Origin of the sequence: Lactobacillus sp. B4026, from assembly GCF_026535825.1 — a bacterium.
Lineage (GTDB): Bacteria > Bacillota > Bacilli > Lactobacillales > Lactobacillaceae > Lactobacillus > Lactobacillus panisapium.
Map to the genome: position 1 here is coordinate 1 of NZ_JAFNPD010000004.1, position 57671 is coordinate 57671.

At 39.1% G+C, this 57671-nt stretch carries 59 protein-coding genes and 1 riboswitch (1 of these 60 running past the window's edge); of the genes, 37 read left to right on the top strand and 22 right to left on the bottom strand.

Annotated elements, in window-relative coordinates; all coding sequences use genetic code 11:
- Both J3U69_RS04665 and J3U69_RS04670 read left to right on the top strand, forming a co-directional pair.
- The coding region (locus J3U69_RS04665; RefSeq protein WP_267413202.1) for a serine hydrolase domain-containing protein at nucleotides 1-758 on the top strand (758 nt) is incomplete at its 5' end.
- A gap of 255 nt (nucleotides 759-1013) precedes the next feature.
- Nucleotides 1014-1715 (top strand): DUF975 family protein, encoded by a 702-nt coding sequence (locus tag J3U69_RS04670; protein ID WP_258567350.1) that lies wholly within the window; start codon nucleotides 1014-1016, stop codon nucleotides 1713-1715.
- A gap of 72 nt (nucleotides 1716-1787) precedes the next feature.
- Here J3U69_RS04670 and J3U69_RS04675 read toward each other — a convergent pair whose 3' ends face one another.
- Nucleotides 1788-2015, bottom strand: coding sequence for a hypothetical protein (locus J3U69_RS04675; RefSeq protein WP_103752593.1), 228 nt, complete (start codon nucleotides 2013-2015; stop codon nucleotides 1788-1790).
- Between the two features lie 156 nt (nucleotides 2016-2171).
- Between J3U69_RS04675 and J3U69_RS04680 the strand changes: the two genes are divergently transcribed.
- From J3U69_RS04680 to J3U69_RS04700, 5 genes are all read left to right on the top strand, one after another.
- Nucleotides 2172-3494: a PTS sugar transporter subunit IIC gene (locus tag J3U69_RS04680; protein WP_103752592.1), complete on the top strand. Its 1323-nt coding sequence runs from the start codon at nucleotides 2172-2174 to the stop codon at nucleotides 3492-3494.
- Nucleotides 3472-4362, top strand: coding sequence for an alpha/beta hydrolase (locus tag J3U69_RS04685; protein WP_220220387.1), 891 nt, complete (start codon nucleotides 3472-3474; stop codon nucleotides 4360-4362). Before J3U69_RS04680 ends, J3U69_RS04685 begins: the two co-directional genes overlap by 23 nt.
- The gene (locus J3U69_RS04690) at nucleotides 4359-6890 is read left to right on the top strand and encodes an ATP-binding cassette domain-containing protein (protein WP_267413203.1); all 2532 of its coding nucleotides are present in this window, start codon (nucleotides 4359-4361) and stop codon (nucleotides 6888-6890) included. Before J3U69_RS04685 ends, J3U69_RS04690 begins: the two co-directional genes overlap by 4 nt.
- A gap of 220 nt (nucleotides 6891-7110) precedes the next feature.
- Nucleotides 7111-9213, top strand: coding sequence for an ATP-dependent Clp protease ATP-binding subunit (locus tag J3U69_RS04695; protein ID WP_267413204.1), 2103 nt, complete (start codon nucleotides 7111-7113; stop codon nucleotides 9211-9213).
- Between the two features lie 345 nt (nucleotides 9214-9558).
- Nucleotides 9559-10581 carry a branched-chain amino acid aminotransferase gene (locus J3U69_RS04700; RefSeq protein WP_267413206.1) on the top strand — a complete coding sequence of 341 codons (1023 nt, stop codon included), beginning with the start codon at nucleotides 9559-9561 and terminating at the stop codon, nucleotides 10579-10581.
- Between the two features lie 208 nt (nucleotides 10582-10789).
- Here the strand turns inward: J3U69_RS04700 and J3U69_RS04705 are convergent, their stop codons facing one another.
- The 4 genes from J3U69_RS04705 to J3U69_RS04720 form a co-directional block, all read right to left on the bottom strand.
- Nucleotides 10790-11560, bottom strand: a complete 771-nt coding sequence (locus J3U69_RS04705) for a class II aldolase/adducin family protein (RefSeq protein ID WP_220220383.1) — start codon at nucleotides 11558-11560, stop codon at nucleotides 10790-10792.
- A 213-nt stretch (nucleotides 11561-11773) separates the two neighbouring features.
- A complete protein-coding gene (locus J3U69_RS04710) occupies nucleotides 11774-13126 on the bottom strand; it encodes a PTS galactitol transporter subunit IIC (protein WP_220232513.1) in 1353 nt (450 codons plus the stop codon).
- 25 nt (nucleotides 13127-13151) lie between these two features.
- On the bottom strand, nucleotides 13152-13472 hold the full coding sequence (locus J3U69_RS04715; RefSeq protein WP_220220381.1) for a PTS galactitol transporter subunit IIB: 321 nt from the start codon (nucleotides 13470-13472) through the stop codon (nucleotides 13152-13154).
- Complete coding sequence (locus J3U69_RS04720) at nucleotides 13469-13927, bottom strand: PTS sugar transporter subunit IIA (RefSeq protein ID WP_267413208.1); 459 nt, start codon at nucleotides 13925-13927, stop codon at nucleotides 13469-13471. Before J3U69_RS04720 ends, J3U69_RS04715 begins: the two co-directional genes overlap by 4 nt.
- Before the next feature lie 165 nt (nucleotides 13928-14092).
- Here J3U69_RS04720 and J3U69_RS04725 point away from each other — a divergent pair, with 165 nt between their 5' ends.
- The 8 genes from J3U69_RS04725 to J3U69_RS04760 all read left to right on the top strand — a co-directional run bounded on the left by J3U69_RS04725 (nucleotide 14093) and on the right by J3U69_RS04760 (nucleotide 20628).
- On the top strand, nucleotides 14093-14836 hold the full coding sequence (locus J3U69_RS04725) for a DeoR/GlpR family DNA-binding transcription regulator (protein ID WP_296286773.1): 744 nt from the start codon (nucleotides 14093-14095) through the stop codon (nucleotides 14834-14836).
- A 22-nt stretch (nucleotides 14837-14858) separates the two neighbouring features.
- Nucleotides 14859-15812, top strand: a complete 954-nt coding sequence (locus J3U69_RS04730) for a 1-phosphofructokinase family hexose kinase (protein WP_267413209.1) — start codon at nucleotides 14859-14861, stop codon at nucleotides 15810-15812.
- A 164-nt stretch (nucleotides 15813-15976) separates the two neighbouring features.
- Nucleotides 15977-17059, top strand: a complete 1083-nt coding sequence (locus J3U69_RS04735; RefSeq protein ID WP_267413210.1) for an alpha/beta hydrolase — start codon at nucleotides 15977-15979, stop codon at nucleotides 17057-17059.
- 176 nt (nucleotides 17060-17235) lie between these two features.
- Entirely contained in the window at nucleotides 17236-17730 is a 495-nt protein-coding gene (locus J3U69_RS04740) for a PTS system mannose/fructose/N-acetylgalactosamine-transporter subunit IIB (RefSeq protein WP_267413211.1), read from the top strand.
- A 2-nt stretch (nucleotides 17731-17732) separates the two neighbouring features.
- Nucleotides 17733-18530 (top strand): PTS mannose/fructose/sorbose/N-acetylgalactosamine transporter subunit IIC, encoded by a 798-nt coding sequence (locus J3U69_RS04745; protein WP_220220376.1) that lies wholly within the window; start codon nucleotides 17733-17735, stop codon nucleotides 18528-18530.
- Nucleotides 18523-19341, top strand: coding sequence for a PTS system mannose/fructose/sorbose family transporter subunit IID (locus tag J3U69_RS04750; protein ID WP_220234962.1), 819 nt, complete (start codon nucleotides 18523-18525; stop codon nucleotides 19339-19341). The genes J3U69_RS04745 and J3U69_RS04750 overlap by 8 nt, the downstream gene beginning before the upstream one ends.
- A gap of 1 nt (nucleotide 19342) precedes the next feature.
- Nucleotides 19343-19759 carry a PTS sugar transporter subunit IIA gene (locus J3U69_RS04755; protein ID WP_220220374.1) on the top strand — a complete coding sequence of 139 codons (417 nt, stop codon included), beginning with the start codon at nucleotides 19343-19345 and terminating at the stop codon, nucleotides 19757-19759.
- Nucleotides 19760-19770: 11 nt separating this feature from the next.
- Nucleotides 19771-20628, top strand: coding sequence for a PRD domain-containing protein (locus J3U69_RS04760; protein WP_220234961.1), 858 nt, complete (start codon nucleotides 19771-19773; stop codon nucleotides 20626-20628).
- Nucleotides 20629-20672: 44 nt separating this feature from the next.
- Here the strand turns inward: J3U69_RS04760 and J3U69_RS04765 are convergent, their stop codons facing one another.
- The 4 genes from J3U69_RS04765 to J3U69_RS04780 all read right to left on the bottom strand — a co-directional run bounded on the left by J3U69_RS04765 (nucleotide 20673) and on the right by J3U69_RS04780 (nucleotide 22686).
- Entirely contained in the window at nucleotides 20673-21275 is a 603-nt protein-coding gene (locus J3U69_RS04765) for a hypothetical protein (RefSeq protein WP_267413212.1), read from the bottom strand.
- 279 nt (nucleotides 21276-21554) lie between these two features.
- A complete protein-coding gene (locus J3U69_RS04770; protein ID WP_220220371.1) occupies nucleotides 21555-21737 on the bottom strand; it encodes a hypothetical protein in 183 nt (60 codons plus the stop codon).
- A gap of 87 nt (nucleotides 21738-21824) precedes the next feature.
- The gene (locus tag J3U69_RS04775; protein ID WP_220220370.1) at nucleotides 21825-22364 is read right to left on the bottom strand and encodes a DUF2812 domain-containing protein; all 540 of its coding nucleotides are present in this window, start codon (nucleotides 22362-22364) and stop codon (nucleotides 21825-21827) included.
- Nucleotides 22345-22686, bottom strand: a complete 342-nt coding sequence (locus tag J3U69_RS04780; RefSeq protein WP_267393404.1) for a PadR family transcriptional regulator — start codon at nucleotides 22684-22686, stop codon at nucleotides 22345-22347. The genes J3U69_RS04775 and J3U69_RS04780 overlap by 20 nt, the downstream gene beginning before the upstream one ends.
- 143 nt (nucleotides 22687-22829) lie before the next feature.
- Between J3U69_RS04780 and J3U69_RS04785 the strand changes: the two genes are divergently transcribed.
- The 3 genes from J3U69_RS04785 to J3U69_RS04795 all read left to right on the top strand — a co-directional run bounded on the left by J3U69_RS04785 (nucleotide 22830) and on the right by J3U69_RS04795 (nucleotide 25433).
- The gene (locus tag J3U69_RS04785; RefSeq protein ID WP_267413213.1) at nucleotides 22830-23135 is read left to right on the top strand and encodes a nucleoside triphosphate pyrophosphohydrolase; all 306 of its coding nucleotides are present in this window, start codon (nucleotides 22830-22832) and stop codon (nucleotides 23133-23135) included.
- A 217-nt stretch (nucleotides 23136-23352) separates the two neighbouring features.
- Nucleotides 23353-24243: a DUF3737 family protein gene (locus J3U69_RS04790; protein WP_267413214.1), complete on the top strand. Its 891-nt coding sequence runs from the start codon at nucleotides 23353-23355 to the stop codon at nucleotides 24241-24243.
- 2 nt (nucleotides 24244-24245) lie between these two features.
- Entirely contained in the window at nucleotides 24246-25433 is a 1188-nt protein-coding gene (locus J3U69_RS04795) for a MalY/PatB family protein (protein ID WP_267413307.1), read from the top strand.
- Nucleotides 25434-25677: 244 nt separating this feature from the next.
- On the opposite strand, the gene J3U69_RS04800 is transcribed toward J3U69_RS04795, so the two are convergent.
- The 5 genes from J3U69_RS04800 to J3U69_RS04820 form a co-directional block, all read right to left on the bottom strand.
- Nucleotides 25678-26229: a hypothetical protein gene (locus J3U69_RS04800; protein ID WP_220232500.1), complete on the bottom strand. Its 552-nt coding sequence runs from the start codon at nucleotides 26227-26229 to the stop codon at nucleotides 25678-25680.
- Nucleotides 26230-26455: 226 nt separating this feature from the next.
- On the bottom strand, nucleotides 26456-27076 hold the full coding sequence (locus tag J3U69_RS04805) for a flavodoxin family protein (RefSeq protein WP_267413215.1): 621 nt from the start codon (nucleotides 27074-27076) through the stop codon (nucleotides 26456-26458).
- Between the two features lie 57 nt (nucleotides 27077-27133).
- Nucleotides 27134-27562 (bottom strand): flavodoxin family protein, encoded by a 429-nt coding sequence (locus J3U69_RS04810; protein WP_323848320.1) that lies wholly within the window; start codon nucleotides 27560-27562, stop codon nucleotides 27134-27136.
- A 30-nt stretch (nucleotides 27563-27592) separates the two neighbouring features.
- A complete protein-coding gene (locus J3U69_RS04815) occupies nucleotides 27593-28633 on the bottom strand; it encodes a zinc-dependent alcohol dehydrogenase family protein (RefSeq protein WP_267413216.1) in 1041 nt (346 codons plus the stop codon).
- Nucleotides 28634-28646: 13 nt separating this feature from the next.
- The gene (locus J3U69_RS04820; RefSeq protein ID WP_267413217.1) at nucleotides 28647-29291 is read right to left on the bottom strand and encodes an NAD(P)H-binding protein; all 645 of its coding nucleotides are present in this window, start codon (nucleotides 29289-29291) and stop codon (nucleotides 28647-28649) included.
- Nucleotides 29292-29457: 166 nt separating this feature from the next.
- Here J3U69_RS04820 and J3U69_RS04825 point away from each other — a divergent pair, with 166 nt between their 5' ends.
- Nucleotides 29458-29898, top strand: coding sequence for a MerR family transcriptional regulator (locus J3U69_RS04825; protein WP_267413218.1), 441 nt, complete (start codon nucleotides 29458-29460; stop codon nucleotides 29896-29898).
- Nucleotides 29899-30005: 107 nt separating this feature from the next.
- On the opposite strand, the gene J3U69_RS04830 is transcribed toward J3U69_RS04825, so the two are convergent.
- Nucleotides 30006-30368 carry a DUF805 domain-containing protein gene (locus tag J3U69_RS04830; protein WP_103752575.1) on the bottom strand — a complete coding sequence of 121 codons (363 nt, stop codon included), beginning with the start codon at nucleotides 30366-30368 and terminating at the stop codon, nucleotides 30006-30008.
- Between the two features lie 161 nt (nucleotides 30369-30529).
- On the opposite strand from J3U69_RS04830, the gene J3U69_RS04835 reads away from it, so the two are divergent.
- From J3U69_RS04835 to J3U69_RS04860, 6 genes are all read left to right on the top strand, one after another.
- Nucleotides 30530-31420: an SDR family oxidoreductase gene (locus J3U69_RS04835; protein WP_103752574.1), complete on the top strand. Its 891-nt coding sequence runs from the start codon at nucleotides 30530-30532 to the stop codon at nucleotides 31418-31420.
- Between the two features lie 210 nt (nucleotides 31421-31630).
- A complete protein-coding gene (locus J3U69_RS04840) occupies nucleotides 31631-32119 on the top strand; it encodes a GNAT family N-acetyltransferase (protein ID WP_267413219.1) in 489 nt (162 codons plus the stop codon).
- Between the two features lie 24 nt (nucleotides 32120-32143).
- On the top strand, nucleotides 32144-32536 hold the full coding sequence (locus tag J3U69_RS04845; RefSeq protein ID WP_267413220.1) for a cytidine deaminase family protein: 393 nt from the start codon (nucleotides 32144-32146) through the stop codon (nucleotides 32534-32536).
- Nucleotides 32536-32967: an ASCH domain-containing protein gene (locus J3U69_RS04850; RefSeq protein ID WP_267413221.1), complete on the top strand. Its 432-nt coding sequence runs from the start codon at nucleotides 32536-32538 to the stop codon at nucleotides 32965-32967. Before J3U69_RS04845 ends, J3U69_RS04850 begins: the two co-directional genes overlap by 1 nt.
- A 479-nt stretch (nucleotides 32968-33446) precedes the next feature.
- Complete coding sequence (locus tag J3U69_RS04855) at nucleotides 33447-34175, top strand: gamma-glutamyl-gamma-aminobutyrate hydrolase family protein (RefSeq protein WP_267413222.1); 729 nt, start codon at nucleotides 33447-33449, stop codon at nucleotides 34173-34175.
- Nucleotides 34176-34187: 12 nt separating this feature from the next.
- Nucleotides 34188-35588, top strand: coding sequence for an APC family permease (locus J3U69_RS04860; RefSeq protein WP_103752569.1), 1401 nt, complete (start codon nucleotides 34188-34190; stop codon nucleotides 35586-35588).
- Nucleotides 35589-35710: 122 nt separating this feature from the next.
- Here J3U69_RS04860 and J3U69_RS04865 read toward each other — a convergent pair whose 3' ends face one another.
- The 6 genes from J3U69_RS04865 to J3U69_RS04890 form a co-directional block, all read right to left on the bottom strand.
- Nucleotides 35711-36892, bottom strand: coding sequence for an MFS transporter (locus J3U69_RS04865; protein ID WP_267393432.1), 1182 nt, complete (start codon nucleotides 36890-36892; stop codon nucleotides 35711-35713).
- A gap of 76 nt (nucleotides 36893-36968) precedes the next feature.
- A complete protein-coding gene (locus J3U69_RS04870) occupies nucleotides 36969-37844 on the bottom strand; it encodes an AraC family transcriptional regulator (protein WP_220234945.1) in 876 nt (291 codons plus the stop codon).
- A 78-nt stretch (nucleotides 37845-37922) separates the two neighbouring features.
- Nucleotides 37923-38819, bottom strand: a complete 897-nt coding sequence (locus J3U69_RS04875; protein ID WP_267413223.1) for an alpha/beta hydrolase — start codon at nucleotides 38817-38819, stop codon at nucleotides 37923-37925.
- Between the two features lie 174 nt (nucleotides 38820-38993).
- The gene (locus J3U69_RS04880) at nucleotides 38994-39830 is read right to left on the bottom strand and encodes a hypothetical protein (protein WP_267413224.1); all 837 of its coding nucleotides are present in this window, start codon (nucleotides 39828-39830) and stop codon (nucleotides 38994-38996) included.
- A 155-nt stretch (nucleotides 39831-39985) separates the two neighbouring features.
- On the bottom strand, nucleotides 39986-40969 hold the full coding sequence (gene dapF / locus J3U69_RS04885; RefSeq protein WP_267413225.1) for a diaminopimelate epimerase: 984 nt from the start codon (nucleotides 40967-40969) through the stop codon (nucleotides 39986-39988).
- Nucleotides 40970-40990: 21 nt separating this feature from the next.
- A complete protein-coding gene (locus tag J3U69_RS04890) occupies nucleotides 40991-42343 on the bottom strand; it encodes an aspartate kinase (protein WP_267413226.1) in 1353 nt (450 codons plus the stop codon).
- 167 nt (nucleotides 42344-42510) lie between these two features.
- Nucleotides 42511-42688, top strand: a riboswitch (Lysine riboswitch).
- Nucleotides 42689-42791: 103 nt separating this feature from the next.
- Here J3U69_RS04890 and lysA point away from each other — a divergent pair.
- The 7 genes from lysA to J3U69_RS04925 are packed head-to-tail and all read left to right on the top strand — an operon-like array spanning nucleotide 42792 to nucleotide 49943.
- On the top strand, nucleotides 42792-44099 hold the full coding sequence (gene lysA / locus J3U69_RS04895) for a diaminopimelate decarboxylase (RefSeq protein ID WP_267413227.1): 1308 nt from the start codon (nucleotides 42792-42794) through the stop codon (nucleotides 44097-44099).
- Between the two features lie 12 nt (nucleotides 44100-44111).
- Complete coding sequence (dapD, locus tag J3U69_RS04900) at nucleotides 44112-44822, top strand: 2,3,4,5-tetrahydropyridine-2,6-dicarboxylate N-acetyltransferase (protein ID WP_267413228.1); 711 nt, start codon at nucleotides 44112-44114, stop codon at nucleotides 44820-44822.
- A gap of 4 nt (nucleotides 44823-44826) precedes the next feature.
- Nucleotides 44827-45966: an N-acetyldiaminopimelate deacetylase gene (locus J3U69_RS04905; RefSeq protein WP_267413230.1), complete on the top strand. Its 1140-nt coding sequence runs from the start codon at nucleotides 44827-44829 to the stop codon at nucleotides 45964-45966.
- 22 nt (nucleotides 45967-45988) lie between these two features.
- The gene (gene dapA / locus J3U69_RS04910) at nucleotides 45989-46912 is read left to right on the top strand and encodes a 4-hydroxy-tetrahydrodipicolinate synthase (RefSeq protein WP_267413232.1); all 924 of its coding nucleotides are present in this window, start codon (nucleotides 45989-45991) and stop codon (nucleotides 46910-46912) included.
- A complete protein-coding gene (gene dapB / locus J3U69_RS04915) occupies nucleotides 46912-47673 on the top strand; it encodes a 4-hydroxy-tetrahydrodipicolinate reductase (RefSeq protein WP_267413309.1) in 762 nt (253 codons plus the stop codon). The genes dapA and dapB overlap by 1 nt, the downstream gene beginning before the upstream one ends.
- A gap of 18 nt (nucleotides 47674-47691) precedes the next feature.
- A complete protein-coding gene (locus tag J3U69_RS04920) occupies nucleotides 47692-48882 on the top strand; it encodes an aminotransferase class I/II-fold pyridoxal phosphate-dependent enzyme (protein WP_267413234.1) in 1191 nt (396 codons plus the stop codon).
- Nucleotides 48879-49943, top strand: a complete 1065-nt coding sequence (locus J3U69_RS04925) for an aspartate-semialdehyde dehydrogenase (protein ID WP_267413237.1) — start codon at nucleotides 48879-48881, stop codon at nucleotides 49941-49943. The genes J3U69_RS04920 and J3U69_RS04925 overlap by 4 nt, the downstream gene beginning before the upstream one ends.
- Nucleotides 49944-50030: 87 nt before the next feature.
- Here the strand turns inward: J3U69_RS04925 and J3U69_RS04930 are convergent, their stop codons facing one another.
- Entirely contained in the window at nucleotides 50031-50948 is a 918-nt protein-coding gene (locus J3U69_RS04930) for a LysR family transcriptional regulator (protein ID WP_267413240.1), read from the bottom strand.
- A 125-nt stretch (nucleotides 50949-51073) separates the two neighbouring features.
- Here J3U69_RS04930 and J3U69_RS04935 point away from each other — a divergent pair, with 125 nt between their 5' ends.
- The 5 genes from J3U69_RS04935 to J3U69_RS04955 all read left to right on the top strand — a co-directional run.
- Nucleotides 51074-52327, top strand: coding sequence for an MFS transporter (locus tag J3U69_RS04935; protein ID WP_267413242.1), 1254 nt, complete (start codon nucleotides 51074-51076; stop codon nucleotides 52325-52327).
- A 9-nt stretch (nucleotides 52328-52336) separates the two neighbouring features.
- Entirely contained in the window at nucleotides 52337-53818 is a 1482-nt protein-coding gene (locus J3U69_RS04940) for an FAD-binding protein (protein ID WP_267413243.1), read from the top strand.
- Nucleotides 53819-54019: 201 nt separating this feature from the next.
- Entirely contained in the window at nucleotides 54020-56752 is a 2733-nt protein-coding gene (locus J3U69_RS04945; protein ID WP_267413244.1) for a sigma 54-interacting transcriptional regulator, read from the top strand.
- 181 nt (nucleotides 56753-56933) lie between these two features.
- Nucleotides 56934-57425, top strand: a complete 492-nt coding sequence (locus tag J3U69_RS04950) for a PTS system mannose/fructose/N-acetylgalactosamine-transporter subunit IIB (protein ID WP_267413245.1) — start codon at nucleotides 56934-56936, stop codon at nucleotides 57423-57425.
- 5 nt (nucleotides 57426-57430) lie between these two features.
- Nucleotides 57431-57671 carry the 5' portion of a PTS mannose/fructose/sorbose/N-acetylgalactosamine transporter subunit IIC gene (locus tag J3U69_RS04955; RefSeq protein ID WP_220220345.1) on the top strand. The gene runs 548 nt beyond the window's last position, so the window shows 241 of its 789 coding nt (coding positions 1-241); the start codon lies at nucleotides 57431-57433; the stop codon falls past the right edge of the window.

Here is a 57671-nt window from a genome sequence, read left to right on the forward strand (position 1 = left end):
GGTTCTATCCGGCAATACCGGGTGCGAAAAAGATTACGATTGAAAATTTATTGGCAATGACGGCTGGGCTGCAGTTAAAACCAGGAGCGCGGTTAGGCCGGCGGCACTTTGTCTCTGACCAGGATAATCTAGCCTGCGATGTGAAAAAGACGGTGTTTAAGCCGAAGATGTTGGGCAAATGGTATTACAGCTCGCTTAATTATGTATACTTGTGCGGCATAATGACGCAGGTAACCGGTCAAAGCTATGAGCAGCTTTTCCGGGCAACATACGTTGAGCCGCTGCAGTTAAAACAGACGGAGTTTTTATGGTCCAAGCCGGGTAAGATTATTGCCAGCCGCTTGGTACCGGGCATGATTTACCGCGGCGGGCGCTATGATGTGGTCAAGCACAAAAAGGCGCTGCAAGCCGCGCATGATGAATTGGGTGCCGGGTCAGTCGTGATGTCAAATCATGATTTAGCCAAGGTAATGAATTATATTCTGGCCGGCAGCCTGCTCAGTAAAAAGAGCCGGCGAGAACTCTACCGGGCGCGTCCGCCATATTATTATAATGGTGGTTTTTATAACGATGCCAGTTTAGGGCTAAAGACGGCTAATGGGGCAGGAGAAGGCTACTACACCTTCATGCGCAGCACGAAGACGGCGAAGACCATGATTATTATTCAGGCCAATAAGACGCGGAAGGGCGAATTTGTGGTTTTGAAAGATCGTATTGATAAAATTATGTTGCAGTTATTGAAGAAACACGGTAAGTAGTGAAAATATAATTGGTTGTACCTTGTTTTTTAGTTAATTGCATGCTAAAATTTTGTTGTGCCGCCATAGGGAAAGAACTCATTTTCTCCGGTAGCGAAAATGTAAATTTCTATATGTGGTCAGTAATGGTGGCACAAACACTGTGTGAGCTTAGTTCCGATTGTTGGTGGGACTAGGCTTTTTGTATTTTCTTTGCATTTATGTACTTTAAAATAGTAGTATGTATTTAAATAGGAGTATATAAAGGAGATCAATATGACAAGAGCTGAATTAAAAGCTGAAGCTAAAAGTCAGCTGCATGGTAATTGGGTCTGGGCAGCTTTCGTTAGCCTAGTGCTTGTAATAATAAATGCTATTTTATTTGGGCCAAGTATTAATGCTACACTTAAAACAGTGAATGATATGAATGAGGTAATGGGAAGTAGCCACCCAGAATCAGTGTTTAATCCGGGAATTTGGGCTGGAAGACTACTTGGCAATAGCGGAACTGGATTTCTTAGCGGTTTCTTTATGCTGAGTATGGTTATTACCTTTTTAGCTTTTACTGAAGGTCGCAAGTTTAATTTTTGGCGCTCTATTTTTTCGGTTTTTACTGATAATCGGTTTATTCCGGAACTAATTAATTATCTTTTAAGCAATATTTTTCAATTTTTGTGGTCATTACTGTTAGTCATTCCCGGCCTCATTAAGTCTTATTCTTATGCAATGACGCCTTATATTGTTAGTGATCTGGTTGATAGTGGTCATGAAGTTCATGCAACTACCGGTATTACAGAAAGTAGGCGGCTGATGAACGGACACAAGTGGGAATTATTTGTACTTGATCTCAGTTTCATTGGTTGGGCAATTCTTGCATCGCTTACTCTAGGAATCGGCTTTATTTGGCTTATTCCATATGAGCAAACGACCAAGGCAAACTTCTACCGTAATCTGGCCGGTGATCAATTTAGACAATAATTTAATAAATAAACAAAATAAAGGACAGGCTCATTAATCAGCCTGTCCTTTTTAGTTTGTTTAAATGTTTAGCTAAAATTTGTTTAAATCATCAATATTAAACAATTTTCCGGTATATTCGGAGCTTATGTCATCAGTATCTTTTAGCGCTTCTTTAATTTGGTTGGAATTTAAATGATCAATAAGATAAGCCTTTAAAGCAGTATTGGTTAGGTCATCTAAATCAGTTCTAGTTAGTTGGAGATACTTTTCTGCCAGTTTTTCTACTTTTTCATTCAGTTCGATTTTTTTCCTGCTCATTTTCCCACCTTCCAATAACCGCTTCTATTATAACATTTTCACGTATCAGGGCGGTCAGAAAGGAATAAATTTATATTTCAAATAAAAAAATTGCTGGTAGTGAATAATTGGAGTAGTATTTTATTCCAAATACTGTATAAAGTAAGGGCTTGAACAATGTTAAATATACTTACAAAGTCTGTTTTGCGAATTAGGCAATGGACTTTTTTGCGGGCGGCGCAAAGAACCTTAGTAATGCTAATGCCAATTGCTGTTATTGGTGCTTTTTTCAATCTGCTAAATGATTTGGTCTTTTCTCCAGATGGCCTGATTTATAACATTTTTAGTCTTGATAAAATCATGTCTGATCATATTTGGTATGCGGGTTCATTTGTTTGTCGCGGCATGATTGAAATAACGTTTGGGGTATTTGGCGTTTATGCCAGCTATTTTATGGCGCGCTATACCGCTAGAATCTACCATAAAGATTCAACAATGTCAGGAATGACTTCCGTTTTAATTATGCTCTTTTGTTCATATGCCTCTAACAGTGGCCACGGCAATCAAGTATCATTCACAATCAGCCTGTTACAAATTAATGCTGTTTTTAGTGCATTAATTGTTGGTTTTTGTGTTGGACAGGTGTTTCATTTACTAGGAAAAAATTATGTACCAGTAGAAAATGAAAGCACAAAGTGGATTCAGCATCGTGCTTGGGACGCAGTGTTGCCCTTTTTTGTTTCACTCGCTTTGGGAGTGGTGCTCGGGATTATTATTTATGAATTACAAATCAAATTACTCAATTCTGCTAGTTTTAACGAATTGGTCAGCCGGCTGCAAACCACGAACAACCTGTTAGAAGTCTTATTCTTATCATTAATAGTAACTTTTCTAAACTGGTTGGGGATCGGCTACCCTTTACATGCTTTTGCTGGCACGGTAAATAATGCTTACACTGCTGAGAATCTGACATATGCGTTTCAGCACGGTAGTTCGTGGAATGTGCCCTACAAGTACTTAGGTAGCTCGTTAATTAAGGCTTACGGTACGATGGGCGGCGCGAGTGTCATTTTAGCGGTGATTGTTTTACTGTTACTGCGGCACGGAAACAAGGAAATCGGCGCAATTGCACGGCTTAATTTAATCCCAGCAGCTTTTGGGTCAAGTTTAGGCTTTGCGGCTGGCCTGCCAATTATTCTTAATCCTGTTTTTATTTTACCAAGTATTTTAATTCCATTAATTAACATGACTTTAGCCGCAGGTGCAATCACATTGCGGATTATTCCTGTTTGTGTATATCCTATTTTAAAGGGAACTCCGGGACTATTGATTTCATTTTTTGGCACTAACGGCAACTGGACGGCTCTTTTGTTTGTGATGGTGCTTTTCGCCCTGGATTTATGCTTAATGTGGCCGTTTATCAGGATAAATGAAAGAGTAGAATTAAAACTGAAGTTGAGTAAAGGGGGCAGCAGCAATGCGTTTGCACAAAAATCCTAATTTAAAATGGTTGACTTTGTTAATTACACTCATGGTTGTCCTCGCCATCCCCAGTTATTTTTGGATGAAAAGGGATAATAAAGCCCGAGCCGAACGCAGCCGCTCACTGCTTTCACCGGTAATCATGGTGCCGGGATCGAGTGCAACGACCGAGCGCTTTAATGATTTGATTGACCAACTGAATAAAACAACCATGAATCAGCATAGTGTGCTCAAAGTTACTGTTTCACGTGAAGCAAAACTGTCATACAGTGGTTCAATTGGGAAAAATGATTTAGAACCGATCATCATTATTGGTTTTGCTAATAATAAGGATGGTTATGCCAATATCAAGAAACAAGCCTATTGGTTGGATATTGCGTTTGACTCATTAATGCAAAATTACAAGTTTAATAATTTTAAGGCCTTCGGTCATTCAAACGGTGGGTTGATTTGGACATATTGGCTGGAGCATTATTATGCACAGTATGCAAGTGACACAAAAATGAAGCGGCTAATGACATTGGGAACGCCGTATAATTTTACTGAGAGCAATATCAAGAATCGCACACAAATGTTAGCTGATTTTATTAAAAAGCGTTCCGCTTTGCCTAAAAACCTTAAGGTTTATTCATTATCTGGTGGTAAAAGTTACGAATCAGACGGCATTGTACCAGAAACAAGCGTTGCTGCGGGTAAGTTTATTTTTCAAAATCAGGTAAAGTCTTATACAGCGATGACCGTAACCGGCGAGAAAGCTGACCACTCGGATTTACCGCAAAATAAGCAGGTTATCCAGGCAATTCGGGAATACTTACTGAGAAAACCAGATCGACCAGTTAAGCCGGGAAAACAGCTGAAACCAAGAAGAAAGGATCGTAATACATGAAATATCAAGAACAGCCGACTAAAATCGAAGTTATTGGTGGCAGGGTCAACAATTTAAAAAATATCAATGTGGCCATTCCATTGCACCGATTTGTCGCAATATCAGGTTTAAGTGGTTCGGGTAAATCCAGTTTAGCAATGGGTATTCTGTATTCTGAAGGTGCCCGTCGCTACCTTGATTCGCTGGCGGCTTACACTAAAAGGCGAATAAGTCAGGTCGGGCGGGCACAAGTCGATGAGGTAAAGCACATCCCTTCGGCGCTAGCCTTGCGCCAGCGGCCGAGTATTCCGGGCGTCCGGTCAACCGTTGGCACGGTAACAGAAGTTTTCAATGTTTTACGGCTAATTTTTTCCCGGTTAGGTTCGCCAGTTTGTCCCAATGGCCACCGGATGGCGCCAACAATCAAGATTGCTGAAGCGATGGATTTAACCGGTGAGGCAATGGGGCGCCTTACTTGCCCAGCTTGTGGCGAACAATTCTATGCTTTTAGTGCAGAAGATTTTGCCTTTAATTCCGATGGCGCATGTAAAAAATGCCAAGGTTTAGGAACAGTAGAACAAATTGATGATAGTAAGATTATTGCTAACGAAGAATTAACTCTAGAAAATGGTGCCGTGGCGACCTGGCAGATTCCGGGTCGCAATTGGATGTGGCGCATCGCCCGTGAACTTGGTGTCCGGACAGACGTACCGTACAAAGACTTGACTAAAGCAGAAAAGGAAATTGTTTTACACGGCAAGGAACGTAAGGTGCCGGTGGATTTGCCTACTTCAACGGGCCGAGTTTATCATCTCGATGCCTTATATGAAAATGCCTATAATGCTGTGGCCAATTCACGCAAAACTACGAAATCAGAGCGTGGACTGGAACGGATTAATTCTTTTTACCGTTTTAAAACCTGCCCGCGCTGTCATGGGCACCGGATTGACCCAAGTCGCTGGAGTCAATTGGTAGCTGGAAAAAATATTGTTGAAGCAGAACAACTTACGCTCGGTGAACTTGACGATTATATGAAAGAAATCGCAGCCTGGTTGCCAGATGATATGCAAGCTTTAGCGCAAAATCTGACGGGTGAATTGCTGCATCAGGTTAAGCCCCTACTAAAATTAGGGTTAGATTACTTGAGCTTAGCTCGTCAGGCTAATAGTCTTTCAACTGGTGAATTGCAGCGAATTCAATTGGGGCGCACCTTGCGGACAGAAACTACAGGAGTACTTTATGTGCTGGATGAACCATCTGTGGGACTGCATCCAGATAATGTTGCTGGGTTAATTGAGGTTTTTCACGAACTGGTCAATCAAGGCAATTCATTAGTCGTTGTTGATCATGAAACTTCAATTATAAGTGCTGCTGACTGGATTGTTGAAATTGGTCCGGGTTCAGGTTCGCAGGGCGGCCAAATAATCGCTGAAGGTTCGCCAAAAGAAATTGCGCAGAAGCCAGAATCCCTAATTGGTCCGTATTTAAAAGGAACAGCTCCGCTTTATGTGCGGCCACAGGTGGATACAAAGAAGCTTTTTAGTGAAGGCACAATTAAGTTTACTGTCAAAGGCCGCTTTAATTTACAAAATGTTCACACGCAAATTCCGGTTGGGCGGTTGACTGCAGTTACGGGTTTTTCTGGAGCAGGCAAAACAACGTTAATTCTTGATTCGCTCATTCCCGCATTAAAGGCGCAAGAAAAACAGGTAGATGGTCCAAGCTGGGTAAAAGATTTGACTAGCGGTGGAATCAAAAATGTTATTAGCGTTGATTCTTCGCCGGTTGGCAAAAATCAGCGTTCTACGGTCGCTACTTATACTGATATTATGGATAATTTGCGCAAATTATTTGCCCGCCAGCCGTTAGCTCAAAAGCTAAAGTATAAGGCAGCGCATTTTTCCTACAATAATAAAGAAGGTGCGTGTCCGGCATGTGGTGGTACCGGAGCAATTTCACTTGATATTCAGTATTTGCCCGATATGGTTGAGACTTGTTCGGTTTGTGGCGGTCACCGGTTTAACCAAGACGTCTTGCGTGTAAAATGGCATGGACTGAGTATTGCAGACGTGCTTGATTATTCGGTTGACGATGCTTTGAAAGAACAGTTATTTAGGGATGAGCCTAAGATTGAAAAAACAATTACTACTTTGCATGATATGGGGCTAGGATACCTGCATTTAGGTGAATCAACACCTGCGTTGTCAGGCGGAGAAGCACAGCGGCTAAAATTGACTAGTCATCTCCACCGGCGGCAAAAAGGCAGTCTTTTTGTCTTTGATGAGCCAACAGTTGGTCTTCATCCACACGATGTTAGGACCTTGCTAGCTGTTTTTCAAAAATTACTGAAGCAGAAGGCAACGATTATTACGATTACTCATGATCTGGATATTATGGCTAATAGTGATTATATGATTGACATGGGTCCACGCGGTGGATTGCAGGGAGGAAAAATTGTTGCATGTGGGCAGCCTGTGGATATATCGCACAAAAAGGATAGTTTAACCGCCAAATATTTGGCTGAACACATGAATTTATATCAAAAATAGCATAATTATTAAACCTTGATAACAACAATAAAGTTGATTTATCAAGGTTTTTTAGTTAAAAAAGGAAAAATTCACAAGTTAAGCAAAAAAATGTGGAAAAGTAAGCAAAAAGGGTTGCATTCTGTGGATAACCTGCTACAATATTATATGTAAGCAGTTAGCAGTCGACAGCATCGAGTGCTAATTACAAAATTTAAACCTATTAAAGGGGTGTATATGTATGGCATATTTTGATAACGAATTTGACAATCTATTTAACGAATTAAATAATTCTTTCTTTAACAATGATGATAATGGCTCGATTCCAGTTCACTATTCGAGCATGAATATTTCTCCACAAGGCATGAACCAGAACGGCCAAATGCCTGGTCAACCAAAAAAGGAAAAACCAATTGGCGTTGACTTAGTTGAGCAAGCTAAAAACAATAAATACGATCCTGTAATTGGTCGTGATGAACAAATCCAAGAAGTAATTGAAATTTTAAGCAGACGTAAAAAGAATAATCCGGTTTTAGTCGGACCTGCAGGTGTTGGTAAAACCGCGATTGTTGAGGGCTTAGCACAAAAAATTGCTTCAGGTGATGTTCCTGACAAGATGAAAGATAAGCATATTATTGCAATTAACATTAATGATATGGTTGCGGGTTCTAGCCTTCGTGGTAGTTTCGAAGAGCGCCTGAAGAAGGTAATTGACGAAGCTAAAAAGAATCCAAACATCATCTTATTCATTGATGAAATTCATAACATTGTTGGTGCAGGTTCAACTGATTCTGAAAATAATAGTGGCGATGCTGCTAACATTTTGAAACCAGCTCTGGCTAGTGGTGACTTGAACTTAATCGGTGCAACGACAACAGGAGAATACCGTCGAATTGAAAATGATGCTGCTTTGGCACGTCGTTTCCAACCAGTACAAGTTCCAGAGCCATCCGCTGATGTAACGGTTAAAATTTTAGAGGGTCTAAAGAAAAAGTATGAAGACTATCACCACGTTAAATACAGTGACAGTGCTTTACGCTTAGCCGTTGAATTATCACAACGTTACATTCAGGGTCGCTATTTGCCAGATAAGGCAATTGACTTAATGGACGAAGCTGGTGCTAAGAAGGGTCTTGACACTATTCCTAGTGATGAAGCATCAATTAAAAAGAGAATTACTAGTCTTGAAAAGGAAAAAGAAGAGGCCGCTAAAAATGAGGACTACAATAAAGCTAGTGATTTGAAGAAGAAGATTGAGGAATTACGTGAAAAAGCTGATCACGTTGATGATGCTGCAACTCCACGCGTAACCGACCAAGACATCTATGCTTTAATTGAAGCAAAAACTAAGATTCCAATGAGCGAACTTCATGCCAGTGAGGGACAAAAGAACCTTGATTTAGCTGCTAAATTAAAGAAGGCCGTTATTGATCAGGATAATGCAATTGACGTGATTACTGATGCAATTGCCCGTAAGCAAGTATTCAAGGATAATAATCGTCCAACTGGGTCATTCCTACTGACTGGTCCAACTGGTGTTGGTAAAACTGAGCTGGCTAAACAATTGGCAATTCAATTGTTCGGCGGTGAAAATCACCTGATTAGACTTGATATGTCCGAGTACCAAGACCAAATGGCAGTTAATAAACTGATTGGTTCAGCACCAGGCTATGTTGGCTACGGTGAAGGTGGACAATTAACTGAAAAAGTACGGCATCAACCATATAGCTTGATTTTGTTTGACGAAATTGAAAAAGCTAATCCACAAGTCTTTAACGCATTATTACAAATTATGGATGATGGTCGCTTAACCGATGCCCAAGGTAGAACTGTTTCATTTAAAGATACAATATTGATCATGACTTCAAATGCTGGGTATTCTGATAACTTACTCAAGGATGGCAAGGTCGACCATGATAAAATGATCAAAGCCTTAGAAGCTTACTTCAGACCAGAGTTTTTGAACCGGCTTGATGCAATCGTACCGTTCAATTCACTGACCGAAGAAGATATGACTAAGATCATTGATATTTACTTAAAGAAGATGTCACATGTCTTAGCTAAGAGGGATGTGAAAGTAGAAATTTCCCCTGAAGCAAAAGCTTACTTGGCAGAAAAAGGCTATGATAAGAAATTTGGTGCACGGCCACTACGTCGGGTAGTTGAGCAAGATCTGGAAACTCCAATTGCAAAATTGCTAATGAAGGAGCCTGACACCAAAGAAGTTAAGTTTACTGCAGATGACCAGCATGTTTACTTAAATGGTGATGCAGTTTTAACTATCACACCAAAAGCTGATAAGACCGATAAAACTAAATCTGAAACTAAAGAAAATAAGGACTAATTGAAAATTAGGCTAATTGCTAAACAATAATTGAGGACTAGTTTCCGCTACTTCGCGGGAGCTAGTCTTTTTTTGTCTAAATTTGAAGTAGTAAGTTTTTTCCTGCCCAATGGTTATTGCCTTTTATCATAGTATTGAACTACTGACTGAACTATTTGTTTCACGTGTGACACTCAAGCAGAGTTAACTATTTTTTGCCAAAAAGATATTTTGGTAATTTGTGCAATAAAGGATTGACATCATTAAATTTATGGTCTAAATTAGTTAACAATTAACTATTAATTAAAAAGCTAATAGTTTATTATTAGTTTATGTAACATAAGGAGTAATAAAGGGTGGATTGTTATGAAACAACGAGTAGAAGATCTTGATTGGAAAAATTTAGGCTTCGTTTATCGCGATTTACCATATCGCTATGAAGCTAAATATAAAGACGGCGAATGGCAAGAAGGAAAGTTGGTTGAGGATTCAACCATTACCCTTTCCGAAGGGGCAGAAGTACTGCACTATGGCCAAGAGATTTTTGAAGGTTTGAAAGCCTACCGGCGTGAGGACGGTAAAATCAACTTGTTTCGCCCAGATCAAAACGCTCATCGTTTTACTTTGTCAGCTCAGCGCTTGGCAATGCCACCATTTCCTGAAGACCGGTTTGTAGAGGCAGTAAAGCAAGTGGTGCATGCGAATGAAGAATTTGTGCCACCATATGATAGTGGCGCAACTCTTTATTTACGTCCATTCATGGTTGGTACCTCAAATGTTTTGGGTGTTCAAGCTGCCGATGAATACATTTTTCGCATTTTTGCCGTTCCGGTAGGGGCTTATATCAAGGGCTTGAACCCAGCCGACTATATTGTCAGCGATTATGACCGTGCTGCTTATGCGGGAACTGGTCAAGCTAAAACCTCAGGTAACTATGCCAGCAGTTTATTGCCATCGGTTGAGGCGCATAAGAATGGCTATGCCGATTGTTTGTACCTTGATCCACGTGAACATAAATATGTTGATGAGTTTGGTGGCGCCAACTTTTATGGCATTACCCAAGAAGGCCAATTTGTTACTCCTAAGTCAAAATCGATTTTAATTTCAATTACCAAACGGTCCTTGTTAGAGCTTGCTAAGGAGCAGGGATTAAATCCGGTTGAGCGCCAAATCACCTTAGAAGAAGCTTTTAAGATGAAAGAAGCTGGTGCAATGGGTACCGCCGCTGTTATTTCGCCGGTGGGCTCCATTACCTATAATGGTAAAAGGCATGTTATTTACAGTGAAACAGAAACCGGTCCGGTGACAACTAAACTGTACAATGAATTAGTTGATATTCAATACGGTAAAAAGAAGGGCCCAGAGGGCTGGGTACAAACACTGGATTAATATTATTAGCAGGCTATGGTAAATCAACTACATCTCCTAATTATATTTACAATAGCCGCAAAAAAAGCTGACAAAAATTTGTCAGCTTTTTAAGTGGAAGAATAACCAATTTTTACGGACCATTAACTAATAATCTGAGATTAAAGTTGCATTTGCGTAAAATTTGTTATATCTTCAAAGTAGTTATATTTGATAAAAGGGGCACTAGTTAGTCGCCTTTTTTATTTTGCCCTTTTTTCCGATTATAAAGAGCTTTACCCGCTTTAACATCTTCCCAAGTGCCAATCTTGGTATCTTCCGAATAATATCCGTCTAAGACGCCGATTTGCTGAAAAACGGTTTGCTTGTAAGCAACTTTGGCATTATATTCGGTAATATCAACATCAGCCAAAGATTTGTGCAGAGCAGTTAAGGGATCCATGTCCTTGCCGCCAGAAGTAAAGAGGGTACCGTGAGAATTAAGGATAAAACCGTTACGTAACGCCTTTTTGCCTAGTTTTTTGATTTCACCGGCGACATATTGGGCTAATTCTTCCGTACACATGGGATGCCACGTAAGGGTTCTAATTTCTTGTAATTTTTGTGTTGCCTCAGTGACATTCGGCATATTTAACCCGCTTGTTCCCCAAAACATGCACTGATCAGCATGGGAGTGAAAAACACACTTAATCTCGGGATTGGTATCATAAATGGCTTCGTGCATATTTATTTCACGTGTAACATTACCGTTGCCAGAAATAACTTTGCGCGTATGCGGTTCAATGACTAAAATTTGGTCGGCCGTTAGGTAACCCATGTATGCTTCTGACATCATGGTTGGCGTCATCACATAATAGTTTTTGCCGGTTTCGTCCTGCACTTTAATACTGATATTTCCACCAACAATATTGGTATCGCGCCGTTCCATTACCTCACGAACGACCTTGGCCAAATCTTCGCGTTCATATTCAAATGGTATTCTGCCTGCTGGATATTGCATCAAATTCTTCCTTTCTAATTATCTTTTGTTGTAGTGACTCTGTGTTTTTTAGAAAAAAGAATACCACTTCCTTTCTTATCGATTAGCATCCCTAAACCAATTACGAAAATGTTTAACCAATATTGATGGGAAAAAATTGCTAAAAAGAATAAGCTAAAGGCTAAAAAGGATAAGCAGGTCCAAAAAAATTTACTTTTTACCATTTTTACACCATTACTTTAACTTGCTATATTTCAATGCCGGAATCGGGTTCTTTTTAAATGACCGGTAAAGGAGCCAGAAAAGTGCCAGAAGGGCAATTAAACCAACAATCGCCCAGATGTTACCACGACCTACCCAAGCCATTAAAAATCTTAATTCCGGTGCTTCGATTGAGCTCCAAGAAACTTGGGCACCTGCTGGAACTTTAATTGAAGTACTTGATTTCGCTAACTTAGTAAAAATATCAGCAAAATATGATGCGCCGTACAAAAAGATTGGTTCGTAAATAATGCCGAGAACCATCATTCGTAAGAGATTGCCACCAGTCAGTAGTAAGCCGCCAACGCCAATACAATAATTAATTACACCTGCAATTGGTAAAATCTTGTTACCTGGCAAAATAGCCGCATAAATAATTGAAATTGGGATCATTAGCACCATGGTTACCCATAATTCGGTACTCTGCCCTAAGATTGGCCAATCTAATCCAATAACGAATGTTCTTCCTTTAACGTGTTTTTTCATAAAATTACTCATAGTAGTTCCAAATGGTGTTAGAGCATCCATAAAGAACTTGGCCATTACTGGAAAAATCGCCATAACAGCTCCGACGGTGACCGCAAGATTAAGGGCATCACCGATACTGTAGCGTCCAGCTAGTGCCAACACTAGGCCAATAATGGCGCCCATTGTTACTGGTTCACTAAAGACACCAATCTTACGTTTTAACGATGTTGCATCCCATTCACGGTTAAAAATGGGGATGTAGTCCATCAATTTGTTAATCGGGGACATAATAATCGCTGTAAATGCCTCAATGTGGGTTACGGTAACACCCTCATACCCAAGCATATTGGCAATTTCTTTACTCCACATATCTCCCAATTTTAAGCAGATAACAACTTGGATGGCCCCACAGATAAAGCCCCAGATTAAACTGCCAGAAATTTGGTAAACCATGTAAGCTGTCAGTGCGATACCCCAAACATTCCACATGTCGGCGTTCATTGTATTAGTCATTTTGGTAAAAATCATGACTAAATTAACCACGATTTCTACGACGAAAAACAAAAAGGCTAGGGTCCAACTCCAAGTAATTGCAGCTGCACCAGTCCAACCAAAGTCAACTGCCGGTAAATTGATGCCAGTATATTTGGCCAGAGCCTTTGCAGCAGGACTAACGGTTTCAGTCAACTGGTTGATCGCCATTGACATGCCAATAAATCCGGTTCCTAAATAGAGTCCGGAAAGGATAGCTTTAGAGGGTTTCATTCCAAAAATTAGCCCTAAGATCATAATTAAAATCGGAATTAAAACCTGGGCACCAACGCTCAATATCCCTTGGACTATTCCATTCCAATCCATTAAATTCACCTCCAATGATGAAATGCTATTCCGCCTGCTTGACGATATCAGCTACTTTTTGATTGGCATTGTCCTGATCCATGCCAGTTAGCCAGGGTAAACCGACCATGCCCACAACATGATTAGCATCAAGAACTTCTTGCAGGTCACCATCTGCGGGAGCAATGCCCACATAGATAATGACATTATCATCATTCTCAATTGTGGTTTTTGCTTCACCGATTGGCTCAGGAGTGGCTTTTGCCAGGTGATCCAACCCTTGTTCTGCTAAGAAATCATTAATCTTATTAGCGACTTGCGGGCTGGTTGCTACTCCCGTACCACAACAAACTAAAATTGTTTTCATTTTGATAACCCCCTAAATTTCGCTTCAACGAGCTGAAGCATATTTTGTGAATCCTTTGTTTTTTGAAACTGTTCAACAAAGTTCTGATCTTGAAAAGCTGCAATAATTTTGGCTAGCAATTCAGGCTGCTTTTCGCCATTTTTAAGACCTAAAAACAAAAAGTTCTGGGCAGATATGTCAGAGCTGTCACCCATTTGCTTAAGTTTTAAGGAACTAATAGTGCGAGCAAGATAAATAAATGGTCGCTTAACGTATTGCGGGTCAACATGTGGCAGTGCTAAGGCAATATCGGCAAATTTTAAACCGGTAGGGTATGCTAACTCTCTTTTTTCTAAATTAGCAATATAGCCTAGATTGGCAAAATCTTGACTGATAACTCTAGTTCCGACTAAGTCAAATAGCTGTTCTTCAGTATCAACCGCAATATTTAAGTCAATTAAATCTTGGTAAAACAAAAATTTCTCCTCCTTTCACTTTTGAATACGTTTTCAATATAATACGCTAGTTGAACATTGTCAACCTAAATTTAACAAACTTTAACATAGATGAACTTTAAATGTTGGACAATGTTTGATATACTTCTGGTGTGATGGTAAAATTGAATAAAAGAAGTGATTTTTTTGAGTTTACAAGAAAAAAGATTAACAGCCATAAACAATCTTTTACGTAAAACCGGCTTTATGACAACGGTTGATATTGCGAAGAACTTACAAGTTTCTTCCATGACTATCAGACGTGATTTAAAGAGATTGGAAGAATCAGGGGATATTACCCGAATTTATGGCGGCGCAAAAAGCAACTACCAAGCAGAATCAACTACTAATGAGAAGTTGCAAAAAAATATTGATGAAAAAAAGGAAATTGCGAAGTTGCTAGCAAAGCAAATTGCTAACAATTCAACAATTTATTTGGGTGCAGGAACAACTCTGTTGCAGGCAGTACCATTATTGGTTACGAAAAATCTAACTTTTGTAACTAATAGTTTAGTAGCCTTTAATGAAATCAATAAAAGTGATTGCCGCTTATTTTTAACGGGTGGCGAGCTGCACCGTAATACTGAAGAATTTCTTGGTGAAAAAGCTGAGAACATTTTTGACGGCTTAAATTTTGATTACGCAATTTGTTCAACTAATGGTATTAATGGCAATAGCGTTACTACAAGTACAATCCCTGAAGGCAATATTCAAAATATTGCAATGGAACATGCCGAAAAGTCTTTGATTGTTGCCGATCATACTAAATTAAATCATTCAGATATCATCACATTTCAAAAGCTTGATCAATTCGATTTTCTAGTGACTGATAGCAAAATTAGTAAAGAAGAGATCAAGAAATATTCGCAATATACTAAAGTTATTTACTAGTTACATCAGAATAGGAAGAGAAATGGATATCACAGTTACAATTAATCCGTCCGTTGATCGTCTGTACCAACTTGATCATTTAGAAATAGGTGAGTTAAATCGGGTGCAGTTGGTGAAGAAAATGGTTGGTGGCAAGGGCATTAATGCTGCTCGTGTGGCAGCATGTCTTGGCGCCGAAACTATCGCCACCGGTTTTTTGGCTGGTCCAAATGGCCAATATATTTTAGATCAGGCCAAAAATGACCGTTATACCTGCAAGTTCATCACTACTAAAGGCAATACCCGTAATTGTTACACGATTATTCAAAATAATGGTGAAAAAACCGAAATTAATGAACAAGGCGATCGACTTGCACTAAGTAGCATGGATAATTTGCTTGCATCTTTGTCCTCGCTAATTGTGAAGCACAACGTGACGGCTATTTCTCTGAATGGTAGTGTTCCACCAACTAATATGCAGCATATTTATTCTAAAATCATTACCAGTATTCGCAGGCTCGCACCACAAGTAAAAATCGTGCTGGATACGTCTGGCCAGGCATTGACTGAGGTGCTACAAAGTACCGCTTTGCCAGATTTTATTAAACCCAATGAGCAAGAAGCAGCTGAACTACTAGCAGCACCAGTAACGCGTGATTGTCATAAATTGAAGCGAGAAATAAGGGCTAGCAGTCTTAATAAAATCGCTAATATCATCATTTCGCTGGGTGATCGGGGTGCTTTGGTTAAACATCATGATGACTTTTACCGAGTCAATTTTAAGCCTGTGGAAGTAGCTAATACCGAAGGATCAGGGGATTCCGTTGTTGGCGGATTATTATACGCGCTTGATCGGAAATATGACTTTAAGCAAGCGATTAGCTTAGCAATTGCGGCGGGTACAGCCAATGCAATGGAAACAAAAACTGGATTTGTTAAGCGCGAACAAGTTCTTGCGATAATGAACACAATTGCCATAACGAAATTGGATAATTAGAGAATAAAAAATATTTTTAGGAAGCGCTTTCCAAATGTTAAAAAATATGCTAGGATAAAAGCATAATTAGTTAGGATCGTAACAGCTTAGAAACTGGCGAAACCGAAGAAGTATACAAATTTGTATGCTTTTTCGGTTTTTTTTATGCAAAAAGGAGTGTTCAAATGACGCAAAGACAATATTCAAAATCATTAGTCAATGAATTGCAGACTAATTCATTAAGCCAAGTAATTAATGGTGTGCAAGAAATCGTTAAAGTCGTGCCAGGGCAGAGGGGAAAGCCACGATTAGATATTCTTGATCCTCATGTCAAGCAGATTATCAAACAAAAAATGAGTGAAGGTGTTGGCAGCAAGCCATTTTCGTTAAATTTTGACCGTAATCGTCCAGAAAACGTCACTTATGACATAACGACAAGTGAGGTGCTGAAAAAAGAAAGTCTAATTGAGATAAATAATGACCATTATATTGATACTTTTATTTATCAGCCAGTAAATATTATCGCTAAAAATCCTGTTTTGATTTACTTACATGGTGGAGCATATATGACAGGAAAAGTTGAAGAGTTTGGTAAGCAAATGAAATATATTGCCGAACAGGCCCAGACAACAGTGGTTTTCCCGCACTATAGATTAGCTCCAGAAAATCCTTATCCAGCAGCAATTGAAGATGTGCTCGGCATTATTAACTGGGTAAAAGAAAATCACGCTGAGCTTGGTTCTACAAATCCGAAGATGGTGTTAGCGGGCGATAGTGCCGGAAGTGGACTGATTAATTCATGCATTGTCATACTGAAAGATAGCTCAATTATTTCCCGGGTAATAGAACTGTATCCAGCAATTGATAACGATATGGCACCATATTATGATTGGCAAAAGTTTGCTGTATGTGCGGAAGACGAAAAATATGTGAAGAATCGAGTACAGCGAATGCTTAATTCATTGACTAGTTTTGAGGAAAACTATTTGCATCATCAGATTGATCCGCGTGATGAAATAGTTAACTTGTTTAATATTAGAAATTGGGCTAAAATTCCGCCGCTAACGTTTATTCTTAACCAATATGATTTGATTACATTAGTTGCTGAAGAATTTATCAAAAAGGCTTTACAGCATCAAATTGACCTAAATGTTATTAAGTATTTAGGCTGTGATCATGGTACGCTGAACTTTTTTGGTACTGAACCACAAGCAGAGGATATGTGTTTAGAGATAGCTCGAGTTCTTCAAGATGAGGGCAAGAAATAATCAAGCTCTTGGATGAATTTTGGCTCGATAAATTACAAGCGCAAAAATAACAACAAATTAATATAGGATCGTAACAGTTTAAAAACTGGCGAGACCAAGATATTGATGATTAATGCACTTTTTACTAGTGATATTAAGAGTCTTTGTTTTGGTCTCTTATTTTTTAGGAGGAAAAAATGTCGATAGTAGGAGCACGAATTGATAACCGATTACTTCATGGGATTGTAGCAACTAGTTGGGCACCCAACGCTAACGCTACGCGCGTAATGGTAATTGATGATGATGTAGCTAATGATTTGCAAAAAAAGCAAGCGATGAAATTAGGCAGGCCGTCTGGCATGGCTGTATCCATAATTTCTAAACAAACGGCATTAACTAATTTTAAGGCGCATAAATATGACAGGCAGAAAGTTTTTATCGTCTCTCAGACACCTGATGTTTTCTTGGAATTACTTGAGCAAGGCGAGGATATCAAAGAGCTCGTGTTAGGCGGAACGTTAACTTACACTGAAGCACTTAAAGTAACGAATAGGGCCTATATCAAGCCAAATCAAATAGAAACTTACCAGGCCATTTTAGATGCAGGCTGTAAAGTGATTTCTAAATATGTTCCGCAAGATGAAAGTGTTGACGTTGGTAAAATTTTGAAAAATAGAAAAGCGGGTGCTTAACAATGGGTTTCACAATTGGACAAGTAATTTTGGTTACAATTTTAGCCTATCTTCAGAGACTAGATTTTGAAACAACGCAAATTGTACCAATGAATTATATGTTTTGGTCATGTATAGTTGGTGCGATTTTAGGCGATTTTCAAATGGGATTAGTTGTTGGTGCAACGATCCAGTTAATGTCATTAGGAGTAGCGGCGTTAGGTGGTAGTTCTGCACCGGATTATGCTGTTAGTGCAATGATTTCAACTGCTGTAGCAATCGGGACTGGTAAAGGAATGGCAGCCGGATTGGCACTAGGTGTACCCGTAGGAATGCTTTGCATACAACTGGATGTTTTACTTAAAATTCTCAATTCATTTATTACCAATAAAGCGCACGAATTAGCCAATAACCGGCAATATCGCAAAATGAGAATGTTAATTCCGGTAATGACAGCTTTAATGCCACTTGAATCAGCTGTCCCTGTTTTTATTGCAGTGTTATTTGGAAAAACAGTTGTTAATAGCATTTTGAACTTGATGCCTACCTGGTTTACGGTTGGCTTAAATGTTGCCGGAGGAATGCTACCAGCAGTTGGAATGGCCATGCTGTTATCATACATGCCATTAAAAAAGTATGGCTATTGGCTATTAGTTGGTTTTGCTTTATCTGCCTATTTAAAAATGCCGGTCTTAGGGGTAGCCTTAATTGGCGTTGCTGGCGCCATCCCAACATTTATGAATTATTCAAATAAAACAAATCAAACTAGTGCTGCAGCAAGTGCTACTGGTTTAACTCAGGAGGATATGGAAGATGAATAATACCACGGCAAAACAAGACGGCAGAATTCTAACGAAAAAAGATATTTGGCGGGCAATGAGACGACACTACCTTGCTATTAGTACATATAACTATGATAGTGGCTTTGCAGCAACTTTGGTTTGGGAGTTGTTTCCAGCGCTCAGTAAAATTTATCGTGGCGATCCAGATGGCTTACAAGCTTCAATCGATAATCAATTTAAATTTTATAATTGTAATCCATGGATGTCGCCCATTATTACTGGTGCAACCTTGGCCGTAGAAGAAAAAGGTAAAACCAAATCATTGCAAGCTGTTCAGGATTTAAAAACTGCCTTGATGGGGCCTTTTTCGGGAATTGGTGATGCCTTAATTTGGGTATTATTCCCAACGGTTTTAGGCGCAATTGCTGCTTCGATGGGAAAGCATGGCAATAGTATTGGCATGTGGATCTACTTTGCCGTTTATGTATTATTTTTCTTTTTACGTTCATTTCTTTACCAACTTGGCTATGACTCAGGTGCATCTTTAATGACCAATATGAGTGATCAGCTTGCTGCTTTAACTGATGCCGTATCAGTATTAGGAATCGCGGTCATTGGCGCTATAGTACCTTCGACAGTGAATTTTAAATTAGCTTTAAAATTTAGTCAGGCAGGCGTCTCACTTACGGGTCAACAAATTTTAGATCAAATTATGCCGGGACTACTGCCGGTATTATTAACTGGCTTGCTGTACTGGATGCTGAAAAAGGGGCGAAAAATGACCACCCTAATTTTAATGGTAATTGTTATTGCAATGGTCGGCGCAGCATTAGGAATATTTAAGGCTTGATATGAAACAAATAGTAATTATTTCTCACAAAACGATGGCTCAGGGAATGGCCGATACAATTAATTTTTTTGCTGGCGATATACCCAATTTGCACTATATTTGTGCTTATCGTAATGGCAAAAATAATTTTCCAATTAAAGAATTAACCAATTTGATTGCTACATTTGAACCACAAGAACAGATTTTTCTCCTTACCGATTTATTGGGTGGCAGTGTTAATCAGAATTGTACCCAACTAATCAAAAATCCAAGGATAAACGTTATTACTGGCGCTAATTTAGCATTGGCATTGTCAATTGTACTGGATCCCAGCGACCACCTTTCTGCTAAAAAAATAGCCGCATTAGTTAATGAGGCTAAAGAACAAATGATTTATATGAATGATTATGCAAGCGAAAATGAAGCTGATGATGAATAAGGAATGTGAGTATGAAGATTATTAAAGTCTTTAATAATAACGTTGTTTTGGTCGATGATGAAAAACATGAACAGGCAATACTTTTTGGTAATGGCATCGGTTTTAAAAAACAGCCAGGGGATGAAGTTGTTAAGACTAAGGGGGTTCAGACTTTTATTAAAAATATCAAGGACCCTGAATGGCTTAACTCGTTATCGAGTTTACTAGAAAATGTACCGCTGGAATATTTAGCCGTTTCTAAAAATATTGTTGATCATGCCGAGAAAAAGCTCAATACGACTTTCAATCAGTTTTTAATTATTAGCTTGGCAGACCATATTTATTTTGCCGTTAAAAGAAATAAAAGAAATGATGTTTCTTCCTTAGTCAGCGTGAAAAATGTCTATCCTTTGGAGTATAGTGAAGCACTTGAAAGTGTTAACTGGATTAACTCAACTTTTAATGTTAATTTGCCTTCCGGTGAAGCGGGATTAATTGCAATTCATTTTGTGGAAAATGAAATAACGCCCATCAATGAAAAACAGCAGTTAAGTGAAAATGCCACGAGTTTGCATTTGAGTAAAGTTCTTCAAATCATAATAGCAGACTTAGGCTATCCAGAGCAGCCAACAACACTTGAGCGCTTAACGGTTCATTTAAGATTTTTAATTACGCAAATACAAAATAATCAGGATTATCTTCCTGTAACTTCAGCTGATAATCAAACAATTTTGGCCGCATTTTTGAAACAGTTTCCTGAATTAAAGGGGACTCTAAAAAAACTGCAGGATTATTTTTACCAAGAAATGCATTATCAGCTAAATAGCAGTGAGCGTTTATACTTAGTTATTCATTTAAAACAAATTGAAAATAGTTCTGATGATGAATAGTATAAAAAATAGTCAGACCAAGCAAAAATAATTGCTAGAATAACTTAATCAGCTGGCGTAATCTGCAAATTTTTGAAGAAACCTTTGGTGCCAATATCAACAAAGAAACCAATAGTTCCCCGAGGTGATGCACCGTGTTTTAAATGATCGACTTTCAAAACAAGACGGTCATTAAGATAAAATTTACCAGTTTCATCCTTTATTTCTGCACGTAAATCAATCCATTGGTTAAGAGCAATATTTGCTGGTCCTTCAAAGTCTGTAATGTGATGAGTGCGGAAATATTCAAAGTTATATTTGGGGTAGGAAAAATATTGGACTGCATGCTGCTTTCTTACCGGATCGGTTGTTTGACCATTAGTAGGTCTAATGTAAAAAGATTCAAATGCTGAATCATCTTCATTAATGCGAAATGCTAAGCCGATAAAACCGCGAGCAAAATCTGGAGCATCTGGCAAAAGCTGGCTAAGTACTTGTACTTCAATTGTACCGTTATGAAAGTCACACTCGGCTAATTTGGCATAAGTGTTTTCGTCAAACTCGTAGAGCTTTTGTGCTTTGATTACGCAAAGTGTAGGTTCATGGTTGATAGAAACTAGTTTAGCTTTGGTATTAATAGGTATTACTTTTAGTTGATCATTATTCATTTGCTGTCCCTTCTACGTGGTTGCAATTACTCCTGATAACCATGTCTTTATTCCTGCTTCTGCAGTTAAGGCTATATTAGGATAAGAATGTGGCCCTTTAAACTGATTATAGCATGAAACGGTCCTTAAAGCAGGCCAATTAAGTAGAACGAAGTGCTTATTTCCCGGGTAATAGAACGAATATTAGTAATAAAAAATAAAGCGATCAAACTTTAACATCTGGTAAAAGTTTGATCGCTTTTTGTGGACCACTAATAGTTTTATATTTCAGTGAGAACATTATTTTTGCTTAATCAGTTTTAAATTAGCAATTAGCAGTTCTTGAAAGCTGGTATCAGCTGAAATAGATTTGTCAGAAAACCAACCAGTTCCGACATTAATAATATCTCCAATTAACAGATCACGCCCGCATCGACTAGCTAGTAATTGTGATTGAGCATCATCAAATTCAGTGGCTAACAATTGGTGTTTTCTTAATATTGCTTTGAATTGAATCTCTATTTTAATATGACTAAGCCCTATTAAGTTGAAATTAGGACTTTGTCACTCTTATCCTTTCTGCTTTATTTGATCTCTCTGAATTTTTAGCTCTATTATTTGGATGATCAGACAGAAATCAAAGACAAAGAAAATTATACAACAGGCAATCGCTCCAATTAATGCAGGCTGATCAGTAATCCCGCTAATAATTTCTGAAATAAATACGGTAAAAAGAAAAAGGGGTATTATGAACAGGTTTGACAGGTGATTAGAGATGCGAAACAAAAACTGTAACTTGGATTTTTGATCTGAATAGAGATCAAATGCACCTTCTGACTTGAGTTTGCGAAAGTATGTCCACTTACCCCTCTGACCAATTTTTTCAATTCCGGTATCTGCTAAGAAACTATAGTAGTCTTGACGTTTGCTCTTTGATAGTTTTGCCTTAAAATCTAGACGGTAAGTGTAAGCAGGCTCGGTATCAGTAAAAGTGTAAATTAGACCAGAGACTTTTTTCAGTTGCCAGCCTTGTTCTGCCATTCTATTAAGCCGATCTTCTTCTTGATGGTATTTGCTTGGTAAAAACCACCTAATTCGTTTCTTTTCCATTTTGGTTTTCTCCCTCAATTATCAAATGTCCATTTTTGACTAATTCTTTTAATCGCTTAAATTCAGCTAAAATAACGTCCTTTCCTTTGTCAGTAATAATATACTGCTTTCTTTGTTCAGAGCTGCTATTTGGCAAAGCACTAATCCATTGGTACTGTTCTAACTTGCTAAGTGCGCCATATAATGTACCAGCGGCTATGTTGATACGACCATTAGTCATTGTTGCTATCTTTTTCATAATGCCATAGCCATGAAGCGGCTTAAATAGAGACAATAATATGTAATAGTATGCTTCAGTTAAAGCATTTTGTTGTTTGTTCATTGTGAGTGATGCTCTTTCTCCAGATAAAGTATATCGGATGTCGATATATTAAATATATCGTGGCCCGATATATATGTCAATAAAAAGATGTAAAACTAAACTAACTAAATAGTATAATGATTTTAATAAGAGGGTGAATAAATATGAAAAAATTAGTTAGAGATAAAATACCTGAATTTGCTAAAGATGCTAATTATCGTCACCTTACACATAGTGAAATTGAACCAGCTCTAAAGAAAAAATTAATTGAAGAAACTGGAGAAGTTGTCAACGCAACAAGTGAGACTAATTTGGTTGAAGAGCTAGGCGATGTTTATGAAGTTATCAGGGCCTATTTGAAGTTTAAGGGTGTTAGCCAAGAGGAGTTTCTAAAAATAGTTGGTCAAAAACGAGCTGAAAAGGGTGGCTTTACTGAATTTATTGAGATGGAAACTAAAAACCAAGTGTGATAGTTTGCTTATTTACAGTGCTTAATTAAAGTTGCTCGATAATTAAGTCAGAATCTATCTCCCTATTTCCTAGGAAATAAATTTCTAATTCGTGCTTAAGTTGTGATAACTAATAGTAATTGAAAAGCCTTAATAATAAGTATTTTCAATTTGTGCTATTTTGATAAATAATAGCAGTATAAGATTAGTAACTTTAAGACTTAGGAAAGAAGCAGTAATGAATAATATTAGAGACCACTATTTTGAGGGTGAAAGAATTCTTTTTGGCTTGAGTAACAGTGAAATAGAAAATGTTACTTTTGGTCATGGCGAATCGCCGCTTAAAGAAGCAAAAGGGATTAAACTAAAGAATTCCGTTTTTAAATGGAAATATCCTTTATGGTACGATGATGATATTAGGGTTGAGAACTCGGTTTTTGAAACGATGGCTCGCAGTGGTATTTGGTATACCAAAAATATCTCAATTTATAATTCAGCTATGCAAGCTCCTAAATTGTTTCGGCGTTCTGAAAAAATTGTTCTTGAGCGTGTGCACTTTGCCAATGCTGAAGAAACGATGTGGACGTGCCGAAAAATTAAAATCACTAATAGTCAAATTAACGGGGACTATTTCGGCAAAGACAGCAGTGACATTTATTTAGATAATGTTAGTGTAGTAGGCAATTATGTTTTTGACGGTGCCAAAAACATTGAGGTTCACAATTCGACTTTTATTTCTAAGGATGCTTTTTGGAATTGTGAAAACGTAACGGTCTATGATTCAACTATTGATGGTGAATATCTAGCCTGGAATAGTAAAAACGTCAAATATATTAACTGTAAAATTCAAAGCAGTCAGGGACTAAATTATATCGACAATTTGGTCTTGACGAATGTGAGTCTGACTCATACTGATTTAGCCTTTGAATATGTTTCTAACCTTGATGCGGATATTGTGACTAAAATCGATAGTGTAAAAAACCCAATTTCTGGTAAAATAGCTGCGCCATGCATAGGTAAATTGATTATGGATCCGGCCAAAATAAATCCTGCGAAGACTAAAATAAACTGTGCTAAGATTGAAGTAAAAGTAGCTCGTTCAGATCAAAATCAGAAACCAAAGGAATGAATATGCAAACAAATTACGATTTTACCAATGCACCGGACAGAAGCAAGACAGATTCTATTAAGTGGGATGTTGAGCCAGGTGAACTACCAATGTCTTTGGCTGATATGGATTTTCAAACCGCTCCGGAAATTATTGCAGCGATGAAGGAAAAAATTAACTTAAAAGCATTTGGCTATGAATGGCCTGGTGCTGCTTATTTCAATGCCGTTGCAGATTGGTATGACAAAGAGCACAGCCACCGCCCTGATCCTGACTGGATGATTTTTACAACTGGCGTTGTGCCCGCTATTTCTTCAATTGTACGTCGTGTTAGCCACCTAGGCGATAATATCTTAGTACAAGAACCGGTTTATAATGTCTTTTACAATTCGATCGAAAACAATGGTCGTCACGTTCTAGCAAGTGATTTGCATTTTACTGGTGAAAATTATCAAATTGATTGGCAGGACCTTGAGCAAAAGCTGGCATTACCATTAACAACGCTAATGATTTTTTGTAATCCGCATAATCCGATTGGCAAGGTCTGGACAAAGCAAGAAGTTCAAAAAATAGCAGATTTATGTCTTAAGCATCACGTGGTTCTTTTGTCAGATGAAATTCATGGCGATCTAGTCAGAACTGGCAAAGATTATACACCGGCGTTTGCTGTTAATGGTGTTTCACGTGAAAACATTATTTCGCTAGTTTCTCCTAGTAAAACTTTTAACGTTGCGGCACTTCATGCAGCGACTGCGATTATCCCTAATGATAATTTACGTGAAATTGTTAATCGGGGTCTTAATAGCGATGAATTGGCTGAGCCAAATTTGCTTGCAATTCCAGGTACTATTGCCGCCTATACTGAGGGGCAGAGCTGGCGCCAAGCTTTAATTGCTCAGCTTAACGATAATTTCACCTATGCCACTAATTTTATTGCCAAAAATCTACCTGAGCTTAAGGTAATTACGGGAGATGCCACATATTTAATGTGGCTTGATGTTCAACAAGTTAGTCATAATTCAGCAGAATTAGCGCAGTTCTTACGCCAGGAAACTGGATTAATTGTTTCACCAGGGAATATTTATCGTGGTAATGGCGCTGACTTTTTGCGGATTAACTTGGCTTGTCCACTAGCAATGGTTCAAGACGGTTTGCAGCGCTTAAGTGATGGCATAAAGAAATATCAAAGTAATAAAAAATCCAGCAGTTAATGTTAGTCCACTAATTAAACTGCTCTAACGAAGTACTTATAATGAAGTTAAGCCCCATAATTAATTATGGGGTTTTTGCATGACTAGAAAATTTTTTGCAAAAAAATACATGACTCTGGTAAATTACCGGAATCATGTTTCACTTTTTGGCTTCTAATCTACTATTAAGCCGTTATAAGTGCCTTTGTTTGATTTTAAAAAAGTAGAGGTGCTTTTAAATTCTCAGTCGTAATGACCGATTTCCTTAATTTTTATTTTTTTGAAAATGTTGAGCCAATTGCAGTGCCGTTGCAACATAATCTAAAATGGTAGTGACGGTCACTAAGACCTTTTTACCGCTAAATGATCCTTTGAGAAGCAGCGGTACTTGCGCACCCATGGCAATGAATAACACGATTATCAACAAGCTTGCGGGTGAGAAGGGACTACCATTGTTAGTAAACTTATTTAGCAGATTTTGGATTGTTTTAACAGTTTGCGGCGGCAGTTTCATTTTGTCTGCTAAAATTTTTAAGAAATTTTGGTTTTTAAAAACGGGGATTAACTGGGCACTGGCTTCATGAGAGAGTTGCTTTAACTGCACTTGAACCTGTTTGCTGTGGCCCGCACAGTATTGTAATAAGTTCTGCACTTGTTCCAATCCAGCTTGAGTCCAAGAATAATTTTTGGTGTGCAATTCCTGCCATATTTTTGGCATATGACTGGTTGTTTGGCCAATTTGTTTTAATATTTGCTGTGTTGGTTTGGCGCGTAATAAAGTTTGTGACCAATTAACGAAGTATTTTTCAATGTGCATAAAATACACCTCCTGTTACCTCATTATAGCAAGGGCATAATAGAGATTGGTTTGATACGCTCAGAAAAATTGTGGTGGTACATTTAGTTCTTTAACGTCTTATTATAATTAATTAGCTTATTTAAGAGTGAATAAAAAGTGTTAAAGCAAAAAGTCACAGCAGTTATAAGAACTACTATGACTGAGATAAACGTTGTTACACAAGGGATGCGTTTTAGTTATTAAATTATTTTTTGCCAATCATCTTATTGTGTAAAGTATTTGCCTGTGAGTTTGTCTGTGCGATACCAACAAAATTCAGACCAAATCTTTTAGAAACACGGTTTAGTGTTCCATAAGTTGAATTAATAGCCAAAGTTTGGTTACTGTCAGCTCCTTGGACAATAACGTATAAATCACTGCCTTTAAGGTCATTATTGATGTTTAGGTGGTCAATAAAAGTTTTTAAATAGCCCGACATATTTGACCAATAAACAGGAGTTCCGATAACGATAACATCGGCACCTTTTAATTGGTTCCATACTTTAGGGAAGTCGCCATCTCCTTGACCAATTTGGGGAATGTGGTAATCGACTAAATTAATTTGTTTGTATGAGCTGCTTCCAAATAGTTTTTTGGCAAGATTGGCCGTATTACCATCTTTATTTTGGCTAGCGTTAATAAATACCCGTCTGGCACCTTGATTAGTATGGCGCGGCTTAACAAATTTCTTTTTTGCTTTGGATTTGGCCGTAACAGAACTAGAATCAGAATTTAAGCGTGTTGTGATTACGGCTGTTCCTGCGACTAGGCCAATGATTGCTAAAAAAATTGCCAGTTTTTTCAGCAGATTAAGCTTCTTATTCATTTTTCTTACCTCCTAATAGTGTCAAATTGTTTTACGTGAAACATTCTATTCACATTTTTAATTAATAAATTGTTCTTGAATATCAACAAAGTTCATGTTGGCAACAGAGGCAAAACGGGCGATAACATCAGTTACTGGCTTAATGGCATCTGTTGGATCAGTCCCTTGGATAAAAACAGATATTTTTTTATCGGCTAAAGTATTAAAATCTTTGCTTTGACCGATTCTTTCAATGAATGTTTTTAGATAGCCGCTCATATAGTGCCAATAGGCTGGGGTACCGAGAATAATCCAATCAGCTTGTTGTAATTTTGTAAAAACCTCGTCAAATTGGTCGTCAGAATAGCTTTGGTTAATTTGGTAGATTTTATAATCAACAAGATTGATTTGCTGGTATTTTCGGCCATTTAAATAATTTTGCCCCATGCGACTAGTAGTTCCTGAACGGTTTTGACTAGCGTTAATAAAGACGATGTTAATTTTAATTACTTCCCTTCCAAAATAAGAGTAATTAACTTATTGGTTAACGATTAATAAAGATTTAATTGCTTCACGTTGATCCATTGCTTCATAGGCTTCTTGGATTTGTGCCAATTTAAAACTCTTGGTAAAAACTCTACCGGGATGAATTTTACCGCTTAAAACCGCATCAAGCAGAATATCGCGGTCGTAAGTAGTAACGGGGGCAATACCACCACGCAAACCAATATTTTTCCAGAATAAAGCAGTTGTATCAATTGCTGGATTCTGAGGCACACCTACACGGCCAACAATTGCGCCCGGACGACCAACTTGCAGTGCAGTTTGAATTGACTGTTTTGTACCAACGCATTCTAAAACCGAATCGGCGCCATTACCGTTAGTTAGCTCTAATACCCGCTTGACAGCCTCGTCACCACGCTCTGGCACAATGTCAGTTGCACCAAATTCAATAGCTAATTTTTGCCGATCTTGGTGCCTACTCATGGCAATGATTCGTTTTGCACCACGTAGTTTAGCTGCGACTACACCGCATAAGCCAACTGCACCATCACCAAAAACGACTGTTGTGTCGCCAGTTTTTACTTCTGCGCTAGCAGCTGCATGGTAGCCAGTGGCCATGACATCTGCTAATGCTAAAAAGTCATTTAGCTGCTCAGCAGTATAATCAGAAGGCTTGCCGGGGATTTTTACTAGGGCCCAATTAGCATTGTGAAACTTGAGGTATTCCCCTTGGTAACCACCGTTAATTTCGTTTCCCTGATTAAAACAATTACCATCAAACCCTGCTAAGCATGCGGCACAATGTCCACACCCGTGCGTAAAAGGGGCGATAACAAAATCGCCGGGTTTAACTTGAGTTACTTCAGCACCAACTTGCTCAACAATACCAATTGCTTCGTGTCCGGTAGTCGAATTTGCCTTGCGCTGCGATATGCCACGGAACCACCACAAATCTGAGCCGCAGACACAAGAGCGGACGATTTTGATAATTGCATCATTTTCTGATTTTAATTCTGGCATCGGGTAGTCTTTTAATTCTACTTTGCCTGGTTTAATAAATGTTCCTGCTTTCACTTTGATTTTCTCCTTAATATACTGGTCGATCTTCACCTTGGGTTGCTGGATCAGCAATGCCAATACTATCGTTAACGTAGAGATTCGGATCCCGAATTATTTTTAAAATAGCGTCTGCAATGCTTTGCCGAGAACCTGAAACACCTACATACGGCTCATCATGAGTAGTAATGGTATATTTGATTTCATTTCGATCGTTGAGCCATGGCAAACGCAGGGTAGTATACTGCAGGCCGGACTCGGCAAGCAGCTTATCCGAATTAATTGCAGTTTGCAAACCGGGCAATGTGTATTCGTGATTCCACCGACCAAATTCGCCGCCAACTTCATTGTAAATACCCAAAATATTAGTAAATATTACACGTGAAACATGGTTATTTTTCATGGCACTAATTACATTTTTAGTAATGACATTGCCCACGGTATGATCAACTACTGCTACAAAAACCATGTCTTGGCCGCTAACGGCATCATTTACTTCGTTAGCATTAGTTAAGTCAACTTCCATTACTTTTACCTTAGGTTTTAAATTTGCCAGTCTTTGGGCGTTGCGCAAGCCAACCGTCAAATTGATATCTTGGAATTCTGGCTCAGCTAAAAGCCGATTTTCAACTAAACGTGCTATTTGACCGTTTGCTGCTAAAATTAATAATTTCATTGAAAGCACCTCTTTTTCTAATTAATACAAAGTATATTGCCTTCGAGCAACTCTAAGTCAAATTTTTTTGCTAGTTTATTAGTTGATAGAAAGTGTTAATATTAAAGACAAAGTAGTTATTTTTAGTAAGTTAATTATGATTGGTAAATAGTGGCAGGAGAACATGATGAAAAAATACCAAATCAAGGATTTAAGTGATTTGCTCGGAGTTAGTACTTACACTTTGCGCTATTATGAGAAAATTGGTTTACTCAACTTTGTAAAGCGAAATAAAAGTGGTGTTCGTGAATTTGAAGCCAGCGACTTAATTACTATCAATACCATTATTTGCCTGAAACAAACCGGTATGCCATTAAAAGAAATCAAAAAATACCTAAAGCTAGTTGGAGAAGGCATTGATACGGCCGAGCAGCGAAAAGCAATGTTTCTGCAGCAACGACAAAAGGTAACGGAAGAGATCGCTGCTTTAAAAAAATCAATGAAAATAATAGATCGCAAAATTAATTTTTATGATGAAGCAATTAAAGAGCAGAGCTTAGATGTTTGCCGCGATGACCGCAAAAAATGGTTAGAAGGAATTTTGGCTGGAAAAGAAAAAGTGCAATAACTCACCATTAAAGTAAGTTTGCACTTGATAAAAAACAATCTTTAATAAATAAAAACGACCCAAATTAACTGTGTCAATTACGTACGTTTAATTTGAGTCGTTTTTTATTAATAATTATTTGGACGTGAAGGCCAGAGCATTAATATCACAAACCAGATCTGGCCGATAAACGGCAGGACATTAATTAAAATCCACCAACCCGAGCGGTTAGTATCATGTAAACGCCGAATGCTTAGTGATAAAGTGGCAAGCCAAACAATAAAACTAATAACTAGTGAACCTGTCTTAGCGCTCCAGTCACCCCAAGTATAAATATCTTCAATGGAATGACCTAAAATTGTTTGCACAATCCAGGTTAAAACAAATCCTAGAATTATGTTAATAATTACTGGAATCCAATATTCACCTAAACTTGCAACCCCAGAAAAGTTGAAAATGTTTTTCCAAAATTTCTTATACGTATTAATCATAGGTATAGCCTCCTTGACTACAGTATTATCAACACCATCATAAAACGAAAAATTTAATACATCAAAGAATATGATTTGTTAAATATTGTAAGCATATATTTTGTTTTGCGTATGCAAACGCTGTAAATTGAAGGTGGATTTTTAAGAAGGGAGATCATAGTATGGATAATAATTTATCAAACCCGTTAACTCGTTACCGCAATGAAGAATTTTCAGAGCAATCACAAGACTACCCTGGACTTCAAAGCAAAATGGATCCTAAACCTGATGGTGATATGGCTGATTATGAAGGTCATGAATTACTAATTGGGCGCCACGCTCTAGTAACTGGCGGCGATTCCGGAATTGGTCGTGCGGTAGCAATTGGTTTTGCTAAAGAAGGCGCTGATGTTGCTATTTCATTCTTGCCAGATGAGGAAGAAGATGCCAAAGAAGTTGCCGAATTGATCGAAAAGGCCGGTCGCAAGGCAGTTTTGCTTCCAGCAGATTTACGTAAACGCGGTGAAGCTGAACGTGTTGTTAATGATGCTGTAAAAGAATTTGGTAGCTTGGAATTATTGGTTATGAATGCTGCCATCCAGCAACACTCTGACAGTTTAGAAGAACTGTCCCTTGATAGCGTCCATGATACTTTTGAAGTTAATATTATTTCGATGTTTGAAATGACAAAGGCTGCAGTTCCACATATGAAACCAGGTAGTGTCATTTTAACTTCTACTTCAGTTCAAGGATTCCGGCCAACGCCAATTTTATTGGATTATGCTTCCACCAAGGCAGCGATTGCTAACTTTTCAATTAACCTTGCACAAGAACTTGCTTCAAAGGGAATTCGGGTTAACAGTGTTGCTCCTGGTCCTATTTGGACACCATTACAAGTTTGTGGTGGTCAGCCAAAATCTGGTGTACCTAGCTTTGGTCATGAAGAGCCACTCGATAGAGCAGGTCAACCTGATGAATTAGCTCCTATTTATATCTTCTTAGCATCCAATTTGGCTAGTTATGTTACTGGTCAAGTATATGGTGCAACTGGTGGACAAGGAATTAATTTGTAAAAGATATTATTACTAAAAAACGCTTCTACTTGTAATGCAGGCAGAAGCGTTTTTGCATGTCTAATTTTTACAATTTTCCAGTTTAATGAAAAAACGATTGATTATTAAAATAAACCAATTAAGATCTTATCTATATTTAAGCAAAATTCTATAGTATAATTAACTTATCTTAAACCTTATTTTATTACTATAATTGAAAGATTTTTTAAAATGAAAATAGTTTTTAGCCAAAATCAGCAATTATCGCAAAAAAATGCAGAAATAATTGCTACTAAATGGCATTATGATGGTGAATATTCCTTTTATGATATGGAAAATGACCAGGAAGATTACGATGAAATTATTACGCCTGCATTGCGAAAAGACCATTACTTTGAAGTTTTGGCAGATGATGGCCAGTTGACAGCCTTCTTTTGTTTAGATCCGATTGAAGATAGGAATGGTCAGGTTGAAGTTGGACTAGGGATGGCGCCGGAGTTAACGGGACATGGCCTTGGCATAAAGTTAATGCAAATGATTGAAGACTATGTAAAGCAAATTGGCAAGTACCATAAAATTATTTTATCGGTTGCTGAATTCAATAAGCGGGCGCAAAAAGTTTACCAACGAGCAGGCTATCGCATTACTGGGTCAGAAGACGAGGCTTCTAATGGCGGTATTTATCGCTTTATTTTAATGGCAAAAGAAATAAAGAAATAAGAATATTTTGAAAGAATTACAATAATGGATCAGCAATGGCAAAAAATGTATGAAGCCGCTAGCCAAGTGCAGAGGTTTCATCAGATTGGCGAACATATGGAAGCTGGCGGGGTAGCTGCAGCTGTTTTAAGTGAGTCAGGAAAAATTTATACAGGAGTTTGCGTTGATACGGCATGTGGTCTTGGAGTATGTGCTGAACGAAATGCTCTTTTTAATATGATTACGCAGGGCGAAACGAGGGTGTCACGTGTCTTAGCCCTAATGTCAAATGGCAAAAATGTTGCGCCATGCGGAGCATGCCGTGAATTTATCGTCCAGTTGATGGAAAAAGATTACCAGAATGTTGAAGTAATGATGGATTATCGGCATGATAAGGTAGTAAAAATGAGCGAATTGACGCCAGAATGGTGGTTATAATGAAACAAGAAGTAAAAGAATTTTGGCGTGATTTTTGTCAAAAGCATAATTGGGATGAGAGTACCAAGTATGATGCTTGGTCATTTGGTACAGACAAAAACGGTTTAGCTGATAAAGTCAACCGTGGCATCAAAACAGCGACTACCTCTGCATATGAATTTTACGAAGATAAGCCATTGCCTCAAGTGGGGGAATTGAGTGTTATTCTTGATGAAGCTGGTAAACCAGTTTGCGTGGTTCGTGAAAAAGTTGTTGAGATTGTCCCCTACAATCAGATTTCCGCTGAACATGCTTATCATGAAGGCGATGGTACCTACAAAAATTGGCGACAAATTCACGATGATTTTTTCAAGAAAGAATATGAAAGTAAAAAACGCGCTTTTTATCCCCAAGCGCCAATGGTTTGTGAGGTTTTTGAAAAAGTTGAATAAACTTTGGAATGAAATAAAATTAAAAGGTGGGTGAAAACTGTTGCTAACAGATTAGTGCCGTTGATACAGTATTTTGCTAATAACTCTGAACTTGAGGACTGAATTTTGCCTAAACCTTATTTTATTTAATACTGCTTTTTATCCACTGCTAATTAGGTTGTAGGTAATCTAATTAGCAGTGTTTTTCTTTATTAAAAAGTAGGTACTTAGTATGGAACGAAAAAATTGGCTAAATCAATTTTTAATAAGGACACTCAAGAGTTAAGACTTTAACTCTAACCTACTATCCGTTAACCAAATCCGCGGTTAATATTTCCCAGGAAATATTAACTCAAATGAAAATAATAGCTTTAAGATGAAGGCAACTAATTATTAACGTTAATAGGCTAAACCAATTGGCAAACAGATTTTCCCTTTAAACTTAAATTTATTGCTATAATAAAAATAGAAAATTAGAGTTAAAAAAGTAGGAGAAGAAAATGACAAAACCGATTATTGGAATTGCTGGCTCGGAAATGATTGATACTGAGGGTCTTTTTCTCGGGTATCGCCGTAGCTATATTAATGAAGATTACGTTGATTCAGTGGTTCAAAATGGTGGTGTGCCATATGTTATTCCGTTTACTGGCAATGATGATGTAGTTAAAGCACAAATGGAACATGTTCAAGGGTTGATTTTATCTGGTGGGCATGATGTCGATCCGCATCTATACGGTGAAGAACTCAAGCCTAATATTGGTGAAATTTGGCCCGCTCGTGATCATTTTGATATGCTTCTTTTAAAGTTGGCCGAAGAAATGGGTAAGCCGGTGTTGGGAATCTGTCGGGGTGCACAAATTATTAATGTTGCTCATGGCGGCAGCCTGTATCAAGATGTGGCTTACCGCAAAGAACAGACGCTTAAGCATGATCAACAACATACGCCAGATTTGCCAACGCATGGAATGAAAGTAAAAGAGGGAAGTGTACTTGCTCAAACATTAGGCAAGACAGAATTTATGGTAAACTCTTTCCATCATCAGCTAATTAATAATGTCGCACCGGACTTAATTGAAGTTGCCCATGCAAGTGATGGTGTTATTGAGGGCTTGGAAAACAAGGCTGGCAATGTTTTGGCTGTTCAATGGCATCCAGAAATGCTTCACAAAAATCCAGATACTAAATTCCAAAATAATTTGTTTAAGTTCGTTATTGAGAATGCAAAGTAAAAGAAGATAATTATGAACACAAATGAGAAGGCAAATGACAAGTTAGGCTTTTGGTCGATTGTACTTTTAGCAATTAACTCAATTATTGGTTCCGGTATTTTTTTAACTCCCGGAAGTGTTGTTACTCAGGCAGGCAGCAAGTCTTTGATTGTTTACTTAATTGCAGCAATTTTTGCAGCGATTTTGGCCATTTCATTTTCGGCTGCGGCCAAATATGTGACTAAGTCTGGTGCTTCGTATGCGTACACAAAGGCTGCTTTTGGTGAAAATGTTGGCTTTTATGTTGGCATTCTGCGCTATTTTTCCGCTAGTGTTGCTTGGGGAGTAATGGCAGTAGGTGTGATTAAGTCAACGATTTCCATCTTTGGTGGCAATCCAGACAGCGTATTAAATGTAACCATTGGTTTTTTGGTTTTAATGTTAATAATTTCAGTGATTAACTTATTTGGTCAAAAATTTGTCAAGTTGGTAATGAACCTCGCGACAGCAGGAAAGTTGTTTGCATTAGTGCTAATTATTGTCGCTGGCGTAGTACTTTTGATTACAACGGGGGCGTCACACAACTTAACAATGGTTGACCAAATCACGCAAAATGGCCACAGAATTGTCCCGACACTGACAACCACAGGTTTCGTGATGGCTGTTGTTTCTGCTTTTTACGCTTTTACCGGTTTTGAATCGGTGGCTTCTGGGTCTGACGATATGCAGGAGCCAGAAAAGAACCTGCCTAAGGCTATTCCGCTGGCAATTTTTATTATTGCTGCAATTTATATTGGGGTAGTGGCTGTTGCTTTGATGCTAAATCCGAAAGCATTGATGACGACTAAACAGGTAGTAGCAATCAGTGCAATTTTTAATAATGAAATCTTGCGCGATGTAATCTTGGTGGGAGCATTAGTATCAATGCTGGGCATCAATGTGGCCTCAAGCTTTAATGCACCTCGGATTTTAGAAGCGATGGCGCGTGAAAATCAGTTGCCTTCTTCACTCACGAAAAGAACCAAAAGAAACTTTCCTGTTAGAACCTTCTTTATTTCTGAGGCTTTAGCAATCTTAGTTCCACTTGCTTTTCAATATAATATGGTAAATTTGATTACACTGAGTGCAATGGTGCGGTTTCTAGGCTTTATGATTGTGCCCCTAGCGGTCATTTGTTTTTACTTTGGTAAGAACAAGGAACCGATTTTGCCAGCGCCAAAGAACATTTGGACAGACATCATCGTACCGCTTTTATCGATTGCTTTAGTCATTTTTCTATTAGTGAAGTACAATTGGCAAGCACAGTTTGGCATTATTGAAAATGGCAAAGTCGTTGGTGTCAATTGGTATGCGATATTCATGATGGTATTTGGCTTTATCATTTTGCCATTGTTGATGTTTTGGTTTTCACGGTGGCAAAAAAATAAGCAGTAATTATTTGGGTAAAAAACAAACCGTCAATTAAAGTTAAATCTTTAACTCACGGTTTTTATGTTCATAATCATAGTAAATGTGTAACTAAAAACGACATTCTAACAAGAATGTCGTTTTTTGCTTTATTTATGCTGTTTTTTAATTTGGAAGTAGTGCACAATACTGTAGCAGAACAAAATTGCCATTCCAATTCCAGCCATTGTCATGTCAGAACGTGGAGTACCTGAACCCAAAGTGGCACCAAGCCAGTTAATGATAGTTGGTGAAACGGCACAGCCAATGTTTACTAATACTAGGGTAATTGTTGTAGCAAAGTTAACGGAATTTTTCGGGGCTGCTTCATCCAGCCAGTTAAAAATATAAGGAACTGATAGGCCAAAGCCAGCACCTAAGACGATAACGGCTACAAATAACATTGGCAAGTTGACAGCATATGCAATTGCAAGCAAGCCGGCAACTTGTAAAAACAAACCGATCGGTAGAATCAAATCATGCAGTTTCTTTTTCAAAAAGCCGTAGCACATGCCTACAGGAATTCCAATAAGTGTAACTACACTTGAAACGAAAGCGATTTGGCTAACATTTGCAATTTTCTGGCTTGTTGCCAATTGCGGTAGTTTGAAAGACATTGGCATAAAGAAAACATACATAAAGAACATAACGATGGCGATTTCAATCACGCTGGCATTAATTTTGTTTTCTTCCCGGTTAGCTGATTGGTCAGTACTATCAGTTGGTTGTTGATCAGGTAATTTAACCACAAAGCCAAACAACAGTAGAATAGGCAAAGCCGCTAGGTAAATAGCGAAGGTTGCGTGCCAGCCATTAACTGCTAATATGCCGACACAAAATGAAAAAATAGCTGCTCCTACACTACCCATTGAATTTTGGAAACCCAGCATTGTTGATAGTTCATCGCCCGCATAGAATTTGGATAATAAGCTAACTGCAAGGGAATTAAATAGACCAATTCCTGCACCCAGTAAGAAACGTGATACCAAAATTAGGGTATAGCCAGTGGCATACATCGGATAAGTTCCGGCTAGAAGTGCAATAATAAGACCCGTAATTACGGTTGTTTTGGTACCCAATAATTTGATTAAAAATGGGCTTAATACTAAGCCAACAACTATTCCAATATTTGGAATAGTACTTAAAGTTTCAACGGCTGCACGTGAGACATCTGGGAATGATGAGTACATTAATGGCAGTACCGATGAAATTTGTGGCGCTATCATCAATAATAAAGAAATTGATAATAAGGCAACTTTGAACAATCCAGATTTTGGATTAACTTTTTTCATACTAGCTCCTCATTTCTTCAGCTATAAATCGTTTTCGTTAATATTATACTTGCTTTTTCCATTTGAAATAACGCTTTCAGTCGCCTGAATCTGGCGCTGAGGAACCTTTGCGAATTTGCATACTGGTCTGCCCATAATTAGCGACCATCGCCCGATTCAAAGACCTGACACCACTAAAGCCGTTATTCATGGCAACGGCTGTTAGCGTGTGAGAAGTACCGCATAATTCTTGATAGGCACGTTGAGCACGATAATTTCTAATATATTTACCCAAAGTAATGCCCATGTTTTGCCGAAAAATTCGTTGTAAATATTGTCGTGCTAAATGGCAGCTATCTGCAATATCCTGCAATGAAAATGGTTCTTGATAATGATCCTGAATGAAATCTAATGCTCGCCTTAAGTGCCCAGTAATTAATAGATTGCTTGATAGCTGACTATTATTGTCGCGAGTCCGTAAAAAATACTTAAGTAAAATTTCTAACACCTGATAGCTCAGAATTGTTAGTTCCAAGTTTTGAAATTCGCTGTCATTAGCTAACTTTGTCTCGGTAATCCGGCTAAGTAGAGCTTGTAAGTGGTGATATTGAGCGATTTGTTCCACTGATAATTCGGCTAGTGGTTTAAGGTCAATCATATATTGATCCATTTCAGGAAATACTTGTAAAACCAGTGAATAAGGAAAAAGCATGGTAAGCATCAAGTCCGAGCAAGAGGAAGTACTGCTTCGGACGCTGTGAACAACTTGGGAATTTATCACTAAGATCTCGCCTGGATGTGTATGATGATCGACACCGTTAATAATAAAGTGAGCAATTTGACCACGCATGGTAAAACTGAGTTCAATACTTTGGTGCCAATGCGGCGCCACGTCTGACTCATTGTTTTGCTGGTGAATTTCAATGTATAGCGGTAGTTTATCTAACTGGACCAGTTCGTGTTTATCAGGCACTAGAAACTCCTCCTTTAGTCAAAAAAATGATTGAACTACCTTGTTAGTTCAACCATTATTTTACAACGAGATGAAATTCTAATTTAAATACTTGCGGAAAAAGTTTAATTCATCTAAGTTACATTTTTTAGCTAGATCGTCTCTTTGGTTCACATGGAAAACATGCTCGCGGCGGTGCTCAGCATCACCGTAAAAGTGAATTTCATGAAAGATGCCCTTAGCATGTAAGTAACCCGAAAGCATATAGGCATTGTCGCGTAAAAAGTCATCCGTACAAGTCATTAGGTAAATTGGCGGCAAGTCTTTTGTTAAAAATTGTTCAACGTTTAGCTGCTCATGTTCAGTTAAGCGAATTTCTGGCCGGAAATATGCTTCTGGTGCTCCTGCGATTGAATTGATTTCCGTTAAGAAATAAGCACCACAATTAAGTGCAGCAGCTTTAATCGTTAGTTGTGGTAACGCATAGCCAAAGTATTTGCGGTAATTCTCATTGGTATAAATTGCTAAAATTTGTTCTCCCATTTGACCGCCAGCACTATCGCCGACGATGAAGACGTTATCAAGGTCAAACTGGTATTTTTGGGCATTAGCAGTGTTTGCTACCCAATGAAAAACGCGATTAACATCATCAAGTTCACCTGGATAAACAACATCAGGAGCTAACCGATAATTCGCATTTACAACGGCAAAACCCTCTTTAGCCAGTGCCATACAGTAAAATTGATATGTTTCTTTGGTGCCATAAACCCAGCCGCCCCCGTGAATATTGACGATGACAGGTAATTTAGCCTCGGTGCGCTTACTTGGTAAATAAACATCTAATATCTGATATTTGGGATCCTTACCATAAGGAATATTATCGAAACGCTCCACTTCGGGAATGTGGGTTGGCAAGCCTGCGTCACGCTTGTCATCACCCTCCTTAAATTCTTTACGCATATCATTGACTAATTTTTGATAATCTGGTTCTGCCATATCTAGCACTCCTTTTATATGTAATCGCTTTACTAAAAACATTGTACTTCATCAAAAAGAAAAAGAAAGTCCAGAAAAGCACCTCAAACTGGCAGATAAGGCCTTTTTAAAATTAATGTTAGTAAAAAAGCCTACCAAAGCTGGCAGACTTTTGTTCAATGTTTTAAAAAGCTTTTATCCTTTTTTAGCTAACCATTCTTTTACTAAGGCGCGATATTTAGTTAGTGTAATCGCGCTCTTGGCTCCTTTATTTGTAGCATTGTAGGCATCAACATAGCCATAGTCAGGGCTTTGCGTCATGTGAGCCATTCCCATTACCCGATGATTTTTGTTAACGACATTAGTATAATGTCCGGCGGTTTTGTAACCATTTGTTCCTAGAACTGCGTGCGTGTATTTCTTATTGCTCCAATTGGGTGCAAATTGATAGCGAGCAAGACTAGGTGTTTTCTTAACATCCCACTTCCAGTTTGCTTTTTCACCCAGCCACATAGTAACTGGATTACCACCAGCAGCAAGATTTTCTAGGTTACCAGCATAATGATAGTATTGCGGATGTGCGAGTCCGCCACGCTTTTGGTAGTCACTATCAATCATTGAGATTGCGGTTGAAATAAGAGAAATCTTTAGCCGCTTCTCACCAAGCTTAGCCCTTTTTTGGTTAAGACTAGTCAAGTTGGGAAGGGATGCAGCAATATTAGCCGCACTAGTTGCATCATCAGGACTACCTAATTTGACAGTTGTAGTAAACCAAGAAGGAGCCGCTGTAGCGCCAAGCTTACCTGTTCTAAGCAACTTAGCTGCTTTTTTGGCCTCATTTTTCTGCGCAGATGTCAGCGATTTCTTTTTGGCAATAAAATCCATGAAATTGGCTGCGTTTTTACTCGGCGACATAGCAGAAATGTTGGCAGTTGTGACCGCTGCTTGGACTTTAGGTGCGCCTGCCAGCTTTCCACAACTAAGCAAAACGAGGATGGCGGGTAATATTAGCTTTAATGCTTTCTTTTTCATTTTTATACAACTTTCTTGATCAAAATCTAAAAATAATTCAACTTATTTTACCAGATTATGATTAACTAAATTACTTATTTTTGCCAGGCTACATTTTTAAGCAAAACATATATTATATAAATACAAAATTTCTAATTTAAGGGCAAGCTTGCTTACTATTTATTATTTGAAATAAAGGCTTGATATGCCGCGTTTTCTGAGGTCTGCTCAACTTGAAAAAGACTGAAGTCCGGCAAATCCTGGTGAAATAAACTTTCGTCAGCATTGATATTATGTGTGACGGTAGCGTTACCGATGAGCTCAATCCAATAATGATCTTCTTGCTGGTGTACTCTAGTTTGAACGAAGCCGCCTGGAGTGGAAACGGTGAGTAAGTGATTAAAAACTTTTTCCTGCTGGTGCGTTAGTGCAAATACCAAACTGGCGGCCGACATTCCCGTGCCACAAGCATTAGTAAAACCAACCCCACGTTCAAAAGTACGGACAAAGAGGTGCCGTGAATCAATCACTTGGGCAAAGCTGACATTCACGCCATCGGGAAAATATGGATTCGGTTGATTGAGCTTGGTGCCGAGTTTTTCTAATAAGGAACTGGCTAAAACTTCCGCAGAAACAATGCTGATTAAATGCGGGTTGGGGACAGCCACAGCAGTAAATTTTAAGTCTGGGGCAAAAGCGGGCACTTCTTGATTAATGAGCTGATTGCAATTCAACTGGTCAAAAGGCAAATCCTGCTTGGCAAAGCTGACGGGGCTGATTTCAACACTAATCGCTTTGACGCTCTCTGCCCAGTCGGGTTCAACACTCACCTTGAGATCCGCTTGTTGGGTCTCAACTTTAAACGAATTTTGGTGATATTTTTCGGCTAAATAGCGCCCAACGGTCCTAAGACCATTACCGCACATGGAGGCAATCGACCCATCTGCGTTAATAACCTGCATTTTTCCAAGAACATTTTGGTGGCTGGATGAACTGACTACCAAAAGACCATCTGCTCCACCCAACAGACCCGTTTTGGCATTGGTCAATTGCTTTGCCAGCCGAACTAATTCTGCTTGTGAAAGTGCCTGCTTTAACTGTGTTTGATCGAGTAAGAAAAAAGTGTTCTGCGAACCATGAACTTTTTGCATGTAAACCATTTGTTTGAACTCCCTTGAAAATTATTTGAAAAATTGGTGGTAAATCTGGGTAACGGCGGCAGCCGCATCCTCTTTTTTAGTTCCCAGCATTATTGAAATACGGGAAGCCCCCTGATTAATCATATGAATTGCAACGTGCCTTTGGGCCAGTGGGGTAGTGATATTTTGCATGGCACCGATTTTGTTACGCATGCCTTCGCCGACAACCATGATGATGGCATAATCATCAATCCATTCTAATTGATCAGGCTGGAGAACTCGCTTAATTTCGGCACACATTTGTTGGCGCAGTTTTTCAGTAAACTGGCGTTTGTCAAAAATAACGGTTAAGTCGTCAATTCCAGATGGCATATGTTCATATGAGATATTAAACTGGTAAAATATTTTTAGTAATTTTAACGTAAAACCAGTTTCTTTATTAAGTAAATATCGATGTAAGTATAAAGCGGCAAAGTGATTGGAGCTTGCGACACCGGTAATAATATTTTTGGGATGAAAATTCTTTTCGGGAACAATTAGCGTACCCGGAAGTTCAGGGTGGTTAGTATTTTTCACGTTGATATATACCTGACCTTGAATCGCTGGAATTAGTGCCTCATCATGAAAAACCGAAAACCCGGCATAAGATAATTCCCGTAATTCTCGGTAGGTCATGATTTTGATTGGGTGCGGCTTGGTCACAATTCTTGGATCAGCAGCATAAATGGCATTAACATCAGTAAAATTCTCGTACAAGTCGGCCGCAGTTCCGCGGGCCCAAATTGCGCCGGTGATATCTGAACCACCCCGTGAAAAGGTCGCAATGCTGCCAGTTGGGGTAACACCGTAAAATCCCGGAACAACAAGAATTTCAGGTATGTCGCGCCAGCGAGAGAGATTTTGGTAGGTTTCTTCCAGAAGTTGAGCATCATTAGCGACATTGCTGACTAAAAAGCCGGCTTCTTGGGGATCGAGAAAGCGCGCCGGAAAATGTTTTTGTTGTAAAAGAAGGGCTAGCAGCTGAGCGTTGAGCTTTTCACCGTGGGCTTTAAATGCAGCCATGAGAAAATCATTGTCTGGATACGAAATTGTGGGTAAGTCGCACAATTCCTGGTGTAAAGGTGCAATTGTGTCCGGATTTAAGTCAAAAAATTGTGCAATTTCGCTATATCTAGCCCAAATTTGTTGAACGATTGCGGCACAGTCTTGGTGCTTGATCGTTTTTTTAGCATAGTCAATTAATAAGTCAGTCACCTTGGTATCCTGCTCAAATCTTTTTCCAGGTGCTGAAGTAACAATTACTTTTCTGGTTGGATCAGCATTTATAATATTAAGCACTTTTTGAAACTGTTCTCCGTTTGCCAGAGAACTACCACCAAATTTAACAACTTTCATTCTCGATCACCTGCTTGATTAAATTATTTTAAGTTTGATAGTAACGCATTTTAACATTTTAATTTTAATCTGCAACCGAAAAGGCGATTTAGCGCGTATTTAAATTGGGCAAGTGAATTATTTATGAAAAAATGTTGACATCGGCTATGATTAATAATAAGATTTTTATTAATCGAAGAGGTCGCGACCAACAAGAGTAGCTGGTGGAGTTTCTGCAAAAACTAAGAAACCAGTAAAAGGGGCGGTTGCCGAAGCGTTAATTATTGCGGTAATTAATTGGCTGGGACGTAATTTAAGAGATTACGGACTGTCGCAAGTTAATAATTTGCGGAGCGCTCGTCAAAATTGAACCAGATAATAATTAATTTTAATTTTTTGAAGGACTCTTTTGTATGCTAAGCGCACACAAAAGAGTCCTTTTTTATTCAAGAAAACGGAGGGTTACCAGATGCCAGCAGATGATTATTACGAGACTAATGATCAAGGACACTTAACGATTGGTGGAGTTGATGCACTAGATTTAGCCCGTGAATACGGCACGCCGCTTGTAGTTTACGATGTTACTCAAATTCGGCAACAGTTTCGGGCTTTGCAGCAAGCCTTTACCAAACAGCACATCGATTATGCAATCAGTTACGCTAGCAAAGCTTTTGCCACCATTGCGATGTATCAGGTGGTTAATCAAGAACACGGCCATATTGATGTCGTTTCAGGCGGTGAATTGTTTACCGCCCTTAAAGCTGGCTTTCCAAGTAGCAAAATCAGTTTTCACGGGAATAACAAAACTAGGGCAGAACTTTTAATGGCGGTGCAAAATCATGTTGGCGTAATTATTCTGGATAACTTTCATGAAATTAAACTTCTTGAGGAAGTTCTTGCTGATACTAAAAGTCATATTCAGGTCATGTTAAGAATTACTCCCGGCGTTACGGCACATACTCATGAATATGATCAGACCGGTCAAGAAGACAGTAAGTTTGGCTTTGACGTCAAATCTGGGCAAGCCGAGCAGGCTTTTTTACAAGTACAGGCTAGTGAACAGATGACTTTAATTGGTCTTCATGCACATATTGGTTCACAGATTTTAGAAACGACCGGCTTTAAGCTTGAAGTTAAAAAACTAATGCAACTTGTCCGTGAATGGGCCAAAAAATATGATTATCAGCCCCAAATCTTAAATCTTGGAGGCGGCTTTGGTATTCGTTATACCGCCCAAGACCAAGTGTTGGCTTTAGGAACTTTTGTTGAACAGATTGTGACAACTCTTCGCCAGTTAGCTGAAGAATATCAACTGAAAGTTCCAGCTGTTTGGGTTGAACCTGGTCGCTCAATCGTCGGTAGCGCGGGCTACAGTTTGTATACGATTGGCGCACGTAAAGATGTTCCCGGATTAATGCCCTATGTAGCAGTAGATGGCGGTATGGGTGACAATATTAGGCCGGCTCTTTACCAAGCTGATTATGAAGCACTTCTTGCCCGTGATCCCGCTGCTCAACCTAACGAAACAGTCCACTTGGCTGGGCGCTATTGTGAATCAGGGGACTTGTTAATCAAAAAATTGCCGCTGCCAGCGACCAAAGCAGGTGATGTAATTGCACTATTAGCAACTGGTGCTTATGGTTACAGCATGGCATCGAACTATAACCGGGTGCCTCGACCAGCTGTTGTGTTTGCAGAAAATGGTCACGCACAAGAAGTTGTTACACGTGAAACCAATGAAGATTTAGTCAGTCATGATCGTTTTTATCAAGAATAGTGAGGAATTCAAATGAAAAATATGTCAGCGACAGAAATAATTGATTTTATTGCCAATGCACCCAAGAAAACGCCAGTTAAGGTTTATGTAAAAGGTGACCTGGCAAAATTAGACTGGCCAGTAGAAGTAAGACCCTTTGTAAATGATCATGTTGGGGTGGTTTTCGGTGACTGGGCGGATTTAGTGCCGTTTTTAAGAACCAATGCGGCTAAGATCAATGATTATCAAGTAGAAAATTGTAGCCGCAATTCGGCCGTTCCCTTATTGGATTTAAAAAATGTTTCGGCCCGGATCGAACCTGGTGCGTTGATTCGCCAACAAGTAAGTATTGGTGCTAATGCGGTAATTATGATGGGAGCCGTAATCAATATTGGAGCGGAAATCGGTGAAAATGCCATGATCGACATGAATGCTGTCCTTGGTGGGCGCGCAATTATTGGCGCCAATACTCATGTTGGTGCGGGAGCGGTTATTGCTGGCGTGGTTGAACCGGCTTCTGCAAAACCGGTTAGAATCGGCCAAAACGTTTTAGTTGGCGCCAATGCCGTTGTCCTAGAAGGAGTTCAAGTTGGTGATAACGCAGTTATTGCTGCCGGAGCAGTTGTTACTGCTGATGTGCCAGCAAGTGCGGTGGTAGCTGGTGTCCCAGCTAAAATTATTAAGCAGCGGGATGAAAAAACCACAAGTAAGACCAAGATTGAACAAGATTTAAGAAAGCTGTAAGCCAATGCTAACAAATGAGCAATTAATCCAAATCCGCCGTGATTTACATCAAATACCGGAATTAGCCCTAGAAGAAAAACAAACGCAAAAGTACTTGTTACAAGTTATCCACCAATTTCGGCAAGACTATTTGGAAATTAAGACTGTGCCTGAATTGCCAACTGCTATTTTAGTCAGAGTCAAGGGAAGCAATCCCACTAAAACCATTGGCTATCGCGCTGACATTGACGGCTTACCGGTAACAGAAAAAACGGGGTTGCCTTTTTCTTCAAAACATGATGGTCAAATGCATGCCTGTGGTCATGACATCCATATGACCGTAGCCTTGGGTGTTCTTAACTATTTTAGTGAGCACCAGCCAAAAGATAATTTGCTGTTCTTTTTTCAACCAGCAGAAGAGAGCAAAAATGGGGGCAAACTTGCTTACGAGCAAGGGGTCTTCACTGGTCAGTGGCGTCCTGATGAATTTTTTGCACTTCATGTTACCCCTGACTTGCCTACTGGAACAATTGGCTGCCGCAATGGCACTTTATTTGCCGGAGCAGCAGAAGTTAACATCGATTTATACGGGCAAGATGGGCATGCAGCTTATCCTCAACGGGCAAATGACATGGTTGTGGCTGCGGCAGCTCTAATTGAGCAAGTGCAAACCGTTATTTCCCGCAGCATCGATCCAATTGCCGGTGGGGTAATCACGATTGGCAAGATTCAGGCGGGGACGATTAGAAACGCAATCGCTGGACATGCACGTTTAGAAGGAACAATTCGCGGATTAACGCAAACGATGATCGAACGCATTGAACAACGTTTACGCGAAGTAACTGCCGGTATAGGTCAAAGTTTTCAAGCAAAAGTTAAATTGGAGATTAATCAGGGTGGCTATTGGCCAGTTGAAAATGATCCGGAGATAACTGCTCAGTTGATTACCTATTTAAAAAAAGATTCTGCTGTTAATTATCAAGAAACGGAGCCAGCAATGACGGGAGAAGATTTCGGCTATTTACTAGCTAAAATTCCGGGCAGCATGTTTTGGCTAGGCGTGCAGGATGATTCACAGCTTCATTCGGCAACTTTTAGTCCGCAAGAAGAAGCTATTAAAGTCGGAATTGATGCAATTGTCGGTTTCTTTAAGCAGCACATGTAACTCTATTGAAAGGAAGAACAAGATGACGGATTTTACGCAAGCAGACTTAATGACAGCAATCATTACGCCATTTAATGAACAAGGTGAGGTTGATTATCCTGGCTTAGAAGAATTAACCGAGCATTTGCTCAAAACGGGCAGCCGGGGATTTGTCATTGGCGGCACAACTGGTGAGACAGCCACAATGACCCATGATGAAAAAATTCAGCTTTACACCAAATTTGCACAGATAGTTAATAACCGTGTGCCAGTCATCGCCGGCACGGGTAGCAATAACACGGCACAAACCGCGGAATTTACTGCAGAGGTCAGTCAAATTCCTGGAATTGATTTAGCTTTAGTGGTTGCACCTTATTACAACAAGCCTAACCAGCGTGGCATTAAGGCCCATTTTGAGGCTGTAGCCAAAAAAGCGCAAATTCCGCTAATGATTTATAACATTCCAGGCAGAACGGGAATTACGATTGCAAAAGAAACAATTGTGGAATTAGCACAAAATCCGCAAATTGCCGGTGTCAAGCAATGCACGGAACTGGAAGATTTAGAGTATATTATCGAGCACACTGTAGATGACTTTTTGGTTTATACGGGTGAGGACGTGCAGGCTTTAGCTGCCAAGACGCTTGGAGCACATGGCGTAATTTCAGTTGCCTCCCACATTTACGGCCAAGTTATGCGGCAAATGTATGATGAATTAGCTCGGGGCAATATTGCTCTCGCCGGTAAGCTGCAACGACAATTAGTGCCTAAAATGCAGGCTTTATTTATGTATCCGTCACCGTCACCGGTAAAAGCGGTCTTGAATGCACAAGGATTAGCTGCCGGGGGATGCCGGTTGCCAATCGTTACTTTAAATAAGGAAGAAAAACAACAGTTAGCCCGTCATCTAGGCTTAAAAGAAACGGCTTTGTTTAACCGCTTGCCTAAAGAATTAGGAGTGAATTAATCATGAAAAAAATTTTACTTGCTGGTGCAACAGGTTCAATGGGAAAAAAGGTTGCCCACTTAATTGCGCAACTACCTGACTGTGAATTGGTTGGCGTTTTGGCACCAGATGCAACGACTAGTGATGAAGTGAGTGCTTCGGTAGCTCGCTTTACGCAACTAGCAGATATTAATCTTAGTGCGGATGTTTGGATTGACTTTACTACTCCAAGTGCCGTTTACGCTAATACGAAGTTTGCCTTAGAGCATCATATGCGCCCAATCATTGGTACTAGCGGATTAACTGATGAACAAATAAAACAATTACAAGAAATTGCGCGTAAACAAAAAATGGGTGGAATTATTGTTCCTAACTTTGGACTATCGGCCGTTTTATTAATGAAATTTGCTCAAGAAGCAGCTCAGTATTTTCCGGATGCAGAAGTTATTGAGATGCATCATGCCGATAAACTTGACGCACCATCCGGTACGGCAAGTGCCACTGCTAAATTAATTGCCCAAAGCCGCAAAAAACAGCCCCAAGCTGATAGCTGCGATGATAATCCAGCACGTGGTGCCAATTGTGCTGGCGTTCCGGTTCATGCAGTTCGCTTACCGGGCTATGTTGCTCATGAACAAGTTTTATTTGGTGGACCAGGCGAAGCCCTGACCATTAGGCAAGATTCTTTTGACCGCTCCTCGTTCATGCAAGGAGTAAAAGTAGCATTAGCTAAAATCATGGATCTGGATGAATTAATTGTTGGTTTAGATAAAATCTTATAAAGAAAAGGAGTAATTAAAATGCCTCATTTAGCTGCTGATTTAACTGCAATAACTGCCACGCCCTTGGCCGAAATACCACCTTCAGGGATTCGTGCGTTTGCCCAAAAAGTTGATGATATTCCGAGTTTAATTAAATTAACTTTAGGAGAACCAGATTTAAATACACCTGAACACGTTAAACAAGCAGCTGTTCAAAGCATTTTAGATAATGATTCCCATTATTCGGCCCAAAAGGGTACTCCAAAATTGCGCCGAGCAATAAGCGCCTATTTAAAACGCAAACAAAATTTGTCTTATGATCCCGAAACTGAAGTCATTGTTACGGTTGGTGCGACAGAAGCGATTGCTTGCGCGATGCTAGCGTTGTTTCAGCCAGGGGATGAAATTATTGTGCCGACCCCATCTTATGCCTTATATTTTCCGCTAATTCAATTTACTAAAGCAAAATTGGTGCCAATTAATACCGCTAAAACCAATTTTGTTTTGACGCCGGAAGCCTTGAAAGACACATTACGGCAGCATCCTCATGCCAAAGCAATTTTGCTCAATTATCCGACCAATCCTACCGGTCGCGAATGTTCTAGCAGCGTTTTGGCTCAGCTGGCCCCGATTATTGCAGAAAATCACTTATATGTAATTTCAGATGAGATTTATGGTGAACTGACTTATGGCATTAAGCATACTTCCATTGCTCATTATTTGCCTGAACGTACCCTCTTAATTAATGGCCTATCTAAGTCACACGCGATGACAGGCTACCGCATCGGCTATATTGCGGGTCCGGCTAATTTGATCAGTCCAATTGCTAAAATGCATGCCTTTTTAGTGACAGCTCCGTCTAATCCGGCCCAGGCAGCGGCTGCAGAAGCGTTAGAACATGGCGATGATGACCCAGCACAGGCGCGACCAATTTATCAAAAAAGGCGTGACTACCTGGTTAAAGCACTTAATGATTTGGGCTTAAAGACGATGACCAGCGAGGGGGCATTTTATGTTTTTACCCAAATTCCAGCTGAATACGGGACAGACGATGAAAAATTTGCACTTGATTTAGCGCGGCAAGCTAAAGTCGGCGGTACCCCCGGCAGTGCATTTGGTCCCGGAGGAGAGGGACATGTTCGCTTTTCTTATGCTGCTAGTGATGCAGACTTACATGAGGCCGTAAACAGAATTAAGAATTTTTTAGTAACAAAGGATGATAACAAATGAGAGAATACGTCGTTGCAATACTAGGAGCAACCGGTGCGGTTGGTCAGCGTTTAATTAGTGAGCTTGAGCAGGCGAATATTCCGGTTAAACAAGTTAAACTACTGGCTTCAAAGCGTTCCGCCGGAAAAAAATTGCAGTTCAAGGGACGTGAAATCACTGTCGAAGAGGCTACGCCTGAATCATTTACCGGGGTTGATTTGGTTTTGTCTTCGGCCGGTGGCGCAGTTTCTCAAAAATTATTGCCAGAAGCAGTTAAGCGCGGTGCGGTTTGCGTCGATAATACAAGTGCATTCAGGATGGACGATGACGTACCACTAATTATTCCTGGAGTAAACGATGAGCAATTAGCCCATCATCATGGCATCATTGCCAATCCCAATTGTTCAACTATTCAAATGGTAGCTGCATTGTATCCTATTTTTCAGCGTTTTGGCTTAAGCCAGATAATTGTTTCAACTTATCAGGCGGTGTCCGGTGCTGGAAAAGCTGCTTGGGATGAAATGTTGCAGCAGGCTCAAGACTTATTGAATGGGCAACAGCCCCAAGCCCAAATTTTGCCAACTGGGGCTGATCGCAAGCACTATCCTTTGGCCTTTAATTTGCTACCCCAGATTGATGTCTTTGAAAATGACGGTTACACTCACGAAGAATGGAAAATGATTCATGAAACCAAGAAAATTTTGTTTAATGACCAGAACTCCAGTCAAATTAAAGTTACCGCAACTTGCATCAGGGTTCCGGTTGAAATTGGTCATGGTGAAACTGTCTACTTTGTTGTGAAAGATCATGCTGCAAGCGTTAAGGCAATTCAGCAAATAATTGCGCAAACAGCGGGCTTAGTTTTACAAGATGACCCGTCAAAGCAGCTTTATCCGCAGCCACTACAAGCAGCAGGCAAGCGTGAAACCTTTGTGGGCCGAATCCGTGCCGATGAAGAAAACGCCGGAGCGTTCCACATGTGGGTAGTGGCCGATAACTTGTTACGTGGCGCTGCCAGCAACACGGTGGAAATTGCTGAGTGCTTGGTGCGCGATAATTTGGTTCGGGTGCCCCAAGATTAATAATTCTGGTTAAACCAAAAATTGGGTAATTAAAAACGGTGAGAATTTTTTCTCACCGTTTTTTGTGTATTGTGCGTAAAAAATCCCTCAATCAATCCATTTGGCCTTTTCTGTTAGTTCCGCATTTTTAAGGGCGTGAAAAACTGGTTTAAAATAAGCCTTTTTTTCGTAACCCTTTCGGTAGGCGATACCATTCTCAAATGCCAATTTATAATCTAGCAAAATAAAATTGAGATTTTCGTTAACCTTATCGTAAAGAATGCTAGGGATGATTCCCACACAGCGGTTACTTGCACAAAGAATTTCTAAAACAACCTCATCGCTGATACTCTTAAAGTTGAATTCGGGATATTTCAGTGACAGTTCAAACTTAAAGTGGTTGATTAAAGGGAGGGGTGGAACCGAATTCCAAATATAAACATTTTGCTTAAAAAGATCTTTAATACTAATCGCCCTTTTTTGGCTTAAAAGATTTTTCTTTGACGTAATAACGGATAAGCCCGTGGCAAATACCGATTTAAAAGCTATTTCTTTTTTATCAATAAAAAAGTCTTTTTGGTATAAGACGAAGTCATACTTACCCTGAATTAATGCGGTTGAAATTCCGTTACCGTCATTAGGATCGAAAATTTCCAGGTTAATTCTTGGCTGCAGTTTTTCATCTAGATTTTGAATAAATTGGGATAAAAACTCAATTTCAAATAATGAACCAGTAAAAGCAATGGTAATTGGCTCTAGTGCTTTTAAATTGCTGTTTTTAATATCAGTTACGGTATCATCAATGTCTTGGTAGATCCTTTTTGCCTTGACGTAAAAAAATTCACCACTTGTGGTTAGTTCAATTCCGCGGCGACCGGGCTTAATCAACTTGGTTCCTAGGAATGTTTCTAATTTATGAATATTCTTAGAAACGGTTGAAGGAGAAACAAACATCTGATTAGCCGTTTGGGTAATATTTTTTGTTCGAACAAGCGATAAAAAATACTTTATTTGGTTAGTATTCATTTTAATTACCAAAAGTTATGTATGAGCTTTGCCAATTTGGCAAAGCTGATTTCTTTAATGTCTGCTGAAAGTGCTTAACTCAATGCTACCATAAATTTGAATAAAGCAAAAAAGGAGCAGAGTTGATGAAGAAAAAGCAAAAAATTTATCCGTGGTTGATGATTGTCACAACTGGCTTGTTGTGTGGGGTTGTTGCCGGTGTTTTTACCCAAGTAATGGGACTCTTTTTGACGCCATTAGCCAATTCAATTGGTGGCGGCAAATTGGGGTCAGTTTCTTATTACTACACGGTCTTAATCCTAGCAATGGCGATTGGGACTACGCTTGTTGGCAAGTTTATCCACCAAGTTAATGTTTCACTGATCTTGATGGGGGCTATTATCGTATCAGCAGCAGCGACTTGGTTATTTTCAACAGCAACAAATGTCATTGCGTTCTATCTTTTAGCTGCAATTGTTGGTATTTGTTGCGGGTTTAGTGGCTATGTTGTTCAAGGTGTAGTGATTAATAATTGGTTTGTGAAGAAAAAGAACTTTGCCTTCACCGCAGGTGCCTTTTTTAACACCATCTTTTTAGCAATCATTACCCCAGTTTCGTCACAGATAATCCAGGCAAATGGCTGGCGCAGAGCATTTATTATTTTGGCCATTATTATGCTAGTTATTGGCTTACCATGTGCCTTTTTAACCAAGGTAGAACCGGCTAAGATTGGCCTTTTGCCTTATGGAGTGTCTTCGCAAGCTGAACTAACTAATTCTGCTGAAGGTGATAATGCAGAAAAGAGCAATAATTCAGGCACGAGTAAAGTGATTTTTTCACTTTCCTTTGTCCTAGTTTTAATTTTCTTTTGTTTTAATGAATTTGCGGGCAACATTACCTCACTTTGGCCGTCATTTGCGGAAGCAGTCGGCTTCGGCGCAGGAACTGGTGGCGCAATCGCAACAATTATTACCGTTGCGGATCTTATTTTGACACCTTTATTTGGTATAACGACTGATCGCTTTGGCGGCAGAAAAGCATTACCTTGGTGGCTGTTTTTAGCAATTTTAGCCCCCGTTTTGATGATCGTTGCTAATCAAGCTAGATTAGCGTCATTAGCACTTGTTGCAGCCGTGCCGGCAGATGCTATTTCGGTTGTGATGGGTTCGGGTGAACAAGTTTTTGCCAAAGACATATTAGGTAAAAATTTTGATGCTGGTTATTCGTATGCTAGCTCGCTAACTTACGTGGTCAGTGCTTTTGCCACACCGGTTTTGAGCAATATCGCCGATGCGACCCATAACTGGAATATTGTTGTTGGCATCGTCGCAATTTGTGAAGTAGTTGTGTTGTTGGCCGTTATCATTGGCGAAAACCGGGCTAGCCGTTTAACAAAGTAGGAGAAGAAAATGAAAGTAAATGAATATGATGTGATCGTTATTGGAGCAAGTAATTCTGGCGGGATGGCTGCGTGTGCAGCTGCCGAAAAAGGTGCCAAAGTCTTAGTGATTGATAAGATGAAAAGTACCCACTATTTATACCGCTTGTCGCTTGCTGCTGTTGGGACTAAGGCCCAGAAAAAAGCTGGAATTGACATTGATAAGTACCAGTTAATTAACTATTTATGTGCTTTTGCGCAGGATAATGTTGACCAAAAGCTTTTGTGGACCTGGGTTAATAATAGTGCCGCTACGGTTGACTGGCTTGAAGATAATGTTCTAAAACCTCATGGTGCACATCTTTATGCGCAAAAAGATGCACATTACCAAACTTTAATTAACACGGCCTTTCCAACTGAACATGATGTCACTAATAAGCAGCATGAAGATATTTTTTACGGAAATTGGGTCATTGAAAAAGCCCAAGAATTAGGTGCAGACTTTTTGTGGCAAACTAAGCTTGAACATTTAATTACGGAAAACGGTGTGGTTACCGGACTAGTTGCTAAGAAGATGGCAACTTCAGAAGTGCTTGAATTACGGGCTAAAAAAGGCGTAATCATTTGTACTGGTGGATATGGCTCAAACGAAGCTTTAATGCAAAAATGGAATCCATTAGGCTTAAAGAAAAATGTTTATTCTGATAGTCCGCGTGATGATGGTTCGGGTCAGCTTGCGGCAGTAGAAATTGGTGCTTGGCGCGATGAAGAACCTGCTGAAATTATTTTTGACCGGGGAGCTGTACCGGTTGGCACTAATACAAATGATTATTATGTGAAATCATGGGAAGATGTTGGTTACTTTTGGCTAGGCAGTTATCCGCTGTTAAAACTAAACTTAAATGGTGAACGTGTTGGTAATGAAAGTGCGCCCTATGAATTTGACATGAATCGGGCCACTAAGCAACCAGGCTACTTGCAAGTAGCTCTGTGGGATGATGCAACGATGAATAATTTAAAACAGTTTCATACCTTAGGTTGTGCTCGACTTAATTGGCCCGGTTTTTATAATACTGACGAGAATAAAGAAGAAATTAATAACCGGGTAAAGGAAGGCTTTATTCAAAAAGCTAACTCAATTGCAGAATTAGCGCAAAAACTGCATTTGCCAGTTGAAAATGTGCGAAATAGTGTTGCCAGTTATAATCAGATGTGCGAGCAAGGTCGAGATACCCAATTTGGTAAGGAAGATTTCAGACTGGTGCCAATTAAGACTGGTGCTTATTATGGTGCTATCTATGGCGGACGCTTATTGGCTACTTTGGATGGTCTTAGAATTAACACTAAAATGCAAGTCTTGAATACGCAGGGACAGGTCATTCCGCATCTATATGCGGCAGGTAATGCTAGTGGTGGCTTTTTCTGGGGCTCATATCCGGATCATGTACCTGGTTTAACGGCTAGTCATGCTCAGACATTTGGCAGACTAGCTGGTCAGCAGGCGGCTAACTAAATGCATTATTTTTATTAATAGTTAAAAAGCAAGCAGAAAAGAAATTTTCGGTGCTTGCTTTTTTGCGTTCAAGTGATTTTGCTGCTCTATGCAGCACTGCCAAATCGATAGAATAGCCGAGCTTGGACAATCTAATTCTGCTTGAACCGTTTACATAAAATCGCTAACATAGTCATAAAGTTATGTGATGAGGGAATTGGCATGAGTGTAAAAGAAAAATTACTGTCGTTAATTGAGCAAGATAGCCAAGAAAAGGATCATTATCTGTCAACCCAAGAATTGGCTGATAAATTAGCGCTTAAACGCAATACGGTCAGTCATTATTTAAACGAGCTGGTCAAAGAAAACAAGCTAATTAAAGTTAATACACGTCCGGCGATTTTTCTTGCTAAAAAGAAGGCGGAACAAGAAGCAGGCCGTGAACTGGCTAGCGAATATGATAGTTTGGCTACTTTGCAGCACTTAAAAGGCGAAGATGTTTTTGCAACCGTAATTGGTAATGATAAATCGCTGTACAGCCAGATAAAAAAGCTTAAAGCTGCTGCTTCGTATCCTGGTAGTTTGCCAGTTTTAATTAATGGTCAGACTGGGACGGGTAAAAGCTATCTGGCAAAAAAATACTTTGATTATTGTGTGGCAGAAAACTATCTTGCACCTGATAGTAAATTCATCAGTTTCAATTGTGCTGAATATGCCGATAATCCGGAACTGTTGACTAGTACTTTATTTGGCTATGTTAAAGGCGCTTTTACCGGAGCTGAGCAAGATCACGCGGGGTTATTCGATCAAGCAGATGGTGGGATGCTTTTTTTGGATGAAGTCCATCGGCTCGATGCCAAGGGGCAGGAAAAGCTGTTTTCTTACCTTGATACTGGCATGATTTCTCCATTAGGCGCTGCTGGTAAAAATAAAAAGGTTAATGTCCGCCTAGTCTGCGCAACAACCGAAGAAATTAAAAGCAGTTTTTTGGTAACTTTTATTCGGCGAATGCCGGTTCAAATTACCATGCCGCCGCTAAAAAAGCGAACTACTAGCGAAATTCGGGCCTTAATTATCTATTTTTATATTGAACATGCTAAAAAGATTAATAAAGCCATTAGCATTAACAGTCAGGCGTTTTTAGCACTCACGAGTGCCAGTTTTGCCAACAATATTGGCCAGTTAAAAAATGACGTGCTCCTTTCTGTCGCAAGTAGCTTAGAAAAAAATCCACAAGCGACACAAGTTAATATCAAACTTGCCGATTTACCACAGGAATTACTATTAGCCAATCTGGATGAAGGAGTAGTTTTACCCGCAAATAAAAGTGATTTGTTAATTAAGCCGGATAGTAAAGTCAGTTCCTTTTTGGGCAGTCCGCAACGGTTAAATTATATTCAAAAAACTATCCAAAAAATTTTTCTATTGTACCGCCAAGAAAATTTTTCATCATTTAAGGCAAAAGCGATTGAGGCCATTAATTCTTTGTGTGACTATTTGATTTTTAAAAAAGATGATTTAAAAATTGGTGAATTGCCACTAGCCCTAATTAAAAAGACACTCGATCAAAAAGTCGGCTACTTGCAAAATGATCAAACAAATGAATTTAATGGCAATATTATTGTGGCAATCTCCTCATATTTTTATTTTCGTCAAGAAAAATCTTGGCCTATTTCCGTTGCGGAAGGCAAGATGGCGGACGAGATTGTGGCTAAACTAAATGAAACTACTTACGTTAAGCCAGTCGTGCAGCTGATTTTGGATACGGTTAACAATCTTTTGAATCTTTATACTGATGAAGTTGATCGCCTGTTTTTGACGCTTTATCTTGAAAATATCCAACGAGAAAAAAGCACTGACATTGTTCACTGCATTCTCTTAGCGCATGGTTATTCAACTGCAAGCAGCATCGCAGATGCAGTTAATAAAATTATGGGCGAGCCTCTGCTTGACTCTTTTGATATGCCTATTGATATTGAACCAGCGGCTATTGCACAAAAGGTGGCTGACTACATCCGAGTGCGGCATGTCAATAATGGGTTAGTGCTGATGGCCGACATGGGCTCACTTGAAAAAATTCCCGAGTTACTAGAACTAGACATTAGCTTTCCAATTGTAATTTTTAATAATGTATCAACGCAGTTAGCACTGTTTGCGGCTGATTACTTAAAGAAGCGGCGCCCAATTGAAGCAATGGCCCAGAATATGAACCAAAATATTCATAATGATTACCGGACGATTTTTCCCAAAATGATTAAACAAGACGTAATCATCGTTTGTTGCACGACAGGTGTAGGTACAGCAATTAAAATTAAAGACATGATCAAAGAAAGCTTACCGACTAAGACTAAGGTAATGATTAAGGCGTATTCATATGATGCTTTAAAAATTGATGATCAGGAAGATGTGCTCAAGCGCAAGTATAATATTTTAACAATTATTGGCACCGCTAATCCTAATTACCAGAATATCCCCTTTATCTCGATTGACCAGCTGGTAAACGGCTCTAAGCTAAACGTTTTAAAAGAAGCTCTAAAAAATGACCTCACGAGCCAAGACCTGGATAATTTCAATGATGCCGTCTTAAAAAATTTTAGTATTGAACGGGTAATCAACTCGCTAACCATTTTGGATACTAAGGCGGTAATTAAAAATATTAGCCAGTGCGTTGGGCACCTAAATAATTATTTGACACCGCGCTTGCCAAACCAAATTGTTATGGCGCTATATGTCCATGTCAGTTGCATGATTGAACGAATTATTCGGAACCAATCACTTGAGAATAGTCCACGTAATTTTCACGATAGCCCAAAAAAGCGCCAGGGAATGGCGGTCATTCACAGCTCATTTGCTCCACTTGAGGAAATATACAACATTAAAATACCACTAACGGAAATTGCCTATATTTACGAATTGATTTTTAATTCGGGCAATAAAATTAAGCTTAGACAGTAGATTATTGCTATTTGCTTAGTGGCAAAAATGACAGTTGCAATTGTGGTAATTAATAAAAAATAGCTTGATAACACGCAGAAGTTATTCAATTGCTGCTTTTTGGACACTAACTTGGCATAAAAATTGCTAATAGGTAAGTGAAACAAGTAAAAAAGCTAGTTGCTTTTAAGGAGGAAGAAAAATGAGTGTTGTGTTAGCCAGAATTGACAACCGCTTACTACATGGAATTATTGTTACGCAGTGGGCACCAGAATCAGGTTCAAATCGAGTAATGGTCATCGATGATGCCACTGCAAATGACCCGATCAGCAAGGCAACAATGAAAATGGCTCGGCCAGCGGGTAATGCGATTTCGATTATTACGGAAGAAAAGGCCTTAACTAATTTTAAGAGCGGTAAATATGATCCAGAAAAACTCTTAGTTTTGGCAAAAGAACCAAAAACCTTTTTAGACTTAGTTAATAGTGGCGTAAAAATTACTAAGTTAATTATTGGTGGGACAACTGCACGTGAAAATGGCATTGAGTTATCCAAAAGAGCCTTTGCTGATAAGGATGAAGTTGCCGACTATGAAGTACTTTTAGATGCTGGAGTAGAACTAGTGTCACAATATGTTCCGGCAGACAAAGAAGTTAATGTGACCAAAGAATTTTTAGAAAGTAGAGCGAGATAACTAAAATGCACTTTACAATATTACAAATTATTCTTTTAACACTTCTTGCATTCATTAAGCACGTTGATTATTACGGTATCCCAATGCTTTTTGTTAACTATCCAGTATTTTGGGGCCTTTTCACGGGCATTATCATGGGTGATATTCAGACCGGCTTACTAGTTGGTGGAACGGTTCAATTAATGTCATTGGGTGTTGCTGGCTTTGGCGGCTCATCAGTTCCAGATTATGGGACAACCGCAATTA

Coding starts and splice junctions, on each gene's coding strand:
- J3U69_RS04670 (WP_258567350.1), top strand. CDS start 1,014: ATGACAAGAGCTGAATTAAAAGCTGAAGCTAAAAGTCAGCTGCATGGT.
- J3U69_RS04675 (WP_103752593.1), bottom strand. CDS start 2,015: ATGAGCAGGAAAAAAATCGAACTGAATGAAAAAGTAGAAAAACTGGCA.
- J3U69_RS04680 (WP_103752592.1), top strand. CDS start 2,172: ATGTTAAATATACTTACAAAGTCTGTTTTGCGAATTAGGCAATGGACT.
- J3U69_RS04685 (WP_220220387.1), top strand. CDS start 3,472: ATGCGTTTGCACAAAAATCCTAATTTAAAATGGTTGACTTTGTTAATT.
- J3U69_RS04690 (WP_267413203.1), top strand. CDS start 4,359: ATGAAATATCAAGAACAGCCGACTAAAATCGAAGTTATTGGTGGCAGG.
- J3U69_RS04695 (WP_267413204.1), top strand. CDS start 7,111: ATGGCATATTTTGATAACGAATTTGACAATCTATTTAACGAATTAAAT.
- J3U69_RS04700 (WP_267413206.1), top strand. CDS start 9,559: ATGAAACAACGAGTAGAAGATCTTGATTGGAAAAATTTAGGCTTCGTT.
- J3U69_RS04705 (WP_220220383.1), bottom strand. CDS start 11,560: ATGCAATATCCAGCAGGCAGAATACCATTTGAATATGAACGCGAAGAT.
- J3U69_RS04710 (WP_220232513.1), bottom strand. CDS start 13,126: ATGGATTGGAATGGAATAGTCCAAGGGATATTGAGCGTTGGTGCCCAG.
- J3U69_RS04715 (WP_220220381.1), bottom strand. CDS start 13,472: ATGAAAACAATTTTAGTTTGTTGTGGTACGGGAGTAGCAACCAGCCCG.
- J3U69_RS04730 (WP_267413209.1), top strand. CDS start 14,859: ATGGATATCACAGTTACAATTAATCCGTCCGTTGATCGTCTGTACCAA.
- J3U69_RS04735 (WP_267413210.1), top strand. CDS start 15,977: ATGACGCAAAGACAATATTCAAAATCATTAGTCAATGAATTGCAGACT.
- J3U69_RS04740 (WP_267413211.1), top strand. CDS start 17,236: ATGTCGATAGTAGGAGCACGAATTGATAACCGATTACTTCATGGGATT.
- J3U69_RS04745 (WP_220220376.1), top strand. CDS start 17,733: ATGGGTTTCACAATTGGACAAGTAATTTTGGTTACAATTTTAGCCTAT.
- J3U69_RS04750 (WP_220234962.1), top strand. CDS start 18,523: ATGAATAATACCACGGCAAAACAAGACGGCAGAATTCTAACGAAAAAA.
- J3U69_RS04755 (WP_220220374.1), top strand. CDS start 19,343: ATGAAACAAATAGTAATTATTTCTCACAAAACGATGGCTCAGGGAATG.
- J3U69_RS04760 (WP_220234961.1), top strand. CDS start 19,771: ATGAAGATTATTAAAGTCTTTAATAATAACGTTGTTTTGGTCGATGAT.
- J3U69_RS04765 (WP_267413212.1), bottom strand. CDS start 21,275: ATGAATAATGATCAACTAAAAGTAATACCTATTAATACCAAAGCTAAA.
- J3U69_RS04775 (WP_220220370.1), bottom strand. CDS start 22,364: ATGGAAAAGAAACGAATTAGGTGGTTTTTACCAAGCAAATACCATCAA.
- J3U69_RS04780 (WP_267393404.1), bottom strand. CDS start 22,686: ATGAACAAACAACAAAATGCTTTAACTGAAGCATACTATTACATATTA.
- J3U69_RS04785 (WP_267413213.1), top strand. CDS start 22,830: ATGAAAAAATTAGTTAGAGATAAAATACCTGAATTTGCTAAAGATGCT.
- J3U69_RS04790 (WP_267413214.1), top strand. CDS start 23,353: ATGAATAATATTAGAGACCACTATTTTGAGGGTGAAAGAATTCTTTTT.
- J3U69_RS04795 (WP_267413307.1), top strand. CDS start 24,246: ATGCAAACAAATTACGATTTTACCAATGCACCGGACAGAAGCAAGACA.
- J3U69_RS04800 (WP_220232500.1), bottom strand. CDS start 26,229: ATGCACATTGAAAAATACTTCGTTAATTGGTCACAAACTTTATTACGC.
- J3U69_RS04805 (WP_267413215.1), bottom strand. CDS start 27,076: ATGAATAAGAAGCTTAATCTGCTGAAAAAACTGGCAATTTTTTTAGCA.
- J3U69_RS04820 (WP_267413217.1), bottom strand. CDS start 29,291: ATGAAATTATTAATTTTAGCAGCAAACGGTCAAATAGCACGTTTAGTT.
- J3U69_RS04825 (WP_267413218.1), top strand. CDS start 29,458: ATGAAAAAATACCAAATCAAGGATTTAAGTGATTTGCTCGGAGTTAGT.
- J3U69_RS04830 (WP_103752575.1), bottom strand. CDS start 30,368: ATGATTAATACGTATAAGAAATTTTGGAAAAACATTTTCAACTTTTCT.
- J3U69_RS04835 (WP_103752574.1), top strand. CDS start 30,530: ATGGATAATAATTTATCAAACCCGTTAACTCGTTACCGCAATGAAGAA.
- J3U69_RS04840 (WP_267413219.1), top strand. CDS start 31,631: ATGAAAATAGTTTTTAGCCAAAATCAGCAATTATCGCAAAAAAATGCA.
- J3U69_RS04845 (WP_267413220.1), top strand. CDS start 32,144: ATGGATCAGCAATGGCAAAAAATGTATGAAGCCGCTAGCCAAGTGCAG.
- J3U69_RS04850 (WP_267413221.1), top strand. CDS start 32,536: ATGAAACAAGAAGTAAAAGAATTTTGGCGTGATTTTTGTCAAAAGCAT.
- J3U69_RS04855 (WP_267413222.1), top strand. CDS start 33,447: ATGACAAAACCGATTATTGGAATTGCTGGCTCGGAAATGATTGATACT.
- J3U69_RS04860 (WP_103752569.1), top strand. CDS start 34,188: ATGAACACAAATGAGAAGGCAAATGACAAGTTAGGCTTTTGGTCGATT.
- J3U69_RS04865 (WP_267393432.1), bottom strand. CDS start 36,892: ATGAAAAAAGTTAATCCAAAATCTGGATTGTTCAAAGTTGCCTTATTA.
- J3U69_RS04875 (WP_267413223.1), bottom strand. CDS start 38,819: ATGGCAGAACCAGATTATCAAAAATTAGTCAATGATATGCGTAAAGAA.
- J3U69_RS04880 (WP_267413224.1), bottom strand. CDS start 39,830: ATGAAAAAGAAAGCATTAAAGCTAATATTACCCGCCATCCTCGTTTTG.
- dapF (WP_267413225.1), bottom strand. CDS start 40,969: ATGGTTTACATGCAAAAAGTTCATGGTTCGCAGAACACTTTTTTCTTA.
- J3U69_RS04890 (WP_267413226.1), bottom strand. CDS start 42,343: ATGAAAGTTGTTAAATTTGGTGGTAGTTCTCTGGCAAACGGAGAACAG.
- lysA (WP_267413227.1), top strand. CDS start 42,792: ATGCCAGCAGATGATTATTACGAGACTAATGATCAAGGACACTTAACG.
- dapD (WP_267413228.1), top strand. CDS start 44,112: ATGAAAAATATGTCAGCGACAGAAATAATTGATTTTATTGCCAATGCA.
- J3U69_RS04905 (WP_267413230.1), top strand. CDS start 44,827: ATGCTAACAAATGAGCAATTAATCCAAATCCGCCGTGATTTACATCAA.
- dapA (WP_267413232.1), top strand. CDS start 45,989: ATGACGGATTTTACGCAAGCAGACTTAATGACAGCAATCATTACGCCA.
- J3U69_RS04920 (WP_267413234.1), top strand. CDS start 47,692: ATGCCTCATTTAGCTGCTGATTTAACTGCAATAACTGCCACGCCCTTG.
- J3U69_RS04925 (WP_267413237.1), top strand. CDS start 48,879: ATGAGAGAATACGTCGTTGCAATACTAGGAGCAACCGGTGCGGTTGGT.
- J3U69_RS04930 (WP_267413240.1), bottom strand. CDS start 50,948: ATGAATACTAACCAAATAAAGTATTTTTTATCGCTTGTTCGAACAAAA.
- J3U69_RS04935 (WP_267413242.1), top strand. CDS start 51,074: ATGAAGAAAAAGCAAAAAATTTATCCGTGGTTGATGATTGTCACAACT.
- J3U69_RS04940 (WP_267413243.1), top strand. CDS start 52,337: ATGAAAGTAAATGAATATGATGTGATCGTTATTGGAGCAAGTAATTCT.
- J3U69_RS04945 (WP_267413244.1), top strand. CDS start 54,020: ATGAGTGTAAAAGAAAAATTACTGTCGTTAATTGAGCAAGATAGCCAA.
- J3U69_RS04950 (WP_267413245.1), top strand. CDS start 56,934: ATGAGTGTTGTGTTAGCCAGAATTGACAACCGCTTACTACATGGAATT.